This is a genomic window from Streptomyces sp. NPDC059787 (genome assembly GCF_042732315.1).
GTDB lineage: Bacteria > Actinomycetota > Actinomycetes > Streptomycetales > Streptomycetaceae > Streptomyces > Streptomyces atrovirens.
This window is the reverse complement of sequence record NZ_JBHWHX010000047.1, coordinates 1-48,364: the sequence shown is the minus strand read 5'-3', so window position 1 is coordinate 48,364 and position 48,364 is coordinate 1. Positions and strand designations below refer to the sequence as shown.

At 69.3% G+C, this 48,364-nt stretch carries 44 protein-coding genes and 10 pseudogenes; 23 read left to right on the top strand and 31 right to left on the bottom strand.

Going from position 1 to position 48,364, the window contains the following annotated elements; translation table 11 throughout:
* Positions 1-32: 32 nt before the first annotated feature.
* Positions 33-443 (bottom strand): RidA family protein, encoded by a 411-nt coding sequence (locus ACFV5H_RS31460; RefSeq protein ID WP_385198326.1) that lies wholly within the window; start codon positions 441-443, stop codon positions 33-35.
* 77 nt (positions 444-520) lie between these two features.
* On the opposite strand from ACFV5H_RS31460, the gene ACFV5H_RS31455 reads away from it, so the two are divergent.
* Entirely contained in the window at positions 521-895 is a 375-nt protein-coding gene (locus ACFV5H_RS31455) for a winged helix-turn-helix transcriptional regulator (protein WP_385198324.1), read from the top strand.
* Between the two features lie 80 nt (positions 896-975).
* Here ACFV5H_RS31455 and map read toward each other — a convergent pair whose 3' ends face one another.
* The gene (map, locus tag ACFV5H_RS31450) at positions 976-1,752 is read right to left on the bottom strand and encodes a type I methionyl aminopeptidase (RefSeq protein WP_385198322.1); all 777 of its coding nucleotides are present in this window, start codon (positions 1,750-1,752) and stop codon (positions 976-978) included.
* 65 nt (positions 1,753-1,817) lie between these two features.
* Here map and ACFV5H_RS31445 point away from each other — a divergent pair, with 65 nt between their 5' ends.
* Complete coding sequence (locus ACFV5H_RS31445) at positions 1,818-2,102, top strand: sigma factor-like helix-turn-helix DNA-binding protein (protein WP_385198321.1); 285 nt, start codon at positions 1,818-1,820, stop codon at positions 2,100-2,102.
* Here the strand turns inward: ACFV5H_RS31445 and ACFV5H_RS31440 are convergent.
* Positions 2,097-2,444 carry a VOC family protein gene (locus ACFV5H_RS31440; RefSeq protein WP_385198319.1) on the bottom strand — a complete coding sequence of 116 codons (348 nt, stop codon included), beginning with the start codon at positions 2,442-2,444 and terminating at the stop codon, positions 2,097-2,099. The genes ACFV5H_RS31445 and ACFV5H_RS31440 overlap by 6 nt on opposite strands.
* A gap of 884 nt (positions 2,445-3,328) precedes the next feature.
* Here ACFV5H_RS31440 and ACFV5H_RS31435 point away from each other — a divergent pair.
* Positions 3,329-3,775 (top strand): SRPBCC family protein, encoded by a 447-nt coding sequence (locus tag ACFV5H_RS31435; protein WP_385198318.1) that lies wholly within the window; start codon positions 3,329-3,331, stop codon positions 3,773-3,775.
* Positions 3,776-4,423: 648 nt separating this feature from the next.
* On the opposite strand, the gene ACFV5H_RS31430 is transcribed toward ACFV5H_RS31435, so the two are convergent.
* On the bottom strand, positions 4,424-5,374 hold the full coding sequence (locus ACFV5H_RS31430; RefSeq protein ID WP_385198317.1) for an Lrp/AsnC family transcriptional regulator: 951 nt from the start codon (positions 5,372-5,374) through the stop codon (positions 4,424-4,426).
* Between the two features lie 85 nt (positions 5,375-5,459).
* Between ACFV5H_RS31430 and ACFV5H_RS31425 the strand changes: the two genes are divergently transcribed.
* On the top strand, positions 5,460-6,335 hold the full coding sequence (locus tag ACFV5H_RS31425) for a VOC family protein (RefSeq protein WP_385198315.1): 876 nt from the start codon (positions 5,460-5,462) through the stop codon (positions 6,333-6,335).
* A gap of 88 nt (positions 6,336-6,423) precedes the next feature.
* On the opposite strand, the gene ACFV5H_RS31420 is transcribed toward ACFV5H_RS31425, so the two are convergent.
* On the bottom strand, positions 6,424-7,188 hold the full coding sequence (locus tag ACFV5H_RS31420; protein ID WP_385198333.1) for a hypothetical protein: 765 nt from the start codon (positions 7,186-7,188) through the stop codon (positions 6,424-6,426).
* Here ACFV5H_RS31420 and ACFV5H_RS31415 point away from each other — a divergent pair.
* Positions 7,124-7,618 carry a zinc ribbon domain-containing protein gene (locus ACFV5H_RS31415; RefSeq protein ID WP_385198313.1) on the top strand — a complete coding sequence of 165 codons (495 nt, stop codon included), beginning with the start codon at positions 7,124-7,126 and terminating at the stop codon, positions 7,616-7,618. The genes ACFV5H_RS31420 and ACFV5H_RS31415 overlap by 65 nt on opposite strands.
* Here the strand turns inward: ACFV5H_RS31415 and ACFV5H_RS31410 are convergent.
* Both ACFV5H_RS31410 and ACFV5H_RS31405 read right to left on the bottom strand, forming a co-directional pair.
* Positions 7,522-8,022 (bottom strand): GNAT family N-acetyltransferase, encoded by a 501-nt coding sequence (locus ACFV5H_RS31410; RefSeq protein ID WP_385198311.1) that lies wholly within the window; start codon positions 8,020-8,022, stop codon positions 7,522-7,524. The two genes, ACFV5H_RS31415 and ACFV5H_RS31410, sit on opposite strands and share 97 nt — an antisense overlap.
* A 146-nt stretch (positions 8,023-8,168) precedes the next feature.
* Positions 8,169-8,801: pseudogene (locus ACFV5H_RS31405) on the bottom strand (RNA-guided endonuclease InsQ/TnpB family protein); the annotation flags it as partial.
* An 835-nt stretch (positions 8,802-9,636) separates the two neighbouring features.
* Here ACFV5H_RS31405 and ACFV5H_RS31400 point away from each other — a divergent pair.
* The 4 genes and pseudogenes from ACFV5H_RS31400 to ACFV5H_RS31385 form a co-directional block, all read left to right on the top strand.
* Positions 9,637-9,975: pseudogene (locus tag ACFV5H_RS31400) on the top strand (sulfite exporter TauE/SafE family protein); the annotation flags it as partial.
* Between the two features lie 27 nt (positions 9,976-10,002).
* Complete coding sequence (locus ACFV5H_RS31395) at positions 10,003-10,896, top strand: hypothetical protein (RefSeq protein WP_385198310.1); 894 nt, start codon at positions 10,003-10,005, stop codon at positions 10,894-10,896.
* Positions 10,897-10,937: 41 nt separating this feature from the next.
* Positions 10,938-11,093, top strand: a pseudogene (locus ACFV5H_RS31390) (helix-turn-helix domain-containing protein); the annotation flags it as partial.
* A gap of 343 nt (positions 11,094-11,436) precedes the next feature.
* Positions 11,437-11,727, top strand: coding sequence for a hypothetical protein (locus ACFV5H_RS31385; RefSeq protein ID WP_385198331.1), 291 nt, complete (start codon positions 11,437-11,439; stop codon positions 11,725-11,727).
* A gap of 9 nt (positions 11,728-11,736) precedes the next feature.
* On the opposite strand, the gene ACFV5H_RS31380 is transcribed toward ACFV5H_RS31385, so the two are convergent.
* Positions 11,737-12,581, bottom strand: a protein-coding gene (locus tag ACFV5H_RS31380) for an IS5 family transposase (RefSeq protein ID WP_385198308.1) whose coding sequence is annotated in 2 segments (ribosomal slippage) — positions 11,737-12,222 and positions 12,225-12,581 — 843 coding nt in all. Because the reading frame shifts where the segments join, the coding sequence is not laid out codon by codon here.
* 67 nt (positions 12,582-12,648) lie between these two features.
* On the opposite strand from ACFV5H_RS31380, the gene ACFV5H_RS31375 reads away from it, so the two are divergent.
* Entirely contained in the window at positions 12,649-12,783 is a 135-nt protein-coding gene (locus ACFV5H_RS31375) for a hypothetical protein (protein WP_385198306.1), read from the top strand.
* A 45-nt stretch (positions 12,784-12,828) separates the two neighbouring features.
* Here ACFV5H_RS31375 and ACFV5H_RS31370 read toward each other — a convergent pair whose 3' ends face one another.
* Positions 12,829-13,665, bottom strand: a complete 837-nt coding sequence (locus tag ACFV5H_RS31370; RefSeq protein ID WP_385198304.1) for an SDR family NAD(P)-dependent oxidoreductase — start codon at positions 13,663-13,665, stop codon at positions 12,829-12,831.
* A gap of 157 nt (positions 13,666-13,822) precedes the next feature.
* Between ACFV5H_RS31370 and ACFV5H_RS31365 the strand changes: the two genes are divergently transcribed.
* Both ACFV5H_RS31365 and ACFV5H_RS31360 read left to right on the top strand, forming a co-directional pair.
* Positions 13,823-14,455, top strand: coding sequence for a TetR/AcrR family transcriptional regulator (locus ACFV5H_RS31365; RefSeq protein WP_385198302.1), 633 nt, complete (start codon positions 13,823-13,825; stop codon positions 14,453-14,455).
* 172 nt (positions 14,456-14,627) lie between these two features.
* Entirely contained in the window at positions 14,628-14,819 is a 192-nt protein-coding gene (locus tag ACFV5H_RS31360) for a hypothetical protein (RefSeq protein ID WP_385198300.1), read from the top strand.
* Between the two features lie 81 nt (positions 14,820-14,900).
* Here ACFV5H_RS31360 and ACFV5H_RS31355 read toward each other — a convergent pair whose 3' ends face one another.
* From ACFV5H_RS31355 to ACFV5H_RS31335, 5 genes and pseudogenes are all read right to left on the bottom strand, one after another.
* On the bottom strand, positions 14,901-17,213 hold the full coding sequence (locus ACFV5H_RS31355) for an FdhF/YdeP family oxidoreductase (protein WP_385198299.1): 2,313 nt from the start codon (positions 17,211-17,213) through the stop codon (positions 14,901-14,903).
* Between the two features lie 36 nt (positions 17,214-17,249).
* Positions 17,250-17,870 (bottom strand): SRPBCC family protein, encoded by a 621-nt coding sequence (locus ACFV5H_RS31350; protein ID WP_385198297.1) that lies wholly within the window; start codon positions 17,868-17,870, stop codon positions 17,250-17,252.
* A 307-nt stretch (positions 17,871-18,177) separates the two neighbouring features.
* Positions 18,178-18,718: pseudogene (locus ACFV5H_RS31345) on the bottom strand (peptidylprolyl isomerase).
* Positions 18,719-18,881: 163 nt separating this feature from the next.
* Positions 18,882-19,148: pseudogene (locus ACFV5H_RS31340) on the bottom strand (helix-turn-helix domain-containing protein); the annotation flags it as partial.
* 5 nt (positions 19,149-19,153) lie between these two features.
* On the bottom strand, positions 19,154-20,542 hold the full coding sequence (locus ACFV5H_RS31335; protein ID WP_385198295.1) for an MFS transporter: 1,389 nt from the start codon (positions 20,540-20,542) through the stop codon (positions 19,154-19,156).
* A gap of 125 nt (positions 20,543-20,667) precedes the next feature.
* Between ACFV5H_RS31335 and ACFV5H_RS31330 the strand changes: the two genes are divergently transcribed.
* Positions 20,668-21,303 (top strand): helix-turn-helix domain-containing protein, encoded by a 636-nt coding sequence (locus tag ACFV5H_RS31330; protein WP_385198293.1) that lies wholly within the window; start codon positions 20,668-20,670, stop codon positions 21,301-21,303.
* 84 nt (positions 21,304-21,387) lie between these two features.
* On the opposite strand, the gene ACFV5H_RS31325 is transcribed toward ACFV5H_RS31330, so the two are convergent.
* The 5 genes from ACFV5H_RS31325 to ACFV5H_RS31305 all read right to left on the bottom strand — a co-directional run bounded on the left by ACFV5H_RS31325 (position 21,388) and on the right by ACFV5H_RS31305 (position 25,040).
* Positions 21,388-21,636 (bottom strand): hypothetical protein, encoded by a 249-nt coding sequence (locus tag ACFV5H_RS31325; protein WP_385198292.1) that lies wholly within the window; start codon positions 21,634-21,636, stop codon positions 21,388-21,390.
* A gap of 171 nt (positions 21,637-21,807) precedes the next feature.
* Complete coding sequence (locus ACFV5H_RS31320) at positions 21,808-22,632, bottom strand: hypothetical protein (protein WP_385198290.1); 825 nt, start codon at positions 22,630-22,632, stop codon at positions 21,808-21,810.
* Positions 22,633-22,766: 134 nt separating this feature from the next.
* Positions 22,767-23,324, bottom strand: coding sequence for a dihydrofolate reductase family protein (locus ACFV5H_RS31315; RefSeq protein ID WP_385198289.1), 558 nt, complete (start codon positions 23,322-23,324; stop codon positions 22,767-22,769).
* Positions 23,325-23,729: 405 nt separating this feature from the next.
* On the bottom strand, positions 23,730-24,308 hold the full coding sequence (locus tag ACFV5H_RS31310; RefSeq protein WP_385198288.1) for a PT domain-containing protein: 579 nt from the start codon (positions 24,306-24,308) through the stop codon (positions 23,730-23,732).
* 36 nt (positions 24,309-24,344) lie between these two features.
* The gene (locus ACFV5H_RS31305) at positions 24,345-25,040 is read right to left on the bottom strand and encodes a hypothetical protein (protein ID WP_385198287.1); all 696 of its coding nucleotides are present in this window, start codon (positions 25,038-25,040) and stop codon (positions 24,345-24,347) included.
* Between the two features lie 148 nt (positions 25,041-25,188).
* Here ACFV5H_RS31305 and ACFV5H_RS31300 point away from each other — a divergent pair, with 148 nt between their 5' ends.
* From ACFV5H_RS31300 to ACFV5H_RS31280, 5 genes and pseudogenes are all read left to right on the top strand, one after another.
* Positions 25,189-27,183, top strand: a complete 1,995-nt coding sequence (locus ACFV5H_RS31300; protein WP_385198285.1) for a sensor histidine kinase — start codon at positions 25,189-25,191, stop codon at positions 27,181-27,183.
* A complete protein-coding gene (locus ACFV5H_RS31295) occupies positions 27,180-27,857 on the top strand; it encodes a response regulator (RefSeq protein ID WP_385198283.1) in 678 nt (225 codons plus the stop codon). The genes ACFV5H_RS31300 and ACFV5H_RS31295 overlap by 4 nt, the downstream gene beginning before the upstream one ends.
* A 332-nt stretch (positions 27,858-28,189) precedes the next feature.
* A pseudogene (locus tag ACFV5H_RS31290) lies at positions 28,190-28,543 on the top strand (transposase); the annotation flags it as partial.
* Between the two features lie 401 nt (positions 28,544-28,944).
* Positions 28,945-30,600: a multicopper oxidase family protein gene (locus tag ACFV5H_RS31285; protein WP_385198281.1), complete on the top strand. Its 1,656-nt coding sequence runs from the start codon at positions 28,945-28,947 to the stop codon at positions 30,598-30,600.
* A 174-nt stretch (positions 30,601-30,774) separates the two neighbouring features.
* Positions 30,775-30,972, top strand: a complete 198-nt coding sequence (locus ACFV5H_RS31280) for a hypothetical protein (RefSeq protein ID WP_385198279.1) — start codon at positions 30,775-30,777, stop codon at positions 30,970-30,972.
* 755 nt (positions 30,973-31,727) lie between these two features.
* Here the strand turns inward: ACFV5H_RS31280 and ACFV5H_RS31275 are convergent.
* Positions 31,728-32,930: an MFS transporter gene (locus tag ACFV5H_RS31275; RefSeq protein WP_385198278.1), complete on the bottom strand. Its 1,203-nt coding sequence runs from the start codon at positions 32,928-32,930 to the stop codon at positions 31,728-31,730.
* A gap of 124 nt (positions 32,931-33,054) precedes the next feature.
* Here ACFV5H_RS31275 and ACFV5H_RS31270 point away from each other — a divergent pair, with 124 nt between their 5' ends.
* Positions 33,055-33,396: a hypothetical protein gene (locus tag ACFV5H_RS31270; protein WP_385198276.1), complete on the top strand. Its 342-nt coding sequence runs from the start codon at positions 33,055-33,057 to the stop codon at positions 33,394-33,396.
* A 518-nt stretch (positions 33,397-33,914) separates the two neighbouring features.
* Here the strand turns inward: ACFV5H_RS31270 and ACFV5H_RS31265 are convergent.
* Positions 33,915-34,576: pseudogene (locus ACFV5H_RS31265) on the bottom strand (IS701 family transposase); the annotation flags it as partial.
* 507 nt (positions 34,577-35,083) lie between these two features.
* On the opposite strand from ACFV5H_RS31265, the gene ACFV5H_RS31260 reads away from it, so the two are divergent.
* Together ACFV5H_RS31260 and ACFV5H_RS31255 are read left to right on the top strand one after the other, a co-directional pair.
* Positions 35,084-35,437 carry a hypothetical protein gene (locus tag ACFV5H_RS31260; RefSeq protein WP_385198275.1) on the top strand — a complete coding sequence of 118 codons (354 nt, stop codon included), beginning with the start codon at positions 35,084-35,086 and terminating at the stop codon, positions 35,435-35,437.
* 202 nt (positions 35,438-35,639) lie between these two features.
* Positions 35,640-35,825 (top strand): annotated as a pseudogene (locus ACFV5H_RS31255) (hypothetical protein); the annotation flags it as partial.
* 65 nt (positions 35,826-35,890) lie between these two features.
* Here the strand turns inward: ACFV5H_RS31255 and ACFV5H_RS31250 are convergent.
* From ACFV5H_RS31250 to ACFV5H_RS31220, 7 genes and pseudogenes are all read right to left on the bottom strand, one after another.
* On the bottom strand, positions 35,891-36,175 hold the full coding sequence (locus ACFV5H_RS31250) for a hypothetical protein (RefSeq protein WP_385198273.1): 285 nt from the start codon (positions 36,173-36,175) through the stop codon (positions 35,891-35,893).
* An 82-nt stretch (positions 36,176-36,257) separates the two neighbouring features.
* A complete protein-coding gene (locus tag ACFV5H_RS31245; protein WP_385198272.1) occupies positions 36,258-37,124 on the bottom strand; it encodes a universal stress protein in 867 nt (288 codons plus the stop codon).
* 165 nt (positions 37,125-37,289) lie between these two features.
* Complete coding sequence (locus tag ACFV5H_RS31240; protein ID WP_385198271.1) at positions 37,290-38,102, bottom strand: universal stress protein; 813 nt, start codon at positions 38,100-38,102, stop codon at positions 37,290-37,292.
* A 518-nt stretch (positions 38,103-38,620) separates the two neighbouring features.
* Positions 38,621-39,385 carry an IS5 family transposase gene (locus tag ACFV5H_RS31235; RefSeq protein ID WP_385198269.1) on the bottom strand — a complete coding sequence of 255 codons (765 nt, stop codon included), beginning with the start codon at positions 39,383-39,385 and terminating at the stop codon, positions 38,621-38,623.
* Positions 39,386-39,506: 121 nt separating this feature from the next.
* Positions 39,507-39,704, bottom strand: a pseudogene (locus ACFV5H_RS31230) (transposase family protein); the annotation flags it as partial.
* A gap of 10 nt (positions 39,705-39,714) precedes the next feature.
* Positions 39,715-40,512: an IS5 family transposase gene (locus ACFV5H_RS31225; RefSeq protein WP_385198330.1), complete on the bottom strand. Its 798-nt coding sequence runs from the start codon at positions 40,510-40,512 to the stop codon at positions 39,715-39,717.
* A gap of 59 nt (positions 40,513-40,571) precedes the next feature.
* Entirely contained in the window at positions 40,572-41,558 is a 987-nt protein-coding gene (locus tag ACFV5H_RS31220) for a VOC family protein (protein ID WP_385198328.1), read from the bottom strand.
* Positions 41,559-42,691: 1,133 nt separating this feature from the next.
* Between ACFV5H_RS31220 and ACFV5H_RS31215 the strand changes: the two genes are divergently transcribed.
* The gene (locus ACFV5H_RS31215; RefSeq protein ID WP_385198268.1) at positions 42,692-43,555 is read left to right on the top strand and encodes an alpha/beta fold hydrolase; all 864 of its coding nucleotides are present in this window, start codon (positions 42,692-42,694) and stop codon (positions 43,553-43,555) included.
* A 264-nt stretch (positions 43,556-43,819) separates the two neighbouring features.
* Positions 43,820-44,410 carry a S1 RNA-binding domain-containing protein gene (locus ACFV5H_RS31210; RefSeq protein WP_385198266.1) on the top strand — a complete coding sequence of 197 codons (591 nt, stop codon included), beginning with the start codon at positions 43,820-43,822 and terminating at the stop codon, positions 44,408-44,410.
* 744 nt (positions 44,411-45,154) lie between these two features.
* On the opposite strand, the gene ACFV5H_RS31205 is transcribed toward ACFV5H_RS31210, so the two are convergent.
* The 3 genes and pseudogenes from ACFV5H_RS31205 to ACFV5H_RS31195 all read right to left on the bottom strand — a co-directional run bounded on the left by ACFV5H_RS31205 (position 45,155) and on the right by ACFV5H_RS31195 (position 48,086).
* On the bottom strand, positions 45,155-45,871 hold the full coding sequence (locus ACFV5H_RS31205) for a class I SAM-dependent methyltransferase (RefSeq protein ID WP_385198264.1): 717 nt from the start codon (positions 45,869-45,871) through the stop codon (positions 45,155-45,157).
* Between the two features lie 181 nt (positions 45,872-46,052).
* Positions 46,053-46,853, bottom strand: a pseudogene (locus ACFV5H_RS31200) (replication-relaxation family protein).
* Between the two features lie 531 nt (positions 46,854-47,384).
* On the bottom strand, positions 47,385-48,086 hold the full coding sequence (locus ACFV5H_RS31195) for a hypothetical protein (protein ID WP_385198263.1): 702 nt from the start codon (positions 48,084-48,086) through the stop codon (positions 47,385-47,387).
* Positions 48,087-48,364 lie beyond the last annotated feature (278 nt).

The window sequence follows — 48,364 nt, the reverse complement described above, 5'->3', positions numbered from 1 at the left end:
AGGCACGACGGTGGTCGGCACCGCCTCAAAAATCAGTCGAGGAGCGCGGTCGCTTCGACCTCGACGAGAACATCCGGCTCGAAGAGGTACTCGACACCGATGAGGGAGGCCGGCGGCATGGGAAGCCGGAGTCCGATCTCGTCGGCGACGGCCTCCACACCGCTCATGAAGTCGCTGATCTTCTCCGGGCTCCACTGGGTCACGTAGAACGTCAGGCGCAGCACGTCTGCGAACGACGCGCCCGCGCCTGTCAGGCCGACGGAGGTGTTGCGCAGCGCCTGGGCGACCTGCCCGGCCAGGTCGCCGGGCGCGACCGGAGTCCCGTCGGTCTGGCGCGCGACCTGCCCGCTGACGTGGACGTGCTTCGTTCCGGTGCCCACGGCGACGTGGTGGTACGGGACCGGCTGCAGCATGCCTTCCGGCGTGAAGTGTTGAACAGGCATGGTCTTCTCTCCTCCAAAGTAAGTATCCGTAAGCTACCTAGTGGAAGAAGGACACTTCAACGAGACCAGGTTTCGCCATGGATACCGACGACGAACTCCGCATCGATGCCCCGCACCGCGAACTGCTCGACCAGATCCTCGACAAGTGGTCGCTCAGCGTCCTCAACGAACTCTGCGAACGCCCGTGCCGCTTCAACGAACTGCGCCGGGCCGTCCCTCGGGTCACGCAGAAATCGCTGACCGCGACACTCCGGCGACTCGAACGCAACGGGGTGATCGAGCGTGAGGTCGTCTCCACCCGCCCTGTGGCGGTCGTGTACCGGATCACGCCCCTCGGCAAGACCCTCCGGTACCCCGTCGACGTGCTGCTGGCGTGGGCCTCACAGAACATGCCCGCCATCGCACGCGCACGCGAGGACTTCGACAGGAGGGAAGAGGAAACTCATCTCTGAAAGGACCGCGCGCAGGAGAGGCCGGCAGCCGGCCTCCCCGCGGCGTGCCGCGGCCGCCAACCGCGACGGTGCCCCCGGCCTCACGCCTGCTTGGGCAAGGTGAGGATTTCGGCTCCGTCGTCGGTGATGGCGATCGTGTGCTCGCTGTGTGCCGTCCGGCATCCTGTCGCGCTGCGAAGCGTCCACCCGTCGGCATCCGTGACGAGCTGGGCGGTGTCCGCCATGACCCACGGCTCCAGGGCGAGCAGCAGTCCCGGGCGCAGTTTGTACCCACGGCCGGGCCGTCCGGTGTTCGGGACGTGCGGGTCCTGGTGCATGGTCGATCCGATGCCATGACCTCCGAACTCCGTGTTGATCAAATAGCCCGCCTCCTTGAGGACGGTGCCGATGGCGTGGGAGAGGTCGCCGATGCGGGCCCCGGGCCCGGCGGCGGCGATCCCCGCGGCCAGTGCGCGTTCGGTCGTCCCGATCATCGCGACGCTCTCCGGGGGCCTGGTGTCGCCGACGATGAAGCTGACGGCGGCGTCCGCGGCGACTCCGCCCTTGGAGACGGCGAGATCGAGGGTCAGCAGATCTCCGTCGGCGAGCGTGTAGTCATGGGGGAGCCCGTGGAGCACGGCGTCGTTGACGGCCGTGCAGATGTAGTGGCCGAACGGGCCACGTCCGAAAGAGGGCGCGTAGTCGACGTAGCAGGACTGCGCTTCCGCCTCGGCAATCATCTTCTCCGCCCACCGGTCGATCTCGAGCAGGTTCGTGCCGACCGCGGTGCGGCCCTTCAGCGTGTGCAGGATGTCCGCGACCAGGGCGCCTGAGTCCTTTGCTCGGGCCAGCAGGGCGGGGTTCAGAATCTCGATCATGCGACGCTCTTCTCATGCGGCCAATAACTATACCGGTAAAACTATACCGGTCTGGAATCGGGGGCATGGTCAGGTTGCCGCTCACCCCCGCAGAGGTCGCACGCGGTCAGCGCCTCGGCGCCCTCCTGCGCCGGGCCCGGGGGAGAACGTTCAACTCGATTCCGGGCCAGGGGCAGCGCGACGCGATCCTGCTGCGCTACGGCCCGGGCTTCACCGCCGCCGAGGCCGCCGAAGTGATGGGCAACCAGAAATCCACCGTGCGGTCCCGACTGCGTACCGGCCGCCGACGCCTCACCACCTTGCTCAGACTCCGCTGCCCGGAGCACCCCGACGGGAAGAACCTCTCATGACCGTGCTGCCCGGCGACGACCGCACCATCGACGACCTGCTCGCCTCGGCCGGCCACCGCACCGCCGACGCCCCCTGCACACAGAGTGGACCACGCCCGAGGACGAACACCCCCGACGCCGACCGTCCTCCACGCAGGTCGCGAGTTCGAGGAGGGAACCCGCGAAGCCGGCATGGGTGTTGGCGGCGCCGAAGGGTTCGGGCGCCGCGCCTTCACGTCGGGGCATCGCCGGACAACTGGGCGGTGGTACGACGAAGCCCAGTCGCTCGTACAGGCTGATCGCCTGCGTCATGTCCTCCACGATGTGGCCGACGTGGTGCAGGCGGGCAATGTCATGTCCCATAGCCGTCACCGTAGGGAGGCTCGATCATCGGTCAACGCACCACAGGAGGGGCTCATCACGTGGCAGCGGAGCACGTCGACGTCCACAGGAGCGGCACCGGACCAGCACTCACGACAGTCCGTCGGCTCAGGCTGTCGGCCACATGAGACGACTTCTTGGCCTCTGCGGCAACGTGGCCCCGGAGGCCCGCTCTCCGAAGAAGTCCGCTCGGCTCCGGCCTGGGGCGAAGGTGAGGCCATCGGTGCGGGCATAGCGGGCGACATGCATGAAGAAGCGGACGGACAGCTGCGCCTCTGCGGAAATTCGACACATGGCCTGCCCCAGGGCGTGGGACAGCATGCCCTTTATCCGTCCCTGCATGCTTGGCCATCGTGTACCCGTCCTACGATGCGACGACGACCGTGTGGGCGTTCGTACTGGCGTTTTCGGTCGTGGGCTGGTGCGTCCGGCGCCGCAGGTAGGTGCGGCCACCGCATGAGGAGGTCGCTCGGCTGCGGTTGGCACCGTTGGCGTCGGGTGGATGGTCCTTCGTAGGGCCGGCCCGGCCCGTCGTCGTCCGGCATTGTCGGTATCCATTGCTGATGCCAGGCGATGGCTGTCTCGTGTGCTGCGGCTGCTCCATGCCGGCTGGTGCGGACTCGCCCCCGATTGGCGACTCACCCGTCTGGACCTGTCGGACTATGCAGGCGGTGTGGCCGGCGTGACGCTGGAAGCCAAGCCCGTGGGACGGCCGGAGAGGCAACCCGGTGTATCGGCCCGAGGAGTGACCGGATTCCCGCGCCGGGCCTCACGGCCGCCGAGCGTCTGCTGCGCCGGACGTCCTCATCCCGGGGACGTCATGACCGGGGGTGCCTCCATGCTGCCCGTCCTTCAGGAGCGTGATCATGACCCGGAACCGCTGTCTGATTCTGAGCTCGCCGTCCGAAGTCTGGGGCCTGCTGTCCGATGGCCACCGCTACGGGGAGTGGGTGACAGGAACCCAGCAGATCCTCGCCGTGGACCCGCATTGGCCGGACGTAGGCGCCCGACTGAGGGTTCGCGTCGGAGCCGGTCCTCTGACCCTCGACGACACCTGCGTCGTCCGCATCTCCGAACCACGACACCACTTGCAACTGGAAGCGAAGGCAGGGCCCTTCGGCGCAGCTCGCATCGCCATGAAGTTGACCCCCTGGGGCGAGCACACCCTCTTCACTCTCGACTGGCACCCCCTCCGGGGCCCCGGCACGCGGATGCACGGGCTCCCCGTGGACTACTTCGTCGCGGTCCGCAACGGCATGATGCTGACGAAGCTGGCTCGGATCGCGGTGCGCGAACACGCCGTGAGCATTTGAGGCACCTTACGAACACCCGAGGCGGTTCACCGATCGTACAAGGGGGACTGTAAATCGTTCGGCTCTGTCGCACATTCGGTGGTGACGGCAAGTCATGACGATGACAGACGGGGCATCGGTCGCGAAACCGCGGGACGGGCAGCCTCTGTTGAAGCGTCGCCTGGGCGGCTTCGCAGTGCGCTCGGTGCGGGGCGGCGGTGACATAGTGCGTGCTGGTCTCCCCCGTGATCCCGAAGAGCCTCATCAGCCGGAAGGAGGTCCGCTGCTTCTGCTGCCCCGTTGAGAACGCGGCCTCGGCGCAGGCCGACCAGGGTGAGTCCTGGCGGCACGTCGCCACGGAACAGGGTCTTGCCGACGGCCGGATGGTCGGGGTCGAGCGCCGATCTCGGGCTGACGATCAGCCGGGGGGCTAGGCAGGCCAGCGGCGGTGCCGGTAGCCAAGCCAGTCGGCGGCGATCTGGTGGGTGAGTTCTCCAGGCAGAGGGTGTGCCGTGGAAGTACCGCACCCCGTACGTGCGGTGACAGGCGGCGGGCAGCCGGTCGGGGCGTTTCGCTCGGCCCGGCCCGAGCCTGCGATGGGCCGGATCCCGAGCGGTCCGGACTCGTCGAATCACGTCGGGATCGGGTCCTTCCGTGGCCTCGACGTCGTCACGGCGACGGAGCCGTTCGCTTGGTGTAGGAGGTGACCATGGCGGTTTCCATGCGGTCAACGCCGTTAAGACAGCTGATGCGGTCGGTGAGGTAGGCGTGGAGGGCATTGGCGTCCCGGCAGATGACGATGGCGATGAGGTTGTGGACGCCGGTCGTGGTGCCGACGAAGGCTGCTTCAGGGTCGGCGGCCAGGGCCTGAGCGACACTGCCCAGTTGGGCGGGGGTGGCGGTCAGCCATACCAGGCATTGGACGGAGAATCCAAATAAGCGTGGGGCAACCTCAACGTCCAACTGGAGCACGCCAGTGCTGCGGAGTTCTTCCAGGCGACGACGGACCGCGGATTCAGACCACCCGACCTGTTGTGCGAGGTCCGGGTAGGCGGCGCGGCCGTCTGCGGCGAGGACGGGGAGCAGACGGCGGTCGAGCTCGGTCAGGCAGAAGGGACCAGCATCCGCTGCGGGAGGTGGCCGCAGTGCGGTGATCTGCTCCGCGGCAAGTGCTGACGTCCGCCCGATCCAGCGGTGGTCCATCACAGGACGCAGCAGCCGTTGTGCGTCGACCTGCGTGATCTGTGGCAGGCGGCCAAGCCCGTCCAAGGGCGCCGCTCCCTCCTCGGCGACGCGGAAGATGCACACGATCTCGGTACCGCTGGAGAGAACGGTCACCCAGGCTGTGTCCGGGCGGCGTGCCAAAGCCCGGGCCAGCGGTGCGGTGGCTGACGGCAAGCCCCGCAGACGTACCAGCCATTCGGCGTGGCCGGTACGGCGGCTGTCGGGCACGCCGGCCACTCGGGCGATCCCTGTGCTGCGGAGCCGGCCGAAGCGGCGGGCCACGGTGCGGTCGGAGACGCCGAGAACATCGGCGATCTTGCTGAAGGGGGCGCGCCCGTCGAGCTGGAGCGCGTGCAGCAGTCGCAGATCGAGTACGTCCAGCGTGACCGAATCCACCTGGTCAGTGTAGGCCGGTGTCGGATAGCGGCGTGGCGGCGGCAGTTGGAGGTCAGGCGCGAACGGTCGATGAAGCATCGGCCTCATGACACGCGACATCCAGGGCATCCATCACACCGGCATCCTGACCCGTGACCTCGAAGGGCTGGAACAGGCTTACCTCTCATTCGGGTTCACCCTCAGTCCTCGCTCACGGCACCTGCTCGGCGGGCGGCCCGGCCAACCGCCAGTGCCCGGCTGCACGGCCAACCGGTGCGCACTGTTCGGCGGGTCGTACATAGAGCTGCTCGGGATCGTGGACGAATCCGCACCCGACCCCTGGCACACCAAGGCGATGGCCAACGAGTACGAGGGCTTCCGGCTGCTCAACCTCGACACCGACGACGTCGAAACCGCCGACCGCCGGCTGACGGACGCCGGGCTGCGCACCTCAGGAGTGCTGGAACTGGAACGAGACGTCGACACGGAGGAAGGACCGCGCACGGTGCGCGCCCGCGCCGTGCACATCGATCCGCGCTCGACCCCGGAGGGCTATGTCGGGATCGCCCAACACCTCACTCGCCGGTATGTGCACCAGCCTCGCTATCTCAACCACCCGAACGGTGCTCGAGGCCTCGGCGCCGTGCTGATCGTGGCCGCCGACATCGAGTTCGACGGGATCACGAACCGGTACACCCGCATGATGGAGACAACCGCCAGGTACGAGGGCCCGGTCGCCGTTCTGGAGGCGGCCGCTGCACGGTTGGAGATCGTCCGCGCCTCGCACGTCGGTGACGTCCTACCCGACGAACCCGTCCCGGCCTCCTCCTACCTGGCCGCGATGACCGTCCTGGTCGACGACGTCAATGACGCCCGAAAGATCGTCGAGAGCGGCGGCACCGCAACCCGGCCGACCGGTGGTGGCTTCTTCGTCTCCGCCCACCACACGTACGGAGCCGGCCTGTTCTTCACCCGCGGCTGAACACCCCGGCAGAACTCATCCCGTTCCGCATGTCCCGCCATCGAACGGCCGGCCCTTGTGAAGAAGGCCGCCGCTCCTTTGCACGTCTTCACTCTCCTCGGAGGACACCGTGCTCGGTACCCTCGTGCTCCTCGTCGGCCCGACGCCGGGATTTCGTCTGCTCGGCTCCCCGGGGATCAGACGGTTCGCAACCTGGCAGGTCTGATGCGGGTTCGGGTGAGGTCCGCTGCGGCCCGGCCTCGATCCGGTCCATGGTGTTCTCGAAGGCGCGCGGGGCGTCGATGCCGAGCCGGTCGGCGAGTACGGAACTCCACCAGAGGCATGCGGCCGGCTTGTGTTCGAGTTCGGCGTCCTTGTCGCTCTCGATGTCCCACGTGCCCTCGGCCGCCAGGACCAGCCGGCCGACGTAGGCGGCGTCGTCGGTGAAGCCGAGCGCCGGCTCGGGCAGGGTCCAGGTCCGGCCGGGCATCCGCTCCTCGACCTGTTCGTACAGGGCGCGGGCCACGGTGCCGTCTCGGCCGACTGCCTTGCTGCGGCCCACCTCGCGCTCCGCCGCCGTGGGACCGTCGGGCAGGGCGTCGAGGCCCAGGCCGATCGGGAGCGGCAGGCCGGTCTGTACGTACACCCCGATGGAGGGCGCGCCCGTGGAGACGTGGCTGGTGATCAGGTCGCCCATCGGGGCGGACACGCACTCCTCCGGGCCGCCGTCGCCGAAGTCGAACCGGGCGCTCTTCGGCTCCGGGAGCGCCACGATCTCGAAGACGGGCGGGAGGTACGGCGACCAGTCCGTGCGGCTCCGGGAGATCCGGGCGTTCGGTCCCGAGCGGCAGGGCCGCTGGTATGTCGCCCTCACCACCGGCAGGGGCGCGCACGTGGGGGATCCGCGCCTTTCTCGACGCGTTGGGCTCGGAGCCCTGGCGCAGAAGGCTGAGAGTGCCGCTCGCCGCGTGATCCCGGTGGACGCCCGCAACACCTCCCGCACGTGCCCGTCCGAGATCGGCGGATGCGGTCACGTCCCGAAGGAGAACCACGTCACCCAAACGACGTTCGAGTGCGTCAAGCGCGGCTTGGTGGAGAACGCCGACCGCGTGGGCGCGCTGAATGTGCTGCACAGGACCGGGCCGGTGCTCTGCACGGAGGCTTGGCCACCACCGAGGGAAGCCCGCGACTTTGATCGCGGGTGGCGTCACGGGATCGAGAACTCCAGCTCGGGCCTGTCCCACGCCACCGCGGGCGGGTTCGCGGAGACGGTCCCGGTGAGCAGCGCGCCCACACTTCGGTAGAACCCCTCGGCCGGAGGATGCGACACGACGCGGACACGGTCCAGCCCTGCCGCATGCGCCTGGGACTTCATGTGCTCGACGAGCAGCCGCCCGATGCCGCGGCGCTGCGATCCGTCGGCGACGAAGAGCAGGTCCAGCTCCGGCGGCGCGAGGACCAGCGAGTAGAAACCGAGCACCCGGCCCGCGGGATCATCGGTGTCGGTGGCCACGAAGACGCGGTGGGCCTCGATGTAGTCGGGACCGACGCGGTAGCCCGCGACCATCGCCGCGTATGGGCCCTCGTACGCGCGCGAGCCGCGCACGAGCCGCGTGAGCCGTTTGGCGTCCTGGGCGACAGCCTGTCGTACGATGGTCGCACCAGGCGTGGGTGTAATGCTCGGAATCACACAGAGAGTATTACGCATTCGAGAGGGGCCCGTGCGGCGGGTGGGAGTGACGTCACCGGCGCCGTTCATGATCCACAGTCACTGGGCGGTTTCGGCAATGAGCCGGTCGGGAGGGCCCGCCCCTCCGCCTCGCCGCACGGAACAGGCATCGGACGATTCGGTCATCACAATGGGCAACGGCTCGTGCATGAGCCGGGCAAGGCGTTCACGACTGCGGTCGCCGTGCCGTTCGGCCGTTTGCCGGCCGTGCACTCATTTGAGGCAGCCTTGGAACTCTTGACGTGCTCCCTGGCCCGAAATCCAGGGACTCCGGTCTGGCTCGTCCGACCCTCCCGGGGGCTTCCTGCTTCACCGCGCCGTGCGGGCACGTGTGCCCGTCCTGCCGGCGCTCCACAGGCGTTTGGCGTCTCCGCCCGTCCGGCGGCGACGATGCGGCGTCCTTCGAACAGGACGTTGCGGGCTGCGTTGTGGTCGCGGTAGAGCACGGTGCCGCAGGTCCTGCACGTCCACTCCCGCACGCGCAGGGCTTTGGGGCCGTCGCGGAATCCGCAGGCCGGGCAGAGCCGGGAGGACGGGAAGGCGCGGCCCACCTTGGTGACGGTGCGGTCGTGCCGAGCCGTCTTGCACTCCAGCGTCCGTACGGACGCGGACCATCCCGCGTCGTGCACGGACTTGGCCGGCCGGGCACGGCCGAGACCGGACACCGCGAGGTCATCCCCGTGTACCGCTTGGCTGTCGCGGACGATCCGCGTGGAGGCCTTGTGGTGGAAGTCCCGGCGCCGGCCCGCCACACGGGCGTGCCGGCGTGCGACCTCGAGGCGGGCCTTGGCCCGGTTCTTCGCCCCCTTGACCTTGCGGACGGCCGACGGGAATCCCGCTCACCCTCGCCGCGTCCACGGACGAGCCGGCCTTCCCCTACGGCCGGCAGGCGCTGCGGGTGCGCTGCCGCCGCCAGGAGACCGGACGCAAACAGTCACGCGAGACCGTCCACGCCGTCACCAGCCTGGATGTCCACCAGGCCACCCCGGCTGACCTGGCCGGATACGTTCGCGGACACTGGGCGGTGGAAAACTCCAGCCACCATGTCTTGAGGCCGCCCTGCATTCATCCCCGGCGTGAACACCGGGGCCTTCTGCAAGAGTCCCGGTGACAGAGAGCAACCGCCGCAGCCCCGAGACCGGGGAGGCGCTGGGGACGGGATGACGGCGTAGGTTCACGGAACCGCGACTTGCCAAGCGTCGTCCCCCGACGACCGGAGGAGCGTGCCCACCAGCCGCCGGGGGGCACCGGCGTCACTTGTGCGTGCCGGTGCTGCAGGTACGACGACGGTGTTCGCGGTGGTGGGACGTCCTCCCCTTCGAGGTGGTCGTGTTTTTCCTGCCCTTGGAGTGCCTCTTGGCGGGTGCCAGGTGGCTGAAGAGCGACATGGTCTTTCCCTTCATCTCACACCGTTCACCAGGACATACGTGCGTTCCCGCTCGAGGGATGGCGGTTCGGCAAGATTTTCTGCGTACGGAGTCCTCTTCAGCGTTCGCGGGCGATCTGCGTCAGCACGTCGTACCCGACGGACACGGCCGTGCGAGCCCATACGGCGGGAGGGCCGGGTCCGCTCGCGAAACGGTGCACGCCGATGTCGGCAGCCCGGCCGTCACACCCACCGACCTGCTCTACAACGTGGTGGCGGGGTCCGGCGCCCTGCTGCGCTACCAGCGCGTCGGTGCCTTGGCCGGACCACTCGTACGCCGCCTCGTGGTGGGCACTCTGCCCGGCATAGTCCTCGGAGGGGTCATCCGCGTGTTCGCCCTGCCCGGCCCCCGCGTCTTCCGCCTCCTGGTCGCCCCGGCCGCGCTCGCCTCCACCTTCGCCACCTCTCCGGTCGGCGCCTCCACCTGTGCCGTGCTCTCCCTGACCCACCGCGGCGGCATCGGCCCCGACTGGCTGCTCGGCCTGGCCTGCGGCCCAGGCGGTGTTGCGGAGGTCGGCCGTTAGCCTGTGGGTATGTCGGAGCGTGTCACTGCGGGCCGTACGGACGGTCTGATCACTCCGGGCGCCGCGGACGCTCTGTGGGCCGGCTTGACGGCAGGAAGCGCCGTGCCGACGGCTTCTGCGGCGTTCACCGGCTCTCCTGCTCATGCTCAGGCGGGCTACGTCCTGCTCGGCGGCTGTGTGGTGGCGACGGTGAAGGCCGGCGGCGGCCGGTGGGGTGTTGTGGAGGCCGAGGTGTGCCGGGCGGCAGCGGAGCTGAACGCGGTGGAGACGGACCGCCGGGACCTGGTCCGCATCGGCCCGTTCCGTGACGGGGCGAAGCAGGAGCACCTTGAGGGGACGCTGCTGCGATGGCGCCGCCGCATCGCCCGGGAACTGCAGGAACCGGACGAACCCGAGCGGGCTGACGGCCGTCCCTGCCATCTGGCGGGGATCGACTGGCGGCGGATGCTCGTGGAGCAGACCCGGGACGGAGCGCGGCGCACGTGGTGGCCGCCGCGTGCTGTGGTCAGGCTGCTGGACGTGGCCGAGCACACCGAAACGCGGTGGCTGCGAGCCGCGCGGACCCGTCAGGCAGGCACAACCGTCACCGAGTCGCCCTCCCACCGGCCGGCCCGAACCGCCGACGCTCCGCAGACGACGAGTCCCGGCTGTCCAGCCACCTCACTGCGTCCGTACAACGAGGAACTGAAAGGCCACCTGTACTCGGTACTCAGCAGAAAACCCGGCATCTCCCGCAAGGTGGCCGGGTGGACGCGCGCCGTCTGCCGCACCGCGCCCGCCGCCGTACTCGACCACTGCCACGAACACGGCTACGTCCACCGTTCGCTGCACAGACCTCAGCCGTCGTGCAGCGGGCACGAACTGTGCCGGGCTTCCAGCCAGGGGCCCGGCACGGCCATGTGAAGACCGACGCGTGATCCCAGCGATCGATCGAGGGGAGGGACATGGAGCAGCACGGTTCTCCGAGCAGCCTGCTCGACAAGGCGATCAGTATCCTCAACTGCTACCGCTATGAAGGAGATGTTTTCCGACTGGCGGAACTGGCGGTACAGACCGGGTTGCCCATGACGACGACGTTCCGTCCATGCCGCGAACTGACGCGGCTGGGCTTGCCGGAACGAGAGGCGAGCCTGTACCGACTCGGTCTCGTGCTGTCCGGGTTGGGGTCGCTGGTGACGAAGCGGCACGACTTGCCTGAGGCGTCAGGCCGCCTGGCAGAGCACGAAGGGCGAGTCCCCTTGGGCGGGCCGGCGGCAGCGGAGGTTTCACCGGCGGCCGAAGACCGCTGGGCCATTTCCTTCGGATCAGAGGGTCTTCCGTCGCTGACGGGCCGCAGCAGCGACACAGTAGACTCCGCACTCTTGATTCAGCGCGCTGGGGGGCGATGTGGCAGGGGACAGCAACAGCTCTGGCAGAGCGAGACGTGTCGACTTCGGCGCGACCATGCTGTTTGGCGCGGTGTATGCCAGCGCGTTGTTCCTCGTCGTGACGGGCTTTGCCGTGGAACCGAGTGGTTGCGGAGGCCGCTTTCATGCTTCGTGCTCGGGCGGGACGTACTGGCGCCTTGGCGTCGGCTTCGGTCTCATCGCGGTGGTGGCGCCGGTGCTCCACAAAATTGTGCCGAGTGTCCCGTTCGAGCAGGGTATCGGCCGGACGGCGGCTGTCACCGCTCTGGTGTCGGGTGCAACGGCCGGTATCGCCCTGACCTTGGCGATGGTTCAAGCGGCGGCCTGAGGCGTCGAATCACGCCGTTGACCGGATGAGGATTCCAGCGATGTGGAGTGCAGCCGGGCAGATGGTGGCGGTCTTGTCGTATCGGGTGGCAAGGCCGGGCCACTGCTTGAGCTTGTTGATGCACCGCTCGACCGTGTTGCGCTGTTTGTAGGCGTCGCGATCGAAGGCGGGCGGTCTGCCGCCGCGACTGCCGAGGCGCTTGCGGTTCGCGGCCTGGTCGGCGGGCTGCGGGATCACCGCCCGGATTCCGCGCCTGCGGAGATGGGTTCGGATCGCGCGGGACGAGTACGCCTTGTCGGCCAGGACCACGTCCGGTGCAGTCCTGGTCCGATCGGTCGGCCTGGGAACCCGTAAGCGGGCCATGACCTCGGTGAACGCCGGTGCGTCGCCTGCCTGGCCTGGCGTGAGGGCGAACGCGAGGGGCCGGCAGCGGCTGTCGGCGGCGAGGTGGATCTTGGTGGTCGGTCCGCCGCGGGACCGGCCGAGGGCACGGTGGTCCGGCTCGCCCGCCGAGGCCCCTTTTGACGGGCCCCGGCGGCGTGCTGGTGGGCTCGGACAATGGTGGAGTCGACCGCAACGACCCAGCCGAGGTCGCCTTCGGCGTCGGCCTGGGCGAGCAGGGCGGTGGAGACCTTCTCCCAGGTCCCGTCGGCGGCCCACTTCCGCAGCCGGTTGTGGGCGCCTTTCCACGAGCCGAAATGTTCGGGCAGGTCCATCCACGGTGTCCCGGTGCGGTACTTGAACGCGATCGCGCCGATCACCTGCCGGTGATCATGCCGGCGCCCACCCCGCTTCGGCGTCCGGTCCGGAGGCAACGGCTGGATCCTCGCCCACTGGGCGTCAGTCAACGACACGCATCAACCAACGATCGGATGATCTGAAGGAAATGGCCCAGGGGACCGGCAGTGGCAGGAACGCACCTTGGGAGCACTCATGGAACTCCACGACGAGACCGGCCGGGCGGATCTGGCCGAGTGCCGGCGAACGGAATTCCCCCGGCTGATGAGCAGCCTCACCCGCGTCTCCCAGGGCCCGCTGCCCTCACGACGGCTATGAACCGCCATTCCGGCGTACGGGGCACCGACGGAAGTATCCGCGATGTCACACGGCGCTGATCAGGTCCTGTGTGAGGCGGTGCAGACGCAGTGCGTCGTCCTGGTCGAATGCGGGGACCTTCAGGGACAGCCGGCGGGTGGTGCGGTAGGCGGTGAAGGGTTCGGCCGGAGGCTGGTCGAGTAGACGGGCCATCGGGTCGACGGCCTTCGGTACGGAGGCCGCGAGCACGGTGAAGGACGCCTTGGTGAGGGTGCGCAGCGGCTGCGGGAGGTGGTCGGGCATGCCGGTGGACACCACGCCGGGGTTGTAGCCGATGTAGTGGATCGGGGTGCCGGCGTGCAAGGCGGCGAAGGCCGCGCCGAGCAAGTCGTTGGCGCGGAAGGACTGCAAGGTGGCCTTGAAACCGCTGTAGTTACGCGTCAGTTGCGGGTCGTCCCAGTGAATGCGCCCCAGGGGAACGCCGGGGGTGCCGACGTTCATGATGACGGGTCGCGACGCGGTTTCCAGCGCCTTGCGCAGGCCGTGGCTGAGGACGTACCGGCTCAGGTAGGCGAGAGCGAAGCTGTGCTCGAAGCCCTCGCCGGTGACGGTGCGAGCGCCGAAGAGCCGGTAGCGCTGAGCGCACAGGACGAGTCTGTCCACTGAGGCGCAGGTGCTCTGGATCTCGTCGACGAGCTCCCTAGTCGCCGAGACCGAGGTCAGGTCGGTCCGTAGAAACGTGACTCGGTCGGCGGCGCCGGCGGCTGCCGCCTCTGCCAGGAGGATTCTGCCTTTGGCGGGCGTGCTGCCGACGGCGAGTACGCGCGCTCCCTGGCGCAGGTAGCGCAGTGCGAGCCCTTTGCCGAGCCCGTCGGTTCCTCCGGTGATGACCACGGTCTGCATCCCTGGTTCTCCTTCTCCTCCGAGCTGTCCGGCCCGGGTGAGGAAAGGCGCCCCCGCACCATGCGGATACGCCATATCCGCTTACGTGGGGACCGTACCATGAACCGGATAACATCTATCCGGTTGTGGCGCAGCCCCGTCGACGGAAGGAGCGGCAATGGCCACGCAGAAGGAAGGACGGGACCCTGTCGCGGCAGGCGCGCGTCCGCTGCGGCGGGACGCCGAGCTGAACCGCCGGCGCATCCTGCAAGCCGGACGCGAGGTCTTCGCCGCGCGTGGGCTTCAGGCCACGCTCAATGACGTCGCGCATCACGCCGGTCTCGGAGTCGGCACCGTCTACCGGAAATTCCCCGACAAACAGGCGCTCGCGGAGTGCGTCTTCGCCGAAGAACTCGGCGAGATCGCGGTGATGGCGAGGCAGGCCCTCGTCGAGGACGACGCCTTCGCCGCCCTGTCCGGCTTCCTCGAGAGAGCCCTGGAGCGGGCAGCCTGCAACCGCGGGTTGCGCGAGTTGATGCGTCACGACACCGTGGAGGGCGCCGGCCTCGCCCAGGCACGGCGGGAGATCGCCTCGTACTGCGAGGGCCTGGTGGCTCGGGCCCGTGCGCAAGGCGCGCTGCGCGACGGTGTCACCGAGGCCGACATCGCACCGATCGCCGCGATGATCGACGCGGTCATGGCCCTTCCCGGCCCCTCCGATGTGTGGCGACGCTACCTGAGGATTGTCCTCGACGGACTCCGCGCCCACCCGGACCAGACACCACTGCCCACTTCCGACGGCATCGGCTGACCGCGCCGTTCCGCAGCGGTTGCACACCGTCCGAGGCCTCCATTGCCTTGCCGTCCTGATCCCGGCCAGCGACTCTGGGCCGGTGCCAGGACAGAGGAGACGAAGGCGGCGACAAGAGACAGAGAGGCAGCGGCCTGCTGCTCGCACTGCACCGGACAGGGGACGGTGGGAAGTGATCTTCGAGACTCGGGACGGGGCGGAGCTGCGCGCGCAGCTGTGCCGCCTTCGGGAGGCACGAGTCGACGGGTCGGTGATCCGGATCGACACGCTGTGCGGCCGCCTGACGCTGCCGACCACCTACCGGCTGAGCCGGTTCGTGGCGGACCCCGCGTACGAGCCCGATCATGATCACTTTGATCGTTGATCTCGCGGCAGGTCGAGATGAGCTGACAGACAGCGACGGGGCCCGCTGTCGTCACGGGCCCCGTCGCCAACGTGCCGCCGGTCAGGCGGGCCTGGGCCGTGCCCGGCCGAGGGTGGGTTCGAGGCGGACGACGAGACCCTTCGACGTGGGCTGGTTGCTGATGTCGGCGACGCTGTCCAGCGGCACCAGGACGTTCGTCTCCGGGTAGTAGGCTGCGGCCGAGCCCTTGGCGGCCGGATAGGACACGATTTCGAAGTTCTCCGCCCGGCGCTCGGTGCCGTCCGCCCAGACGCTCACCACGTCAACGCGATCGCCCTGGACGAGGCCGAGTTCGGTCAGGTCGGCCGGGTTGACGAGTACGACGTGGCGACTGCCGTGGATGCCGCGGTAGCGGTCGTTGTTGGTGTAGGGGACGGTGTTCCACTGGTCGTGCGAGCGCAGCGTCTGCAGCAGCAGGTGACCTTCGGGTGCTCGGGGGACCACCCGCTCATTGCAGGTGAACAGGGCCTTGCCGACCTTGTTGTTGAAGACGCCCTCGTTGACCGGGTTCGGCAGTTGGAAGCCCCCGGGGCGGGTCACCCGTGCGTTGAAATCGTGGAAGCCCGGCACGACGCGGGAGATGCGGTCGCGGATGGTGCCGTAGTCACCCTCGAACTCATGCCAGGGGATGTCCGCCTTGCCGTCCAGGGTGCGGCGGGCGAGCCGGCACAGGATGGCGACTTCACTGAGTAGCAGCGGGGAGGCCGGTTCGAGGCGCCCCTGGGAGGTGTGCACCTCACTCATGGAGTTCTCCACGGTGACGAACTGCTCGCCGTCCGCCTGCACGTCACGCTCGGTGCGCCCCAGGGTCGGCAGGATCAACGCGGTGTCGCCACAGACCGTGTGCGAACGGTTGAGCTTGGTGGAGATATGGGCGGTCAGCCGGCACGAGCGCATCGCCTCCTCGGTGGCCTCGCTGTCGGGAGCGGCACGGACGAAGTTGCCGGCCAGGGCGAGGAAGACCTTGACGCCGCCCTCGCGCATCGCCTTGATCGCGTTCACCGAGTCCAGGCCGTGCGGGCGCGGCGGGTCGAAGCCGAACTCCTCCTGCAGCGCATCGAGGAAGGTGTCCGGCATCTGCTCCCAGATACCCATGGTGCGGTCGCCCTGGACATTGCTGTGACCGCGCACCGGGCAGGCGCCGGTGCCGGCGCGCCCCAGGTTGCCGCGCAGCATCAGGAAGTTGACGATCTCCCGGATGGTGGGCACGCCGTGCTTGTGCTGGGTGATGCCCATGGCCCAGCAGACGATGACGCGTTCGCTCCGCAGGACCTCGTCGCGAACCTTCTCGATCTCCTCGCGGGTCAGTCCGGTCGCCGTGCGCACGTCGTCCCAGTCGACGGTGCGGGCGTGCTGGGCGAATTCCTCGAAGCCGGTGGTGTGGGCGTCGATGAAGTCGTGGTCCAGGACGGTGCCGGGCCGGGCGTCCTCGGCCTCCAGCAGCAGGCGGTTGAGGGCCTGGAACAGGGCGAGGTCGCCGCCGGGCTTGATGTGAAGGAAGCGGTCGGCGATCTGGGTGCCGCGTCCGACGATCCCGCTCGGTTTCTGCGGGTTCTTGAAGCGCCGCAGTCCGGCCTCCGGCAGCGGGTTGACCGCCACGATCCGGGCACCGTTGCGCTTGGCCTCCTCCAGCGCCGTGAGCTGGCGCGGGTGGTTGGTACCCGGGTTCTGCCCGACCAGGAAGATCAGGCCGGCGTGGTGGAGGTCATCGAGGCTGACGGTGCCCTTGCCGGTGCCCAGCGTCTCGCTCAGGGCGAAGCCGCTGGATTCGTGGCACATGTTGCTGCAGTCGGGCAGGTTGTTGGTGCCGTAGGCGCGGGCCAGGAGCTGCAGGACGAAGGCGGCCTCGTTGCTGGCGCGGCCGGAGGTGTAGAACACGGCCTCGTCGGGGGAGGCCAGTGCCTGGAGTTCCCGCGCGAGGACGCTCAGGGCGTCGTTCCAGCTGATGGGCTCGTAATGCTCGCCGCCGGGCCGCTTGATCATCGGTTCGGTGAGCCGCCCCTGCTGGTTGAGCCACATGTCGGAGCGGGCGGCGAGGTCGGCGACGCTGTGCTCACGGAAGAAGTCAGCGGTGATCCGGCGCGTGGTGGCCTCGTCATTGATGTGCTTGGCGCCGTTCTCGCAGTACTCGTTGCGATGACGCCGGCCCGGGGCCGGGTCCGCCCACGCGCAGCCGGGGCAGTCGATTCCGCCCACCTGGTTCATGGTCAGCAGGTCCACCCCGGTCTTGCGTGGGGACGTCTGCTCAAGGGAGTACTCCAGGGCGTGCACGACCGCGGGGACTCCGGCCGCCCACTTCTTCGGTGGTGTCACGGAGAGGATGGTCTCCGGCTCCTCGCCGGGCGGGTTCTGCATCGGTTCGCCTTTCTCTTGCCGTGTGTGGCACGCCGGTCAACCGACCGGCCACTGGGCCACGCGGCTCCTGGGCGGTTCCGGGTGCTCGTGCTGCACACGGCCGTTGCGGATGGTGCCGCGCCAGGCCCCGCCCTCCTGTCCCAGTCCCTCGATGAACTGCTTGAAGTTCATCAGTTCCCCGCGCACCAGCCCGGCGGTCAGCCGGGTGACCCTGGACGAGCGGGTGAGGATCCTCGCGGCTCCCCGCGGTGTCAGGAGCATCCGGACGGTGATCGCGGTGCCGCCGGACCCTGTCGGCCTGAACTCGACCTCGCCCTGGTGGGAGGGGTTCTGCTCGAGACCGCGCCAGGCCAGGTACGCGTCGGGGTCCTGCTCCACGGTCTCGACCGCGAAGCGGTGGCGCAGGGGCCCGTAGCCGATGGTCCAGACTGTCACGGCAGGCCTGACCTGCTCGACGTCATGCACCGTGGTCGAGAAACGGGGGAAGGTCTTGAACTGCGTCCACTGGTTGTACGCCGTCCGTACCGGCACGGCGACCTCGACCGTCTCCTCGACGTGCCGCTCCCGCAGCGGTCGGCGCCGCGTGCCCCCATCTCCGTCAGTGCGCGTTTCCGGGGTGTACGGCGCGGCCTCCTGGGTGTCGTCTTTCTGCGCCACCGTGGTCTCTCCTCCGGTCGGGGAGCCGGGCGGGCACCCGGTCCTCCCTTATGCGTCAGGGCTTCTCATCCAGTTCCCACATCGCGTGCTTCGAGTCACCGCGCTGCCCGTGTTGCGCGGTTTCGCCTGCGAGAGGGGTGGGCCTGTCCCGGGGCCGTTCTGCGACGGCTGATCCGCAGTGACCTTGCCCGACGTCGCCGTGCGGGAAATCGGCGTGTGCGTCGGCGACGATCAGGCCCTGTCCGGCCGATCATGTCGGATGTGCCCGCACCGGGGCCGGTGCGGGCACATGTCCGAGCGGGGTGCATCAGCTGCGCGATGGCCGGCGGGTCTCGATGAGAACTTTCTCGATGACCGCGTCGTCCAGCGGCCGGTCCTTGGCCCCGGTCTCCTCCGCACCGATGGCGTCAACGACCCTCTGGCCTGCAGAGTCGGAGACCTCGCCGAAGACGGTGTGCTTGCCGGTGAGCCAGGTGGCGGACCCGAGAGTGATGAAGAACTGGGAGCCGTCGGTGCCCGGGCCTGCGTTGGCCATGGCGAGCAGGTAGGGCTCGGTGAACGAGAGGTCGGGGCGGATCCCGTCGGCGAACTTGTACCCCCGGGCCGCCCTCTCCGGTACCCAGGTGTTCGCCGCCCTGGATCATGAACCCCTGGATGACCCGGTGGAACACCGTCCCGTCGTACAGGGGAGTGTTGCTCGGCTGCCCGGTGTTCGGGTCGATCCACTGGCGTTCACCCGTGGCGAGCTCCACGAAGTTCTTCACCGTCTTGGGGGCGTGATCGGGCAGCAGCCGGATCGGGATGTCGCCCTTGTCGGTCTTCGACGTCGCGTAGAGCTCTTCCGCCATGACGGTCCTTCGGTGTCCGGGGTATGGGCCCAGTCAGTTTTCCCACCGGATCGATGGGTCCGATGCGGCAGCTCGGCATCTCACCTGTTCGGATGACGGTCAAAACCCCCGGCGAGCAGGCCACAGCGGTTCAGCTGCGGTGGCAAGCGACCAGGCCGCAATGGCGGGCTGCCGACCACTTGTGGGCGCGTCGGAGGACATCGACCCGGGCTACTGCTTCGTCCGGGACGGCCGTCGGCTGGTGTCGTGGCGTCGAGGAGCGGTCCAAGAGCCCGATCTCGCCGAATCTGCGGTAGCGGTTCACCCACGTCGAGGCACAGGCCCGGGAGATTCCCGTCTCAGCGGCGACGTGAGCAATGGGGCGAGTCCTGCAGCGCTCGACGAGGCGGCGGCGCCCTTCAGCGGACAACGGCGCGTTGCGGTGAGTCACGTGGCTCACCGCGCTTGTGGGGAGGCGGGGCCCGTGGTGACCTCCTTCGGCCGTGATACGTGGGCGACGAGGAAGAGCAGTACGCCACAGGTGGCGACCAGGATCCAGCCCGGGCGGGACGCGTGCGCGAGCCCCGTCGGGCCGGCGGCCGTGACCAGGCCGCCGGCGAGAGCGATGCCGAGGGCGGCCCCGAGTTGCCGTGCGGTGGAGGTGATCGCCCCGGCTACGCCGGCACGGGCGGGTGGCAGTCCGTTGACCGCGGTGTTGGTGATCGGGGCGTTGGCGAAGCCGAACCCGATGCCGATGAGCGAGTATGCGGCCAGAAGCAGGAGCACGCTCGTGTGCGGGGTGAGCCGGACCAGGCAGAGAGCGCCGGCCGTGATGAAACCGCCGGCAAGGAGCAGCGGCAGCCGCGGTCCCGTGCGGCCGACCATGCGGCCGGACCAGGGGGCGCAGACGGTCGCTCCGACGGCCAGGGGCAAGGTCGCCATGCCGGCGGCCAGCGGTGTCCATTCCCGGGTGTGCTGCAGGTAGAGGGTGTTCAACAGGAGTGTCATGTTCAGGGCGACGAAGACCGCCACCGCGCCCACGACGGCACCGCTGAAGACCGGGCGCCCGAAGAGTCGCAGATCCATGAGCGGCTCACGTCGGCGGGACTCGACCCACACGAATCCGGCTGTCGCCACGGCTGCCCCTGCGTATCCCGCCAGTGCCGCAGGCGACGTCCAGCCGATGCGCGGCCCTTCGATCAGGACGCCGACCACGACGGCGAGGACCATGGTCAGCAGGACCTGGCCGGGCAGGTCGAGCCGGCGGGCCCGCGGTGCCCGGGACTCCGGCACGAACACCGCACTGAGCAGCAGAGCGGCCGCGATGACGGGTGCGTTGATCCAGAACAGCGCCCGCCAGTCGAGCCCCGCGAGCAGCGCGCCGCCCGTGACGGGTCCGGCGGCCATGCTCAGTCCGAACACCGACGCCCAGATGCCGATCGCCTGCGCCCGTTCCTTCGGGTCGGGCATCGCGTTCACCACGATCGCGAGCGCCACGGGGCTGAGCATCGAGGCGCCGATGCCCTGCAGGGCGCGGGCCGCGATGAGTACGCCGGCCGACGGGGCGAGCGCGCAGACCAGTGAGGCCGCGCCGAACACGGCCAGCCCGCACTGGAACACCCGGCGGCGTCCGAAGCGATCCGCCAGTGCGCCGGAGGAGATCAGGAGACTGGCCAGGACGAGGGTGTAGGCGTCCACGATCCATTCGAGACCGCGCGTGTCGACATCCAGGCCGCGCCCGATGGCCGGCAGCCCCACATTGACGATGGTGGTGTCCAGGCCCACCAGGAACATGCTCAGGCAGCAGACGGCCAGTACCGTCCAGCGTCTGCGCGCACTCAGCATGGGTCGAACAGGGTGTGTCGTCGCGGTCACGTCTACCTCTGATGTCCGGGAACAGTGCTCGGCAAGGTTCGGCCCGGGCGACGGCCGCAGCCCAGCAATCTTGCGAACACTGCAAAACTGGATCCATGAACACAGAATCCGGGGACGCGGAGCTGGAGCAGATCCTCGATGGCATCGGGCCCCGGCTGCGCAGGCTGCGCCGGGAACGGGGACTCACGCTCGAGGCGCTCGCGGCCACGACCGGGATCTCGGTCAGCACACTGTCCCGGGTGGAATCGGGCAGGCGGCGCCCGACTCTGGACCTGCTCATCCCCCTGGCACGGGCGCACCACGTCGCACTCGACCAGCTGGTGGCGGCCCCGGCCAGCGGTGACCCCCGGGTGCACCTCCGGCCCTTGCACAAGGAGCGTGGGAGCGTCCTCGTGCCCCTGACGCAGTACCCGGGCCGAGTGCAGGTCTTCAAGCAGGTACTGGCACCCCGCCGGCCGGAACTGGTCACCCACGAGGGCTACGAATGGCTCTACGTCCTCGCCGGTCGGCTACGCCTCATCCTCGGTGCGCAGGACTTCACGCTGCGGCCCGGCGAAGTGGCCGAGTTCGACACCGCCGAGCCACACTGGTTCGGCCCCGCGGACACGAGCGCCGTGGAGATCCTGCACCTGTTCGGTCCACGAGGAGACCAGGCCATCGTCCGCGCCAGACCGTCCACAACCGATCCCGCCCCGCCGACCGCCCCGAACCCGCCGTCAACAACGTCATGACCCGCAACACCTAGTACTCCAGCGGCGTTTCGCTGTCTGGCCTGGTCAGAGGCATCGTCGGGAGTGTAGTTGGCTGCTGGCACGTCAGGGGCGGTCTTGCCGGACCGCCCCTCCGACGAATGACATCGAGAACTGTCTGCGCAGTGACGAGGGCAGCCTTCCCGCGTGATCGACGACCTTGCCGACGCGACCTGGGACCGTGAACTCGACGACCTCTTCCTGCGCATCGGCCACCGTTTCGGCCGTGCCGACCTGCGACGCCGCATGCGTGACTACGTCCGCGCCCTGCTCGGCCCGGTCGGCCGCAAAAACGGCTGGCAACTGGCCGAACACGCAGGCCACCGCACCCCCCGACGGCCTGCAACGGCTGCTGAACGGAGCCACCTGGAACGCCGACGACATCCGCGAGCCACCTGGAACGCCGACGACATCCGCGACGACCCGCAGGCATACGTCGCCGAACGACTCGGCGAAGCCGACGGACTCCTCGTCCGCGCCTGTCGTCTAGCGCTGTTGCCTGCTCTCAAGCCAAACGCTGACTTCACGTCGGAACTCCCGGTCTTCGTCCTTCCCGGCGAGCCACTCCACCTCCCACTTCAACTCGCGCAGGACCCCTGGAGAGCCGGCGGGATCACGCACCGCGTACACGGCCGCACCCGTTTCGTACGTGTCGGCCAAGAGCCAGACGCTGTTGTCCAGTGCCAGCATGGCGAAGCCGGGGCGGCCGGCACGGATGCCGAGGAACGACGCCGCGCCGGCCCCCATGACGTCCCACCGTTCCAGCAGGCGGACCCGGTGCCAGACGTGCATCGTGCGCCGCCGGCGGTCTTCCGCAGCGGTCCAGGTTCCCCTGGGCAACATGAGGAGGAACTCGCGATTCCCGTCGATCAGGCCGGAGGACGTGGCGAGGTCGTACCAGGCCTTGTTGAGCCGCTCCACGAATCGCGGATCGTCGTACTCGACCAGGCAGAACCCGAAAACCCGCTCTCGTTCGTACCCCAGGACATGCGGTATCGCCGAGCCCGGGACCGCGTCGGGTATCACCTCGAGCCCGGCTCGCAGCAGCGGTTTGATCACCTTGCGGTACCTCTCCTGCCGGCCCAACCCGTCCCCCTGCCCCACGACCTGCTTGGCTTGATCCTGCCGCATGGACCTGCCGGCCACCAACAGCCTGGCCCGAGCTTTCCACCACGACCTCTTCGCACGCGTTGGGGAGTCCACGATGTCCGCCTCCACGGCACTGGTACCGGCGCTGTCCTCCTCGACGTCCGGCCGGTGGAGCGCCCGGATCTGCTCGACGGGCTCCGGCCGCATCGGCGCGATGCGCACGCCGGCGTGGCACCCCTGCACACGCGCCGCTCGATCTCGTCGCGGATCGGCCCGGCCACCGCGACACCCCGCCCTTTCCCGCGACCCGGCTCTCACCCGGCCCGGCCGTCGGCCACGTCACCGACCGATGCGGCTCAGCGGGGCCGGTAGCGCGCGTAGATCAGTCCGCTGCCGAAGGCACGCTCCTCGACCAGCTCGAGATCGAGGCGCACGCCGTCGGGGAAGAACCGCTTGCCGGCACCGACCACGCTCGTGGTGATGAACAGGTGGTACTCGTCCACCAGGCCGGCCGCGATCGCCTGGGCCGCGAGGTTCGGACCGTCGACGGTGAGGTCGTGATCAGCCTCGGCCTTGAGCTCGCGCACCGCGTCCGGGTCGAAGGTCCGCTCGATCCTGGTCTTCGCGCTGGACACCGACTCGAGCGTCGTGGAGTACACGATCTTCTCCGCGGCCTGCCAGTCACGGGCGTACTGCAGGATGTGCGGCGGCTGGTCGGGTTCGGTATGCGCGGTCTCCCAGTAGACCATCGTCTCGTACATCCGCCGGCCGTAAAGGTACGTGCCGACGGGGCGGAAGAGGTCACCGATGAAGGTGTGCACCTCCTGGTCCTCGGCTCCGGTGCCGAGGTCGCCCTCCGCCGCCTCGGCGTAGCCGTCGAGCGAGGTGACCATCGAGTAGATGAGCTTGGCCATGCGTCTCCTTCGGGCACGGGCGCGTCCGCCTGCCAGCGGTTCCGCAGACTGTGACCTCCACACGGCCCGGAACTCATCGATCGGCCGGCCGGTTTCTCCGCCGACCGCCACATCCCGAACGAAGCACACCTCGTCAGCGGGGTGCCCGCACCGTTCCACGCCCTGGCCACCCCCTACGCGAAGCGAGTGGCCCACCGCCGGCCGGAGAACATCGTCACGGGCACCCGTGCCGTGACTGCGCACCCGGCGCCGTACACCCGGTCCACCCCCTCGCGGAGGACGGCCGCGGCCTGACCCTCGTCGACGCCCTCGCCGACCGGCTGGGAGGCCCAGGACCGCGTCCCGCCCGGCAAGACGATCCTGGCCGAGATCGACCTGCCGCGCCGGCTGTCCCTGGTCAGACGCCTAGGAGTTGCAGCTCCCGGGCAGGTAGCTGTAGCCGTCGAGGAAGAGGAGAGGTCCCAGGACGGGGTCCTGGACCACTTCCCAGGACGATACGAAAGGTGGCTCCCCCGGCACGCGGAAGGTCATGTACCGGGAGTCGCTGACGACGACACCCGAGAAACCCGCGCTGCCCCTGCTCGCCATGAACTCACCGGTTCTGGAGAACTCATACGTCCTGTGCCCCTCGGCGTTGCTGCCGCCGCACCAGACACCGACGACGCTGTCGGGCACCGACGCTTCGACCGGCTCGATGAGCTCCGTGGGTTCTTCGGTCGGTTCCTCCGTGAACTCCTCCGTCGCTTCCTCCGTGGGCTCGTCCGTCGGTTCCTCCGTGGGCTCGTCCGTCGCTTCCTCCGTGGGCTCGTCCGTCGGTTCCTCCGTGGGCTCGTCCGTCGGTTCCTCCGTGTAGTCGTAGGACGAAAGGTCTCCGGAGTCGTTCGGCGGGGAGTCCGGCCCGCAGGCGCTCGTGGTCAGCAGCGCGGCTATGAGAATCGCCGCGCACGCGGCGCCGCGGCGGGCGGCATGGGAGAGGGACGGCACGGGGGCCTCCTGATGTACGAGTCGGACAGGGGCGTGTCAGCGGACGATCGCGCTGCGCCCCCATGCCAGTCCGAGAAAGGTGACCAGCATCCATACGGGGCCGACGACGCCCTGGAAGCCGGGAAGGCCGGTGATGCCCGCGAAGAGGACGACCGCCAGTACGGGCACGACGCTGAACCAGCCGATCCACCGTGAGATCGTGCGCTCACGCAACGCCATCCAGGCCACCGCACCGGCCGCGACCACGACACCGAGCCAGCCGATGTACCCGCCGAAGTCGTTGAGCATGAAGTAGACGAACATCCCGTTCTCGCCGAAGGACCGCTCGTCCAAGCCGCCCGGCAGGTAGATCGCCAGGGCGCCCTTCCATCCGTAGCCGTAGGTCAGTCCCGCGGCCGAAGCCGTCAGGGCGCCGCTGACCACGTAGGCGGCGGTGCTGGAGGGCACCCGCGGCTCGACCTGACGCCGCCATGCCGCAGCCAGTACGAGGAGCAGGGAGACCGTCAGGAAGCCGGCGACGAGACCGAGATGCGCCACGGAGCGGCTCACGTCATCGAGGACCGAGGCCTCGACGGGGGTCCGCTCGACCGTGCCGGCCCGGACGTCCGCCAAGAGCGTGGCGACTCCTCCGAGCGCGCCCGCTCCGACTCCGTACAGGGGCCACTTGGCCCTCCGGTCGCCGTCCTGTCGCGCCATGCGCCCCGGGCGGGCATCCGGATCGATGGTGGTCATACGCCTCAACTCCCTGTGTGGTCGGTCCGTACCGATCTGACTGTCGCGGGGGACAAGTCCCGCAGCCCAGGGACGCCGGTCCCGTACGATCGGGACGGTTTCGCCGGATCACGCCCGGTAAGGGCCCGCATTACGGGAAAATGCGAGTGTGAGTCGAGGGGACCGGATACTGCGTCACACCGCGTACGGCATCTCGGGGCTGGGCACGGCGGGCTGCGTGGCGACGGTACCCGTGCACGACTGGCTGGCCGAACGCATCACCGTCACACCCCTGTACTGGTCCGACCTCGTGCTCGGCACGGTCTGGCCGCTGGTGGGCGCCGTCGTCGCCAGGGGCCGGCCGCGCAATCCCGTCTGCTGGCTGATGCTGCTGCCCGCGATGATCGGGCCGTACCACCTGCTGGCCTACTACGCCGGTTACAGCCGCCTTGTCGCCGCGGAACCGCTTCCCGGCTGGGAGGTGGGGGCCTGGGTCGGCTGCTGGGGCTTCGTCGGCTACTGGTTCGCCACGCCTCTGGTGCCCTTGCTCTTCCCGTACGGCCGCCTGGAAACGGCACCGCGCCGGGCGTGCGCCTGTGCCGTCATCACGGTCGCCGGGATCGGAACGCTGGCGACGATGCTGCGACCCAGCGGCACCGACCCCGTCCCCGGTGTCCCGAATCCACTCGGGATCGCGGGCTGGGAGTGGCTGCACGTCGTGATGTTCACCTGTGCCGTGGCTACCATGCTCGGCGGCACCCTCGTGGCCGCCGTCCTCCTCGTCCTCCGTACCCGAGCGGCGACCGGCGCCGAGCGGGCCCAGCTGCAGTGGCTGATGCTGGGCGGGCTCCTGATGACGTTCTCCTTCTTCTCCCTCCTCCTGGACGACGTCGAGCAGCCGGCTCTGGTCGGCGATCTCGTCATGCTGATCGGGCTGCTCGGCCCGCCCGCGAGTGTCGCTGTCGCGACGCTGCGGCACGGACTGTTCGATGTGGAGCTCGTCCTAGGCCGCGCCATCGTCTTCACAGTCCTCAGCGCGCTCGTCCTCGGGGTGTACGCCGGGGTCGTCGCCGGTGCGAGGCTGATCGCGCCCGGGTCCCTGACGGGAACCTGCCTGCTCGCTTTCACCGCACTGATCGCGGCCAACGGCCGCGGCTCCGTCCAGGCGGTCGTCGACCGGACTCTGTTCGGGCACCGTCACGATCCGTACGCCGTCGTCGCGCACGTCGGTCGCCGTGTCGCTCCGGCCGGTGAGCCGGCGGAAGCCATGCAGCACCTCGTCGACGCCCTGCGGTCCGCGCTGCGTCTGCCCTACGCGGCCTTCGAGAGCCCCGCCGTGGCGGCGGTCTCCGGCAGACCGGCGGCCGGCGCGGGCTGGCGGTCCTTCCCCTGCCGGGCCCTGGGCCGCGAACTCGGTGTACTGCGCGTAGGGCGGCGAAGCGTCAACGATCCCTGGACGGCCAAGGAGCAGGCCGCGGTCGAAGAGGTCGCGGACCGCGCCGGAACACTCGCCTACGCCGCCGGTCTCGTCGAGGACATCGCCCGCAGCCGGTCACGCATCCTGTCCGTACGCGAGGAGGAACGACGGCGGCTGCGCGCGGACCTCCACGACGGCATCGGCCCCTCCCTGGCCGGCACCGCCCACCAACTCGACGCCCTCGCCCGGCGCATCGACGACCCCCATCTCGCGGGATGCGTCAGGGCACTCCGGGACAGGCTCCGCTCCACCGTCACCGATCTGCGCACCGTGGTCCAGGGGCTCCGGCCTGCGGTCCTCGACCAGCTCGGGTTGCCCGGCGCCCTGCGGGAACTGCTGGCCGGATACGACACACCGGCCTGTCACAGCAGTATCGACGGCGCCTGCCACAGCCTGCCGGCCGCTGTCGAGGTCGCCGCCTACGCCATCGCCGCCGAGGCGGTCGCCAACGCCGTCAGGCACAGCGCCGCCGGCCGCCTCACACTGACCGCCCGTTCGGAGGACACCGTCTTGATCCTGTCGATCCGCGACAACGGGCGCGGTATTCCGCCCAAGCACAGGGCCGGTGTGGGACTCCACAGCATGAGGGAGCGCGCGGCCGAGGTCGGAGGCCGGCTCGAGGTGACGACCGCGCCCGGCGAAGGCACCCTCGTACGAGCGACCCTCCCGGTGGGGGACCAGCGGTGAGCGTCCCCGTCCCCTCCCCGGTCACCGTCCTCGTCGTCGACGACCATCCCGTCTTCCGGGCCGGAATGGCCACCGTCCTCGCCGACCTCCCCGATGTGACGGTCGTAGGAGAGGCGTCCGACGGTGCTGAAGCCGTCATGGCCGCCGACCGGCTGCGGCCGACGATCGTGCTCATGGACCTGCGTATGCCGAACCTCAACGGCCTGCAGGCCACGGCCCGGATCACCACGGCCCATCCGGAGATCGCCGTGCTCGTCCTGACCATGGACGAGGACGAGGACTCGGTCTTCGCCGCCCTGCGCGTCGGCGCGCGTGGCTACCTGCTCAAGGAGTCGGACGGCGCCGACGTCCACCGCGCCCTGCTCGGGGTCGCCCGCGGCGAAGCGGTCTTCGGCCCCCGGATCGCCGAGCGCGTCCTGGCCCATTTCGCCACTCCACCCGCCGCCCGATCCCCCCTGCCCTTCCCTCACCTCACCGACCGGGAACGCGAGACCCTCGACCTGATCTCCCGCGGCCTCGACAACGCGTCCATCGCCCGTCGCCTGTCCCTGTCGGAGAAGACCATCCGCAATCGGGTCAGCGACGTGCTGGCGAAACTGCACGCCCGGTCCCGCACGGAAGCAGCGGCTCTCGCGCGGGACGCGGGCCTGGGACACCCCCGCCACTCCGCGTAGGCGTCCCCCGGAGGGCCGGCTACGACGTCACGGTCAGCAGGTCCGCTGGTCCTCCGGCAGTTCGCCCTTGTCCGCGTACAGGAGCGCGTGGCCCGGGTCGAGACCCGGGCCGCTTCGCCCGCCAGGCCGCCGTTGCCGCCGAGAGGGCGTTGTCGGACCAAGGCCAGGGGGAGACCCAGGGTCTTTGAGAAGTGATCTTGTGTCCGGGTTCGTCAGGTCAGTCCGGCGGCGAGGGGCCGTTGGTGGTCTCGGGCGGTGCGGCGGAGGGCGGCGGCGATGTCGGTGTGGACACCCTGACAGTGGATCCTGACGGGCGAGGGAGGGACGTCCAGGTGGGACGCAGGTCTCCGTGTCCGGACGAGCCCAGGAAGGACGCCGTCGCGCTCTACCGTGCCGCGGCCGGGAAGCGGGCGTACGCGGCGGCGGCCGCGGATCTCGGTATCACCGCGGAGTCGCCTGTGGACGTGGGTCCGCAAGGACGACTCACAGGCCGGGCCCAAACGCCGTGACGCGGGCGGGAGCGAGGCGGAGGAGCTGGCCCGGCTGCGGGCGGAGAACGCCCGGCTGCTGAAAGCGGGGAAGGAGTGGCGGCTGGAGCGCGAGATCCTGCGCCGGGCAGCCGCCCATTTCGCCCGGGAGGTGAAGTGAGCCCCCGCCGCTGGGACTTCATCTCCGCCAACCGCGCCGCCCGCGCCGGGCCTGCCGTCCTGCTCCTTGGGGCGGGCTGATCGCATGACCGTGTCGATGCTGCCTATATATCCCGAATGTATACCCGGCGGGGGTAGTGTGCTCACATGGTGACTGACCCGAGGGCCCGATGCGGGCGCGGCCTGCGCGGACGGCAGGTGCCGTCCGGTGTCCTGCCGCTCGGGATATCCGCACGGCCGCACTGAGCTGCGTTCCGGACACCGGTGAGGGACCCTCGCCGATCTCCGCAACAGTCGGTTCCGCCGCCCACCGGATGTGCTCACCGCCCCGTCGGTGCCTCGTGAGGAAGAGCGCCTCCGGCCGTCTGGTCCTGTCCGGGCGGTGGTGGCAGACCCACGCCTTCACCTGCCTTCTCCCGACCAGCGAGGTACACCCAGTCATGCGCACGGACCGCACCAGTCAGACCTCCCCCACACGTCGCGCCGTACTCGGCGCCGGTATCGCGGCCGCGGGTTCCGGGCTGCTCGCCGCCTGCTCCCATGCCGGCTCGCGGGACGACGGCCACCCGGGCGCGCCCGCGCCGGCCGGATCCGCTCCGAACGGCAGAGAGGCCGACGGGGCACATCCGACCCCCGCCGAACCGCTCCGTAAGCACACATTGAGGGCCACCCCGTCACCGGTCGAGTTGGGCGCCGGACGTACCTTCAGGTCGTGGACGTACGAGGGGTTGCTGCCGGGTCGGGAGGTGCGGGTCACCGCAGGTGACACTGTGGCGTTGACGCTGGCCAACCACCTGCCGGAGGCGACGACCGTGCACTGGCACGGTATTGCGCTGCGCAACGACATGGACGGTGTGCCCGGTGTGACGCAGCGGCCGGTCGAACCCGGTGAGACATTCGACTACCGCTTCACCGCGACGCATCCCGGCACCTACTGGTTCCACCCTCACATGGGGGTGCAGGTCGACCGTGGCCTGTACGCGCCACTCATCGTCGACGACCCGAAGGAGCCACTCGGGTACGACCACGAGTGGATTGTCGTGCTGGACGACTGGATCGACGGAGTGGACGGCTCCACCCCCGACGATGTTCTCTACCAGCTCCGTAAGGGCAAGCCCCCGGTGGGGCACGGCAACAGGCCGGAGGGACCCGTGGGGGCCGGTGGCGGGGCGTTGGCGGACGCCGCGTCCGGGGGAGCGGACGACGGGAAGGGCTCCGGACGGGCGCCCTCGCCGTCGCCGTACCGGCGGAAAGGGCCGAAGCGACTGATGGCGGGAGCCACCAGCAAGCTGCTCGGCGGTCACGCGGGACACATCGCCTACCCCTACTACCTGATCAACGGGCGCACAGCGGACGACCCCACGCAGTTCACGGCCAAGCCCGGCGACCGGATCAGGCTGCGCATCATCAACGCCGGCGGGGAGTCGGCCTTCCGGGTGGCGCTCGGCGGACACCGGATGACCATCACCCACAGCGACGGCTTTCCCGTGCAGCCGTACAAGACGGACGCGCTGGTCATCGGCATGGCCGAGCGGTACGACGTACTGATCACCGCGCAGTCGGGTGTCTTCCCGCTTGTCGCGCTCGCCGAGGGGAAGGGGGGCCGGGCCATGGCCGTCCTGCGTACGGGCGCCGGAGCGGTCCCCAAGCCGTCCGCGCACCCTGCGGAGCTGGACCGTGAGGTGCTGGTGTCCGCCCGCCGGCTCGGGCCGGATGAGTCGGTGGCGATGCCCCGCCGCAGGTACGACCGGCTGCTCCGGGTCAAGCTGACCGGTGGCATGAAGGATTACGACTGGGGAATCGACCACGAGCCCTACAACCCGGACACGCTCCACAAGGTCGAACGGGGCGAACGGGTGCGGCTGGTGGTCATCAACGCCACCCACATGTGGCACCCCGTGCATCTGCACGGCCACACCTTCTCCCTCGCCGGCGTGGACTCGAACGGTGCCCGCAAGGACACGTCGATCGTGCTGCCGCACAACAAGCTGGTGGCGGACTTCGACGCGGACAACCCCGGACTGTGGATGCTGCACTGCCACAACATCTACCACTCGGAGTCCGGGATGATGACGACCCTTGCGTACCAGGGGTAAGGCGTCCCTGCCCGAGCGGCGAGGTGATGTCCGGAGCCCGGTCACGCTGCCGGTGACTGGCGGACCCTGCGCCGGCTGGAGAAGCGCCGACTGATCACCTGCCGGCGTACCGGAACCAGGATCACGGCCACGCTCCTGTGCGAGGACGGCAGCGGCAAGCCGTACGACCGCCCCGTGGACGACACCGAGGAGAACCGCTTCCTGCAGATCCCGGCCACCTTCTGGACCAGGGGCTACGACGAGACCCTGGACCTGCCGGCCCTGGCGCTCCTCCTGGTCGTGGCCCGTGAGAAGAACTGGTCGGCCTTCCCCGCGGGGAAGGCGCCCGAGTGGTACGGCCGGTCGGCCGACACGCACGAGCGCGCGGCCTGAAGAAGCCCCTGGAACTCGGCCTCGTAGAGCGCCGGGAGGAGTACAAGAAGGCCCCCTGTCCCCCCTCGGCGTGACCATGACCCACCAGCATGCGCGCACCGCCATCCTTCGGCCGCGCAAACCCCGCAAGCAGGCCGCCACTCCGGCCACCGTGCCCCCCACCACGAAGAGAGCCACGAAGACCTCGCGGAGCGAGGGCGTCCAGTGACCGTGTACATCGAGCCCCTCGGCGCCGTCATCCTGCTTGTAGGCGTCTTGGTGGGCCGCATCGTCTACCGGCACACCCGCGCGTCCTCCGCGCCGGCCGGCCGCGGCGACATCGTCGGCGCCATCGCCTCCTCCGCCGCGGCCATCACCGCCCTGGTCCTGTTGCTCGGAGGGGGCAACAAGGCCACCGCGGAAAGCGAGAACCCTGCACCCACATCCAGTCCCAGCGCGGTGAGGCAAGCACACTCACCTCCCGCATCCGCGCCCCGCCCAAGCTCCCCTGGGCGGGGCGCGACCTGTCCGGTCGCCGGTCGGCCAAGTGGCGGAGCCTGGTCAGGTGCGGGTCTTCTTCGCCACGTGCGGCAGCGTCACCGGCGTTCTCAGTGGTGCGCGAACATCCCGCCAAGCACGAGGCGCTGATCACCAGGCTCCGCGCCAACGATGTCCGGGGTTTCTCCGACATCCTCCGTTCCCGCGTCGGCGACATGTACGGATCCGACGTGCACCACCTCCACCTCCGAAGCCGACCCCCGATCGACGGCCGGCCTTCAGGAGGTGTCCTGCGGGGAGGAAGCAGGGGCGGCGCCTTTGCCGAAGGCGCGCATGGCGAGGGCGCCGGCCAGAGGGCCGGGGGCGAGGAGGAGGAAGGCGTACTCCCAGCCGACGGCCTCGGCCAGCAGGGGGGTGAGCTGGATGCTGACGACGGTGAGGGCGAAGCCGATCGCGGTCTGGCCGGTGAGCGCCGTCCCGATGTAGCGGTGGTCGGCGACCTCGCTCAGCGAGGTGGAGAACACCCCCGAGTCGGCGATCACGGCGGCGCCCCACAGCGCGCAGAAGGCGAACAGCAGCGGCGGCGGAGCGTGGAAGAGGAACGGGGAGAGCAGGCAGCACAGGCCGCTGAGGAGAAGTGCCGTCAGGGCGGCGGGCGGGCGGCCGAAGCGGTCCGCGCCCCAGCCGCCGAGCAGGCAGCCGGCCGCGCCGCCGAGTCCCATGGCGAGGAACACCGTGGTCTCCACCGAGCCCGGGAGTCCTCCCGCGGCGGGGGCCGCCAGCAGGAAGGACGGGATCCAGGTCCACAGGGCGTAGAGCTCCCACATGTGCCCGAAGTAGCCGAGGTTGGCCAGGCGCGGCCCGCGCTCGGTGAACATGGCCAGCGCGTACCGGGGGTTGCGGGCGGGAGCGGACGACGCCGCGTGGGGGCCGGGCCTGACCAGGACCAGGGCGATGACGGAGCCGGCGAGTCCGGCCGCCGCCGCGGCGAGCAGTACACCGCGCCAGGGCAGCGACCCCAGTCCGGCGATGAGGTGGGGGAGTGTGGAGCCGAGGGTGAGGGCGGCGATGAGGACGCCCATGGTCCTGCCCCGTCCGGCGCTGCCGGCCCAGGAGGCCATGAGCTTCATGCCGGTGGGGTAGACCCCGGCCAGGAACATCCCGGTCATGAAGCGCAGCGGGACGGCGACGGCCGGCCCGTCGGCGACCAGGGCCAGCGCCGCGGTGCAGGCGGCGGCCGCCGCGGCACCGGCGGCGAGCAGGCGCTGGGGCGGGACGCGGTCTGCCAGGTTCAGAGCGGTCGAGGCCACGGCACCGGCGACGAAACCGAACTGCACGGAGGCCGTCAGCCACACCGCGCCGCCGGCCGTGAGTCCCCAGTCGTTCCGTAGGCCGGGCACCACCGCCGACATGGAGAACCACACGGCGAGGCCGAGCACCTGCACGGCGGCGATCGCACCGCGTTGCACACCGACGCTCACAGATGCCCCTCCTGGACCGAGACCTTGCTCCTCCGACCTCACTACGGCCGAAAGCCGACCCTAATCACCCCCAGACCGTCAACTCGGTCCGCCCCCCGGCTCGGCAGCAGGCCGCTTGAAGGCGATGCGCCAGATCCCGGTCATCACCCGGCACGTCCTGGACGCCGCAAGCATCGCCGCCATCACCGGCCGTACCGACTCCAGCACCGCAGCACTGGCAGATCTGGGCGCGGTCAGCGCGCCGGCAGCCGACCTCGACGACGCCGACGCCGTCGAACGACTGCGCCCGAACCTGGCCGTGAAACTCGCCCCACACGGCATCCGCGTCAACGCCGTCGCCCCGGCCATCGTCCGGATCCCCATCCACGAGGAGCTCATTTCCGAGGCGGACCTGGACTCCGCACCCGACGGGTTCGCCCAATTGATTGACGGTACCTCTCACCACCGACAACGCCGGGGGCGTTGAGGAACCCCGATCACGGAAACGTGGGCGTACGGGGCGCGGACTGTTCCACTCCCAGAAGAAGCCGAACCGGCTGGAGGGGCGCTGGGTTGCGCCCTTTCCGGGATTGGCAGCGTGGGGTCGCCTCGGCGGGGGGACACCAAGACCATTGGATGTACAGGGGGGGGACTGGTGGGGTGCACCGCCGTCCACTCGGTCTCGGGCCGGCTGGACGCGTCGTTGGACGATCTCGGGTGCGGTCGTACCTGGAGCGACATTCACCGCGTGAAAGGGGTGAAGCCGGAGTGCCCGGAGTGCCGAGGCCGGGTCTTCGCTCGTGTCTCTGACACTCCAGCAGCGCTTTGACGTTTTCCCTGTTCAGGGACGGTCTGGGAGAGTGCGGTGGGCTGGGTTCCGGCTCGTGTTCTCTTTCTCGGGCCACCCCTCGATTGTGCGGATCCGCCGCTGGTCGTGGCAGCGGCGGGCGACGGCTTGGCGTCGTCCACGCCACTGTGACCGTCTCAGTGCGCGTGGCGTTCGAAGTGGGGCACCTGCTGGGACTTGGGGACCGCGAGCACATATCCCAGGCCAGTCTCCTCCAGCATGCGGCGCAGCCGCCATACCTGGCCATAGGCCGAGTCCGCGGTCATCCAGGCGATCGGCAGCGGCGAGGCGATCGCCCGCAGGACCACGGTCTTGGCCAGGTCGGGTTTGGTGGCGAAGGTCCGCTCGTCCGGGATGTGGGCGGCGCGGCAGCGGTCGCGGTCGTCGGTCCAGGACTTGGGCAGATACAGCTCGCGGTCCACCAGGGCGCGTCCTCGCGTGGTGGCGTGCCGATCCGGCAGTTCTCGGTGCGGCCGGCGGTGCCGGAGTGCTGGCGCTGCACGCCGGCCGAGGTGGTGCCCTTCTTGAGGAAGCCGGTGTCATCGAGGATGAGGATCCCGTCCGGCTCGCCGAGCCGTTCGGCTACGTAGCGCTGGAGGTCATCGCGGATCTCGTCGGCGTCCCAGCGGGCGCCGTTGAGGAGCCGCTGAAGGCGGTCGGGTGTGCGATGCCCGGCGTATTCGGCCAGCTGCCAGCCGTTCTTCCGGCCGACCGGGCCCAGTAGTCCACGGATGCAGTCACGCATCCTGCGACGCGGCTCGACGCGTCTGAAGCGGTGGCCGGTACGCAGGAAGAGTTCCTCGAGTTCGTCGTTCCAGATCTTAACTGCACGCTCGTCGATCACGCCGGGAGGCTGCCCAGGCCACGGCCACTATCAGCGGCGGCTGCACACGATCGAGGGGCGGTCCGAGAAAGAGAACACGAGCCGGAACCCGGCCCACCACACTCTCCCGAACCGCCCCTGAACAGATCCAGAGCAGGATTGAGGCGACGGCGACGGCGGCCCGGTAGGACTCGCGGGTCTTGTCATAGCGAGTGGCCAGGCCGCACCACTGCTTGAGGCGGTTGAAGCAGCGCTCGACGACGTTGCGGCGGCGGTGGATGGACCGGTCGAAGCCTGGTGGCCGGTCGCCGCGTATGCCGCCGGTTCGGCCGGCTGCGACGTCTCACGTCGATGCGCTGGACGTTCTCACAGGATGTCAGTGCTGATTCCCGCATGATGTCAACAAATCAGCGTTGTCCAGGCGTTGAAACAAAGCTGGTTGATGGTTGATGGTTCATGCAAAGCTCCGTCCCCCGGAGCTCCGATCGGAAGGAACCACGGCATATGAAGAGCCGACCCAAGAGACTGGCGCTGGGTGCCATGGCGGCCGTCGCGGTGAGCGTCGCGCTCCCGGCAGCCCCCGCTTTCGCCACCGAGGAGATCGACTGCGGTGCCGGTACGGATTCCGTGAGGGTGACGTACCTGGAGAACGGCACGGAGCACGCCCGGTGCTGGACCGGCCCCGGCGACGTCCCGCTCGAACAGGGCGGTGTCACTTCCTTCAACTCAGGTGCCCACGAGGTGGTCGTCTTCTGGAGGACGAACTTGGGATGGGACGTCGAAGTGCTCCCGCCCCACACGTTAGCCCCCTTCACCGGCGCCGACACCTACCACGTCTACGGTTTCCACGTCAGGTAACCGCTGACGGCCGGCCCGGTCCGTCCGGCCCGGTCCGTCCGGCCCGGTCCGTCCGGCCCGGTCCGTCCGGGCCGGGCCGGCCGGCCGTTCGCGACACACACGGTGATGAGAGGTGCTCGCCACCCGGCGGCCGGCGGAACTTCTCGTCCGGGACAGCCCGGGATCGTCCGGCACGGGGGGCAGTACGCGCGGGAACGACCGGATGACCGGTACGGGGCCGCGCCGGAGAGCGCGTCCAGCGGCCGCGTCCGCCAGCCGCATCAGCACGGTGGAAGCACAACGCCGCAGCACGGTTGACGGCCGACCGATCGTCTGCTGACGGGCTGGCTGCAAATACTGCCTGCACCTACGGATCCGGTTGGACCGCAGCGCCCACCAGCTGTATTGGTTCGCAGGGCGGAGAGCAGATTCGGTGATCCTCCGCAAACTGGGTTGGCGACTATGAGGCTGGTGTCAGGTGGCGTCCTGAATCCGCAGAAGCAGCAGGTCGAACTCCGGGCCGTCAGGCGTGTTGCGGTACGGTCCCGCGTACTTGTAGCCGAGCCGGGCATGAAGGTCCTGGCCGCGCTGGTTCGAGGGCAGGGCAAGCAGCGAGGACCACTTCGGCGTGATGGCCCGGAGCGGAACGGTGTGCAGCCGGGTGCCGATGTCCTGGGATTGCCACGGTGGGCGAACGGCCAGCTCGCACAGCCCCATCAGCCGCTCGGTACGGGCGCCTTCGGGGACCTGGCCGGCCAAAGGACCGAACCAGTATGTGGCGTCGCGGGGCCCGCCTGCGGCTACCTGATGGGAAGGGGCAACTGCCACAGACGGCCGGTGTTCACCAGGTGGGCACGAGGGCGATGGGGGCGTCGGCGAAGTGGAGGGTCGCGTGGGCAACGTGCCCGACATAGCGGCTGACGGGCTTGCTGCGACGGCCGACCACCAGGAGCTGGGCAGACGCGGCCAGGTTCACCAGTATTTCCGAGGCCGGTCCCGGTTCGACGTGCTCGATCACCGTGACCCCGGGATGGCGTCGGCGCCACGGCTCCAAAAGAGCGGCCAGGTCATGACGGTGGACTGCCTCCAGGCCACCGCGCTCGTCCGAGCGGCGCAACAGTTCGGGCTCGTAGGTGAACGCGGTGGGCAGGCTCCAGGCGCGCACGGCCCGCAGGGAAGCGCTGCGTATGGCGGCGGCCCGGAAGGCGAAGTCCAGGAGTGCTTCGGCCTCTTCCTCCTGTCGGGGGACGCCCGCCACGACCTCGCTGTCCTGCGGGCGGCGGGGGACGGTGCCGCCGCGGATCATGACGACGGGGCAGACGGCCCGACTCAGAACGCGAAGTCCGACCGATCTGAGAAGGAAACCGGTCACCGGTCCCGGCCGGCGGGAGCCGAGCACGATCATCTGCGCGTCGCGGCCGCGCTCGGTGAGCAGCTCGGCCTCCGGCCGCACCGCCAGATCGGCGCTCGCCTCGACGTCGTCGTAGTGTTCACGCACCCACGCCAGCGCATCGTCGAGCAGTTGCCCGGCCGCGCGGTGCTCGAGGTCGGCATCGCCGGCGAGCAGCCGGGAGGTTCCGGCCAGTGGGATGTAGCCGTGCAGCAGCACGAGCGGAGCTTTGCGCCGTCGCGCCTCGCTGGCCGCCCAGCCGGCCGCGAGCAGGCTGTCCGACGTGCCGTCGACTCCGGCGATGATGGGCTGCTGCACGGCATCTCCTTGCACGAGGGTCGGCAGTGTCTGACGGAGCTGGCTGCGCCCGTCTCCTCGGTGTCGACTTCGACGACAGGACTGGCCGTTGCGGGTGGGATTTGGGCCACTTGATGTGCTGTACCCGGTGGGCCGCGTCCGGAAAGTCAGATCTTTTTTGGCTGTTCATGTCGTCCTGCGAACGGTGATGACGGGGCAATGCGCGTGTGTCATCACGGCCTGGCTCACAGAGCCCAGGAGCAGTCCGGCAATGCCGCTGCGTCCGCGGGCGCCGACAATCAGCAGCTGAGCTGTCCTGCTCGCCTCGAGCAGGACCTCACGCGCTTTGCCGTTCACCAGGTCGTATCTGACGGTGGTGTCCGGGTAGGTGTCCGTGCGGCCGGCGATCGTCTGGGCCAGTAATTGCTCTGCGAGCTGGGGGGTTGTGCCGGGCGGGGTCTTGTCCGGCTGCCATGCGTGAACCGCCACGAGCTCAGCCCGGCGCTGCGTGGCTTCGGCGAAGGCCACGTCGACGGCCTCGTCGCTGTCCGAGGAGCCGTCGACCCCCAATACGACAGGCCCTGCGCCGCCGGATGCCTGGTGTTCTTCGCGGACCGTCATCACCGGACAATGGCTGCGGGCGGCCAGGGACACCGGTGTGGATCCCAGCAGCAGGCCCAGGACACCCCCCATGCCTCTGGAACCGACGACGATCAGCTCCGCAGCCTGGGACTCGGCTTCCAGCACGTGCACCACGTCACCCGTCACCACGGCCCTGGTCACCACGACCTCAGGCGCCGCGTCGAAGGCATGGGCCGCCGCCTCCTGGACCAGCGTCCCGGAAGCCGGGTCCGGAACCATATATCTGGGCTTGATCGGAACTTCGGCATGCACCACACGCAACTCCGCACCGCGCCGTGCTGCCGCTGCAGCGGCCCCTTCTACAGCGGTGAGACTCATCGCCGAGCCGTCCACCCCGACCACGACCAGGTTGCTCATAGCTGACTGCTCCACTCCAAGCTGTGGATTCCCAGCGTCTCCCCATCGGTATGCCGCTGCAATTCCTGCGCATCTCCACCTACCGCACGAAGGTCACTGGGACGCTGCCCACTGACAGGCCCGATCCCGTTGTACGAAGTCAGTGCAGGACCGAGCCTGGATCGGGTAAAAGTGAGGCAGCCGGGGCCCTTTGAGGGGGCGGTGCTGCGGAGGGCCCTGAGCGGGCCTGGGTGAAGCAGCCGGGGTTTCCCAGCAGACCGGCAACTCCGCCCGCGAAGTCGGCTCTGGCCCATATTCAGCGGTAACGGTAAGTGACGGCGGCGACGGGCAGATCATTGGTCACGGAACCGCAGGCCTGCGCCCCGCGGTAGGCGTTCTCCGGAATCGGCCGATCGACTTGGTGTCTGGCCGTGAGAGCTCGACGCGACAGGACCGGCACCCCGGCGTGATGCTGTTCACCCTGGAACATCGAGGCCGGAGCGCCGCCCTTACACTCTGTAAGTGAGCCTTTTCCATCCTCAGTCTGAGCTGGCCAGATGGAGAGTGAGGACTGCTTGGACGAGGCTTGTGATCCGGGTTGTCGAGCAGCGGAGCTTGCGTAGGATCCGCCAGGACTTGAGGGTGGCGATGGCTTGTTCGACCAGCGCGCGGATCTTCGCGTGGGACCGGTTGACGGCCTGCTGACCGGCGGACAGGGTCTCCCACCGGCCGCGGTAGGGGAGACGGACCGTGCCGCCTGCACCCTGGTAGCCCTTGTCCGCCCAGCAGGTGATGCCGGCCTCGACGAGCGCGTCGACAATGCCGTGTTCGCGTGCGGCTCGGGCGTCATGGACGGCACCGGCCAGGGCTGGTGAAGCCCAAAGGAGACGGCCTTTCGGGTCGGCTATGACCTGCACGTTCATGCCGTGCTTCTTGTGTTTGCCCGAGTAGAAGGGCCGGTCGGCGGCGATCCGGTCGATCGGCAGCAGTGTCCCGTCGAGGATCAGGTACGGCTTCGTCGACGCTGCTCGTACGGCTTCGGCGAGCGTGGGGGCGAGGGCGGCCAGGAGCTCGACGGCCTCCGTGATGTAGCGGTAGGCCGTGGTGGTGCCGATCCCGAAGCCGGCCGCGAGCTGGGCGTAGAGCTGGCCGTTGCGAAGGTGGGTGAGGGCGAGGAGGGCCTGACGGCCTGCGTTCAGGCGCCGCCACCGCGTGCCGAGAGCGCGCCGACGTTCTCTCAGGCGGGTGGCGAGGAAGCAGAGGGCAGAGCTGGACACGTTGACGCCGGACGGGTAGACAAGCATGTGAAGCCTCTGGTGGAGACGGTTCTCTTGGTCGAAAACCCATCTACCAGGGGCTTCACTTGCCTGTCAGGCCAACTGCCCAGCCAAGTCGCGAGGTTGGAAAAGGCTCAGTGAACGCTTCTCATCCTGAGTGCCAGGCGATCTCGATGGCGTGAATGGCGGCGACCGTGCGACCGATGCGGTTGGTGCTGCACCGAGCCTTGCGGAGGATCCGCCATTGCTTGAGGCGGGCGAAGGCACGTTCGCCCAGTGCTCGCAGCCGGGCGTGGTCCCGGTTGTACCGCTGGTAGTGCTCCGGAAGCTCGTGGTGGCGGTAGTAAGAGGCCATCTCAATTGGTGAGTCTGCGGTAGCAAATGAGGGTGCAGGCGATGCTGGTGAAGGCCAGGAAGTGCTCGGCCTTGCGCTCGTAGCGGCGGTGGAGCTGGCGGCAGCCGGCGAGCCAGGCCATCGTGCGTTCGATGGTCCACCGGTGACGCCCCAGCCGCTGCGAGGTCTCAACGCCCCTGCGGGCGATGCGGTGCCGGATGCCCCGCCGGGACAGCCATCGCCGCAGGTGAACGTAGTCATAGCCCTTGTCGGCATGGAGCTTGCCGGGCCTGCGCCGGCGGGGACCCCGGCGGGACCGGATCGGCGGGATGCCCTTGACCAGCGGGATCAGGGCCTGGCTGTCGTGGACGTTGGCACCGGAGATCCCGACGGACAGGGGCAGACCGGTCCGCTCGGTGATCAGATGGATCTTCGACCCGTACTTGCCCCGGTCGACAGGATTCGGACCCGTCAGGTCCCCCTTTTTCAGGGCCCGCATGTTCACCGAGTCGATCGCGCACCTCGACCAGTCCAGGCCGCCGCGGGAGCCGAGTTCGTCCAGGACCAGGCGGTGCAGGTTGGCCCATACCCGGGCCTTCGTCCACTCGATGAACCGGCGGTGGGCCGTGGCCCCGGACGGTCCGAACGACGCGGCGGGCAGCTGCTGCCACGTGCACCCGGAGGTCGCCACGAACACGATCACGGCCAGCACCTCCCGGTCACCATGGCGACGCCGGCCACCCCCTTGAGGCCGCGTCGGTGGCTCCGGCACCACCCGCTGGAACAGCTCCCACAACTCATCCGGCACCAGCCGCTCCACAGTGATCACGCGCCCAGGCTAGGGACCAGCCCAACCTGGGCGGGCCGGGCGGTGGATTGCTAATCCGCCGTTGGCCGGGCGGCGGGACGGAAGACGACAGCGGTACCCAGAGCGGCGTCGGCCGATACGAACATGTCGCCGGACGGCGTCTCGCGCACGGGGAGTCCGTTACGGCGCAGCAGGTTGCAGGTGACGGCGAGGTCGCGTACGACGACGGTGTAGCCGACGAGCGCCGGGAGCGCGCGGGGTCGCTCGCCTGGCAGGAAGGTCCCCAGATCCGAGTCGGGCACGAGCGTCAGAGCGGCACCGTCGAGGTCGAAGACCTGAGCGGGCCCCTCCTGCCGTGCCGGCCGGCCGAGGTACGCCTCGTACCGCTGCTGGACCGCGGCCATTTCCAGGTCGGCAACGCAGAGCATCGCGCCGACGAGCTCGACGGCGCCGTTAGGGTGGTCGAGGCGGCGGGCGCCTTGGGCGTCCGGGTCCAGGTCGGCGACGACACCCACCCGTCCCTCTGCGACCGCGCTCGGCCCGGCACCGGGCTCGTCGCCGTCGATCTCCAGGTAACGGACGGTCTCCACCGGGATTTCGGCATCGCGGGGCGCGGCTCGCCGCACCGTATTGACCCCGCCGTGTCGGATGCCGGCGGCGGTCAGTCGCGCGGCTGCCTCGTCGATGGCGGGCGAGGAGAACATGAGGATGTGCAGTCCCTGGAAGCGGTCCAGGCACCTTGCCAGGTTGACACTGGTCTCGCCGATCCGTTCCACGAGCACGGGCAGTACCTCGGCCGGCGCTTCCAGGGGAACGAGATGCGCGCCAGCGGGCAGGCGTCCGGCGTCGCCGTCCTCCACGCAGGTCGCGAGTTCGAGGAAGGAACCCGCGAAGTCGGCATGGGTGTTGGCGGCGCCGAAGGGTTCGGGCGCCGCGCCTTCACGTCGGGGCATCGCCGGACAACTGGGCGGTGGTACGACGAAGCCCAGTCGCTCGTACAGGCTGATCGCCTGCGTCATGTCCTCCACGATGTGGCCGACGTGGTGTAGGCGGGCAATGTCATGTCACATGGCCGTCACCGTAGGGAGGGCTCGATCATCGGTCAACGCACCACAGGACGGGCTCATCACGTGGCAGTGGAGCACGTCGACGTCCACAGGAGCGGCACCGGGCCAGCACCCACGACAGTCCGCCGGCTCAGGCTGTCGGCCAAATGAGATGACTTCTTATGAGTAGCAAGACCTGTGGGGAGGGGGAATGGCTGTGAGGCGCCGCAGGCCCGTCCGTCGGGTCCAGTCGCGGGACGGTCAGGGCCGGTACACGCGCGGACCCCAGATCTAGCCGTGAGGTTGGGCGGTCTGTGGGTCATTCCCGCACGCGCAGGGATGATGCCGCCGTAGAACCCGGCAGCGAGGAAGGCGGCACTCCTCCCCGTACTCGCGGGAGTGTTCGGCATCTGGCGGGCGCGCTGCGCAGCTGGTGGTCGTACCGGAGGTGCGGCTGCGCAATGGTCTGCGTACGGCGTTGACCTGCTGTGGTGGGCCTCATGGTCGGGGTCCAGGCGGTCGTGGTCGGGGTCTGTGCAATGCCTGACCGTAGTCCTGACCATGGCGGCTAGGAGTTCCGGCTGTGCATCCAGCCGGCCCTGTGGTCGGGTTCCTGGACGGGCTGCCAGACGGGCGTGGCGGGGCCGTGCTTGAGCAGGTCGGTCATCGAGGTGGCCGGACGGGGGCCTGGCGCAGGAAGCCGGCCAGTGCGATGTCGCGGGCGGCTACCCGGAGGGCGTGGATGCGGGTTTCGACGCCTGTGGGGCCGGTGCCGTCGAGGACGAGCAGGAGGCGGGGGAGTAGTGGGTGACGCTGTCGCCAGTTCTCCTGGGCTGGTTCGGGGGGAAGGGCTGCTGCTGCCGCGCAGCGACGTGCACAAGCGGAAGGACTCGTCCGGGTAGTGCGGATGATCTTTCACTGAGTACTGTGAAGCATCGGATGATGGGCAGCTTGCCTCAAGTCACCCTCGGCTCTTCGCGCTTGGCCGCTGGTGCTTGCCGTGCACGAAAACGTTTCCGCGGCGGGGATGGTGCGCCGCGGGACGACGACTCGTTCCCCGGCCTCGGCCGTGAGGTGGTTCGCGTCGCCGGAACGGGCAATGCGCGTGCCGCCGACGCCGTAAAGGCCAGAAAGTGAGCAGACAGATGCAACCGACGTTCGTACTGGTTCACGGAGCTTTCGCGAACTCCTTCTCCTTCGCGCCGTTCCAGGCCGAACTCGGCCTCCTCGGACACCGCTCCGTCGCCGTCGACCTTCCGGGGCACGGGTTCGCGGCGACGTACCCGCGCGCCTACCAGGCACCGCAGGACCTCGAAGGGCTCGCCACCGCGCCCGGGGCCATCCAGGGCGTCACGCTCGCCGACAATGCCGCGCACCTCATCGGGATACTGGAGCGAGCCAAGCGGAACGGGCCCGTCATCCTTGTCTCCCACAGCCGCGGCGGCATGACGGCCACCGTCGCGGCCAACCAGCGGCCCGACCTGATCGACCGCATCGTCTATGTCTCCGCCTGGTGCCCCGTCGACCTCGACGTCAGCGCCTACTACGCCGAGCCCGAGATGGCCACGGTCGACGCCACAGGGCTGGCATCGGCGATGGTCGGGAACCCCGCCGAGCTCGGGCTGCTGCGCTCCAACTTCCGCACCGCCGACCCCGGCGTCCTTGCGGCCTTCAAGGCGGCCTTCCTCGCCGACGGGACGGACGAGGAGTTCATGGTCTTCCTCAACACCTTCCAGCCCGACGAGAACCTCGACGCCGGCACACCCGACGACCGGGCACAGGCCGACACCTGGGGACGGATCCCCAGAACGTACGTCCGGCTGACCGAGGACACCAGCGTGCCGCTCGCCATGCAGGACCGGATGATCCGCGAGGGCGACGCACTGACGCCGCAGAACCCCTACGATGTCCGTACGCTCACCAGCAGCCACCTGAAGTGGCTGGTCGACCCGGCACCGGCGGCCCGGCTGCTGGGTGGAATCGCCGCGCTCTTGCCTGCCGACTCATGATCGGAGCCGGACGAGGAGAGCAGCGGCGGTGACAGCGCCGAGGTAGACGTACCCCTCGCGGGCCAGACCAAGGCGGTGGTGAGGGACGCCGGGTGTGCATCCAGCCGGCTCGTGGGATCGGTGCCGTGGACGGGGTGCCAAGTGGGCATGGTTGGGCCTGTTTTGTAGCGATCAAGGCAGCCGCTGAGGTGGACCGTTCCTTCAGGGCCGTGGAGTGACCGCATCTGCCGCTCAGTGCGCAACTGCTCGTGAAAAGCTGGGAGCATGATCGGTGGGCCGTCTGAGTACCCGGAGCTCTGGGTGTTTTTGGAGTCGCTGCGCTGCGGCGAGTTCCTTTCCGGCACGGTCGCAGCGATCGAGCGGTTCGGCGTGTTCGTGGCGCTGGACGACGGGCCCGACCACCCCCTCTTCCCCGGCGTCGGGTTCATCTCCTTCGCCGAACTGTCCTGGCAGCGTTTCGAAACGGCGTCCGACGTCGTGCAGGTCGGGCAGCGCGTCACGTGCGAGTTCCTCCAGTTCGACGACTGGAACCTGGAGGCCAGACTGTCCTTGAAGGCGATGCAGCCGGATCCCTTCCAGGCATTCGCCGACAGCATCGTGGTGGGGCAGAAACTGCGCGGACAGGTCACCAAGCTGGTCCCGTTCGGCGTCTTCGTCCAGGTCACCGACGCAATTGAGGGACTGATCCACCTACGGGAGCTTGCCTGGACGCCTGTGGAGCATCCGTCGGACCTCGTCCACGTCGGCGACGAGGTCACGGTCGTCGTCACTGGGATCGACCGGCAGCGACGCACGCTGTCCCTCTCCCGGCGACAAGCCTCGTCTGATCACCGGTGCCCCCTTCACGTCCCATGAGGTTCCCCCTTGCCTGAGAGTTTCCGAACGCTTGCGCTACAGAAGGAAGGCGCCCACTCCAACTCGGTGAACCCTCCCGGCCAGGGCAACCAGGTGCGCCGGGTGTGCATCCACCCGAGTTCGTGGCCCTGACCATGGCGGCGGTGGCCGTGCTTGGGGGGCATTCTGGTGTGCCGGTGCGCTGCTGTCGCTCAGTGCCGCCGGTGCGCTATGGGCTGGTGGCTGCGTAATCCGCCGTCCGGGTTTGTGCAGGGTGTTGACCTGTGTGGTCGGAGTCCTGGGCGGCTCGTGGTCGGGACGGGCTCCTACGGCGGGGCGGTGGCGTGTGACCTCCCCAGGTCTTGTCCGCCACCGCCCCGCCGCGTTCCCGCCAGCACCCGCCCGTAGCATCACCCCGCCCTCAATGTTGTCCGCACCATTGGTGCCGTCCGCGCCGTCTGTACGGTCCGCGTGGCGGCGTTGGTAGTAGAGCAGGGCGTCGGGGATGACGGCTTCGCCGCCTTCGAGGGGGTGGTGGACTTCCGGGACCCGGTCCAGCGGCCGGGTATGCATTGCCGCGCCGGCGGGCGTCCTGGAGGAACGCCAGCGCGGTCTCGGCCACCGTCAGTCCGTGCCCGACTTTCACCCGCGCCGTGGTCCGGTCCACCGTGAGCACTGGAGTTGACCACAGGCTCGACGCGGTGCCGTCGCTGTGTCTGACGCGTGGTCGCCCGGTTCGGGTGGGCCTCGCGAGTCTCACCCGGATCAGCAGAACGGTCGGAACTCTTTGAAGTTGGGTGTCGGGCGCGGGTCGGGCAGCCGGTAGGCGCCGGTCCGCGGCTTGCCGGTGGCCGGGTCGGTGGTTCCGCCGGCCGGGGCGTCCGGTAGCGGACGCCACCCCAGGTTGGTCTCGAAGTACGCCACGGCAGCGCCGACCGATGGCCACCAGATGTCGTCGAGCAGCACGATGCCGCCGGGCCGGACGATCTCGCCCAGGAAGTGGAGGTCGACGAATACGTTGTGGAAGTGGTGGCTGCCGTCGACGAACGCCGCGTCCGCGACGAAACCCGTGTCGGCCAGCCGGGGAAGGAAGCGCTGCGATGGTTCGGTCACCAGCTCGGCGATGTCGTCCAGGCCGGCGCTGAGCATGAGCTCCCACCCGACACCGTCGTACGCCGTGTACTGGAACGGGTCGATCACCACATGCCGTGGGTTTCGTGAACCGGTGCGCAGCAGGGCCTCGCTGATCGCCAGCGCCGAGCCGGCATAGGCGAGCCCGATCTCGACGACCGTGCCGACTCGCTCTTCCACCAGGAGGTCGCGTACCTGGTCACAGTCGCGCTCCGGCAGGGTGACGGTGACGAAGTCCGGGCCGCCCCTGGGACTGCGCGGCGGCCCGTGCTCGGTGAGCTCGCGGCGTACGGCGGCCACTCGATCCGGCCACTCGCCTGCGACTCCCTCCGGTTGCACGATCGAGTTCACCAGAGGCACTCCTTCTGGCTGAGGACACGGGACGTGGCCAACTGTGGCACGCAGAGTAGCCACTTGAAGCGCTGAGTCACAACCGATACGGCTCGGGACTTGCTCGCCTCTCCACCAGCAGGGGCGGCCGGCAGCATTACAGGTCGCTCCAGGGGTGGGGTGTGCCGTCGGTCAGGGGCGTCTACACGTCTTGGGTGGGGCCGTGTTGTTCGAGGTCCTCGAGAACGGCGGCTCCCAGCGGCACCTCGCGGACGAGGGCTGCGACGAGGGGGTGCTGGGCGGCCATCGCCTGCAGGTCGCTGATCCTCCTCTCCAGCCGGGGGCGGGAGGCGCCGGTGAGGACGAACAGCAGGCGGGGGAAGACCGGATACCAGCGCATCCAGCCGGGTTCCGCGGCAACGCGCCGGCGCGGGCCGACCGGCTGGGTCTCGTACTGGTGCAGCCGGGCGTACTCGATCAGTTTCACGGCCAGGCGCTCGCTGCTCATGGTGGTGCGGTCGACCTCCACGAACGCACGGAGCTTGCGCCGCTGTTCACCCTTTGATGAGCGTGTAGTACAGGACGGCGTCGGCCACCACCCGTTGTCCTTCGCCGATGGAGTGCGATACCTCGGGTGTCCAGTCCCAGGGGCCGTGCTCGTGTCCGAGCCGGCGGGCATCGGCGGCGAAGGCCAGATGGGCGCGTACCACGGTCAGGGTGTGCGCTGTCTTCAGCGACGCCGCCGTGGTGGAGGTGATCGGGTAGGGCGGCCGTCCCCGCAGGACGGGCAGGTCCCGGGTCAGTTTCGCGCCGTCGGGTGTGAGGTACCAGGCGTGGGTACGGGAGCGGTCCGGGCCGGGCCGGGCAGCACCGTGTGGTCGACGAAGCCGTCACCGCGCAGCTTGTTCAGGGCGCGGGAGATGAGCTGTCGTGTGCCGTCCGGGCGCAGCATCCGGCGCAGCTGGCCTGTGGTGGCGATACGGTGCTGAGCGAGCGCGGTCATGAGCTGGTGGCTCAGGGGTTCGGCCGGGCTGGGAGACAGAGGGAAAACGCGTGTCCGCGAAGTGAAGCGGGGCATGGGAACTTCCTTTCGGCGCGCGCGTGCGGCCTGAGCCGAGCGCGGGCCGTTCGGCCGCCGGCATCAGTTGTCGGCGAGGAAACCCAAGAGCCTCGACCAGACCACCGACCACGAAGGCCCGACCACGGTCACGAATGGAAAACATCCCGGTGGTCGGCGCCGTGGTCGGCCCCCGCGGCCCTCGACCACAGACTGCTTGCGCTGCACAGACTGCAGGAGGCGATCAGTGGCCGGCCGACGTCGCGGGCCGTTGCCCGGTCACGCAGGGCGAGCTCGAAGGCCCTGGAAAACGGACGATGGCCGGTCCGCAGCAGCATGGGCTGCTGCGGGGCGTAGTGGCGAGCCACGCCATGCCGGCCATCGTTGCGGAATCCGGCCCGCACGGGGATCAACAACCCATAGCCGGAGACCGCGTCTGTGAAGGGCGGTGAGCGAGTTGCTTCCCTGCCCGTTGTGTTACCTGGTCTTGCGCCGGGCGGCCTGCTCGAGGATGCGCCGGCGTGTCCACCGGCGGTATCCGCCCTTCTCGCTGTATGCGTCCACGGTGTTCAGCAGCGGCAGGTTGCCCTGGGCGAGGCTGCTGCTGAACGTGTTGATGCTCTTGAACCCGAGCAGGACGGCCGCCTGAGAGGCCCCCAGGAGTTCGTCCGGGTCACCGTCGACGGGCACGTCCGGAGGAAGTGCGGCGGAGCGTTTGGCGTCGCTGCGCTTGCCGCTGCCGGGGCGGGTAGCCATCCAGTCCAGAAGCGTCTGTACCCGCCACAGTTGCCGGCGGTAGGGCCGCTCGGATGTGCCGAGTTCCTCGACGACGTCGGGCTCGGGGAAGTAGCCGAGGTGCTCCCGGATGTAGGTGGTGACCTGCTTGGAGCTCTTGTGGCCCAGGAAGCGTGATGCCTGGGCGGCGTTGAGCAGCTCGTTCGGGTCGCGGGTGGGCGGCTTGTGATCCTGGAAGCGGGACAGCTTGCGCTGGGCGAACCACTTGGCCACCTCGTCTTTGTTCCACAGCCGGGCCCGGCCGCGGCCACGCTGCCCGACGGCCTCGGGGAAGCCGTTGGCTTCCCGCTCGGCGTACAGGCGGCTGACGCTCTGCGCACTCAGTCCGTGTTCTGCACGGATCCCTGCAGCGTCGATGAGGCGTGGCGCGGATTGGGCAGCCATGACCTGAACGTCCTGTCGCGTAGCGAGGAGCCGGCCCACCCGGCTCACGTCGCCCATAATGACGTGAGTTACATGGTGAAGTTCAGTCGGACGACACATTTCAGGCTGGCCGACCCGGGCCCGTCCTCTGGCATCAGCCTGTCTCCTGGTGGTGACGTCTTCAGGTGTCAACGACTGGGACATTGAGCCTTTTCCATCTTGATCAGGTGGCAAGTTCGAGGGCGACGACGGCACGGACGACGGCGGTGATCCGGGTGGTGCTGCAACGGAGCCTCCGC

Excerpts from the sequence above, each read along its gene's own strand:
- ACFV5H_RS31410 (WP_385198311.1), bottom strand. The coding sequence starts at position 8,022 with ATGCGTAATACTCTCTGTGTGATTCCGAGCATTACACCCACGCCTGGT.
- ACFV5H_RS31460 (WP_385198326.1), bottom strand. The coding sequence starts at position 443 with ATGCCTGTTCAACACTTCACGCCGGAAGGCATGCTGCAGCCGGTCCCG.
- ACFV5H_RS31330 (WP_385198293.1), top strand. The coding sequence starts at position 20,668 with ATGAACACAGAATCCGGGGACGCGGAGCTGGAGCAGATCCTCGATGGC.
- ACFV5H_RS31215 (WP_385198268.1), top strand. The coding sequence starts at position 42,692 with ATGCAACCGACGTTCGTACTGGTTCACGGAGCTTTCGCGAACTCCTTC.
- ACFV5H_RS31270 (WP_385198276.1), top strand. The coding sequence starts at position 33,055 with ATGCGCCAGATCCCGGTCATCACCCGGCACGTCCTGGACGCCGCAAGC.
- ACFV5H_RS31440 (WP_385198319.1), bottom strand. The coding sequence starts at position 2,444 with ATGGGACATGACATTGCCCGCCTGCACCACGTCGGCCACATCGTGGAG.
- ACFV5H_RS31365 (WP_385198302.1), top strand. The coding sequence starts at position 13,823 with ATGGCCACGCAGAAGGAAGGACGGGACCCTGTCGCGGCAGGCGCGCGT.
- ACFV5H_RS31355 (WP_385198299.1), bottom strand. The coding sequence starts at position 17,213 with ATGCAGAACCCGCCCGGCGAGGAGCCGGAGACCATCCTCTCCGTGACA.
- ACFV5H_RS31315 (WP_385198289.1), bottom strand. The coding sequence starts at position 23,324 with ATGGCCAAGCTCATCTACTCGATGGTCACCTCGCTCGACGGCTACGCC.
- map (WP_385198322.1), bottom strand. The coding sequence starts at position 1,752 with ATGATCGAGATTCTGAACCCCGCCCTGCTGGCCCGAGCAAAGGACTCA.
- ACFV5H_RS31235 (WP_385198269.1), bottom strand. The coding sequence starts at position 39,385 with ATGCTTGTCTACCCGTCCGGCGTCAACGTGTCCAGCTCTGCCCTCTGC.
- ACFV5H_RS31210 (WP_385198266.1), top strand. The coding sequence starts at position 43,820 with ATGATCGGTGGGCCGTCTGAGTACCCGGAGCTCTGGGTGTTTTTGGAG.
- ACFV5H_RS31285 (WP_385198281.1), top strand. The coding sequence starts at position 28,945 with ATGCGCACGGACCGCACCAGTCAGACCTCCCCCACACGTCGCGCCGTA.
- ACFV5H_RS31385 (WP_385198331.1), top strand. The coding sequence starts at position 11,437 with ATGCTGTTTGGCGCGGTGTATGCCAGCGCGTTGTTCCTCGTCGTGACG.
- ACFV5H_RS31240 (WP_385198271.1), bottom strand. The coding sequence starts at position 38,102 with ATGAGCAACCTGGTCGTGGTCGGGGTGGACGGCTCGGCGATGAGTCTC.
- ACFV5H_RS31445 (WP_385198321.1), top strand. The coding sequence starts at position 1,818 with ATGGTCAGGTTGCCGCTCACCCCCGCAGAGGTCGCACGCGGTCAGCGC.
- ACFV5H_RS31260 (WP_385198275.1), top strand. The coding sequence starts at position 35,084 with ATGAAGAGCCGACCCAAGAGACTGGCGCTGGGTGCCATGGCGGCCGTC.
- ACFV5H_RS31455 (WP_385198324.1), top strand. The coding sequence starts at position 521 with ATGGATACCGACGACGAACTCCGCATCGATGCCCCGCACCGCGAACTG.
- ACFV5H_RS31335 (WP_385198295.1), bottom strand. The coding sequence starts at position 20,542 with ATGCTGAGTGCGCGCAGACGCTGGACGGTACTGGCCGTCTGCTGCCTG.
- ACFV5H_RS31195 (WP_385198263.1), bottom strand. The coding sequence starts at position 48,086 with ATGGCTGCCCAATCCGCGCCACGCCTCATCGACGCTGCAGGGATCCGT.
- ACFV5H_RS31435 (WP_385198318.1), top strand. The coding sequence starts at position 3,329 with ATGACCCGGAACCGCTGTCTGATTCTGAGCTCGCCGTCCGAAGTCTGG.
- ACFV5H_RS31395 (WP_385198310.1), top strand. The coding sequence starts at position 10,003 with ATGTCGGAGCGTGTCACTGCGGGCCGTACGGACGGTCTGATCACTCCG.
- ACFV5H_RS31425 (WP_385198315.1), top strand. The coding sequence starts at position 5,460 with ATGACACGCGACATCCAGGGCATCCATCACACCGGCATCCTGACCCGT.
- ACFV5H_RS31370 (WP_385198304.1), bottom strand. The coding sequence starts at position 13,665 with ATGCAGACCGTGGTCATCACCGGAGGAACCGACGGGCTCGGCAAAGGG.
- ACFV5H_RS31305 (WP_385198287.1), bottom strand. The coding sequence starts at position 25,040 with ATGACCACCATCGATCCGGATGCCCGCCCGGGGCGCATGGCGCGACAG.